Source organism: Chelativorans sp. J32 (assembly GCF_000518985.1).
Classification (GTDB): domain Bacteria; phylum Pseudomonadota; class Alphaproteobacteria; order Rhizobiales; family Rhizobiaceae; genus Chelativorans.
In genome coordinates, this window is sequence record NZ_JAEQ01000017.1 from 1 (window position 1) to 55,013 (window position 55,013).

Consider the following 55,013-nt stretch of genomic DNA (forward strand, 5'->3'; position numbering starts at 1 on the left):
CCGTCCGCTTGCCCGGCTTGCGGCCACGCGGTCGGTAGCCGATCTTCTCGCTGTTCGTCTTCACCTTCGGCGCCGGCCGCTCGTCCTGGCGCGCCTTGATNTAGGCCAGGACATCACCGAGCCGCTTGTTCTCGGTGATCGCCGCATGCGTCACCCGCTGGTCCTTGTCGAATACCCGGTAGGGCAGGGAATGGCCTTTCCACCGCACATCCAGCCGGCCGTCGGCATAGGCGTAGGTCTCGACATAGCGACCGACCAGCCCGCGCGTCACCTCGGTCTCCTCAAGCATGATCCGCTGGCGCTCGAACGAAAACGTCAGCTGCGCACCGACGTAGCGCTGCTCGCGTTTGCACAGGATCTCCTTGAGCCGATCCGGGGCAAGATTCAGCGACCGGTGCAGGTCATCAGGTCGGGCAGGGGTAATGGCAAACTGCCGGTTATAGCCCTCCATGAACCGAGGCAGGAAGGCGTTGCCGTCGTCCATGCCACAGATGCCCTCCAGGCGCAGATCCTTAATCAAACGGTCCTGCAGCGTCCGGTTCATCCGCTCGACACGGCCCTTCGCCTGGCTCGAATTTGCACAAAGGATCTCAATGTTTAGCTCTGAAAGCGCACGCCCGAACTGGGTCATGCCCTGGCCGCCCTTGGCGTCTTTCTTCGCCACCCGGAACACGGAATGCTTGTCGGAATAGAAGGCGACCGGAGCACCATGATCTTTGAGATAAAGCTCCAGCGCCTCGAAATAGCTGAACGCACTTTCCGAGCGCACGAAACGCAACTGCATCAGCTTGCCCGTCGCATCATCGATGAACACCAGCAGCGAGCATGGATCACCGCGATCCTCGAACCAGCGGTGCTCCGATCCATCGATCTGCACCAGCTCGCCATAGGCCTCGCGTCGCAATCGTGGCTGGTGGAAGGTGCGCCGCTGCTTGCGCGACAGCCAAAGTCCGGCCTCCGACATCCATTTGCGCAAGGTCTCGCGCGACACCCGCAAGCCATCGCGCTCGGCAAGCTTCTCTGCCGCTAGCGTCGGACCAAAGTCGGCATAGCGTTCGCGAACCAGCGTTACTGCATAATCCCGAACGCCGTCGCTGATCCGGTTGTTCGATGGCCGACCAATCGCCTTGTGCCGGATCGATGCGGCACCATCCGTCCGGATCCGCTCCAGCAGTCGACGCACCTGGCGCGTGCTTAACCCCAGAACATGAGCGGCCGTTACCAGCGTCATCCGACCATCGATGACCTTCGACAAAACCTCAATCCGCTGCAGATCACGCTCGCTCATCGCAATCAATCCCATCCGCAATCTCCCAGGTCATCTAAACCCGGGGAGAGTGACATTCTTACATTGCAGAAACAGGACACTTTAACTTTGCGGCTACAATATCTGATCGCATAAGATAGATTATGGAACTCACCTACGACCCTACATGGATTGTGGCGGTCGCGTATCAGGAACTGATATCGGCCACATCTGCGCCGGCTGCAGCGATCAGCGCTTTCGGTTCTGCGGCGAAAACCGCGTCATGGGCACCCGCCGCCGCCCAGACCAGCTCGAACCGCAACAGCGTTTCGTCGGCATAACGGCGAACGCTGTCCGGCTGGCCGAGCGGCGAAACGCCGCCGATAGCAAATCCCGTCTCTTCACGCACGACACGCGGATCAGCGCGTTCCAAGTCTTCACCTGCGAGCTTGCCGGCCTTCGTGACATCGAGCTTGCGGCTGCCAGAGATCAGGAACAGGTAGAGCCGGCCCGACTCCTTGCCCGCAAATATCAGGGACTTCACGATCTGATCGACTTCGCAGCCGCACTGGTTCGCTGCTTCCTCAGCGGTGCGGGTCGATTCTCCCATCCGCTTGATTTCGACGGCAAGGCCGGCTTGAGCGGCTGCCGCCGCGACGCGCTCGATGCTTTTAGACACTGGATCCCCCTTATTATTCAATAGTCTGCTGCTTCAACTTCAATCACCATGCCATCATAGGCTGGATCGACATTATCAGGAGTTTCCCGCTGCACTGCTTCGTAGTCGAGCGGCGTGTGCATATGGGTGAGAACGGCGCGTTCAGGCTTCAGTCGCTCGATCCACTCCAGTGCTTCGCCGAGCGAGAAATGGCTTGGATGCGGCCTGTATTGCAGCGCGTCGATCACTAGAAGTTTGAGACTCTGCAAGAGCGGCGGCGTCTCTGGAGGAAAGCTGCTCACATCGGAGCAATAGGCAATGTCACCCACACGGAAACCGAGCGATCGGATATCACCATGGATCTGCGGGAGTGGCGTGAATGTAAGTGGTCCGCCTTCGCCGGTGATGGTGAATGGCCGGTCGTGGTCGATACGATGCGGCAGCACAATGGGCGGATAATTGCTGCCCTGCGGGGTCTCGAAGCAGTAGCGGAAGGCTTCCTTCAGCCTCACCAAAGTCTGTTCATCCGCATAAATGTCCATCAGGCGGCGCTGCGCGAGCACATAGCTGCGCAGGTCGTCGATGCCGTGGATGTGGTCCGCATGCGGATGCGTATAGACCACCGCATCCAGGGTCGTCGCCGCCGCCGAGATCATCTGCGTGCGGAAATCGGGACCGGTATCAATAGCCACGCGCGTGGTGCGGCCGTCAGGTTTTATCCGCTCGATCAGGGCCGCGGCGCGCAACCGGTGATTCTTGGGGTTATTCGGGTCGCAGGCACCCCAGTCGCCGACGAGACGCGGCACTCCGGGCGAAGAGCCGCATCCGAGGATCGTCAGCCGTATGCGATCGCCCATTCACGCCCTCTCCCGCGGACGGCGCGGAACTTTCGTGAAGAGACGGAAGAAATTCTCCGTGGTAAGCCTCCCTGTCTCCTCGACCGAAAGCCCGATGGTCTCCGCGAGCACTGCTGCCGTATGCGCCACGAATGCCGGCTCGTTGCGCTTGCCGCGATACGGCACCGGCGCGAGATAGGGCGCATCGGTCTCAACCAGAAGCCTCTCCCGAGGCACAAAGGCAGCTATGTCGCGCAGCGCATCGGAATTCTTGAAGGTCAGGATTCCCGAGAACGAAATATAGCCGCCAAGCTCCACGCCAACCCGGGCGAGCGCCGGACCGGAAGAAAAACAGTGGAGGATGAAGGGAAAGGCGCCCTTCTCGGTTTCCTCACGCAGGATCGTTGCAACATCGTCGTCCGCATCCCTCGCATGAATAATGAGAGGCAGCCCTGTCTCTCGGGCGGCTTCGATATGCGTGCGAAAGCCTTTGGCCTGCGCGGCGCGTGGGGAATGGTCGTAAAAGTAATCAAGGCCCGCCTCCCCGATCCCGACAACCTTGGGGTGTTCGGCAAGCCTGATCAGGTCGGCAGCCGTGATGTCGCTCTCCTCAGCCGCATTGTGTGGGTGAGTGCCGACCGTGCAGTAGACATTATCGTACTGCTCCGCGATCAAGCGAACAGAATCGAATTTTCTGACACGGGTGGAGATGGTCACCATCAGCTCCACCCCTGCTTCGCCGGCGCGGGCGATGACTTCGTCGCGCTCCGCCTCGAAGTCCGGAAAGTCGAGGTGGCAGTGGCTGTCGACCAGCATTCAGGCCCCCTGCCCTTCCTGCTCGATATAGCGTGGGAAAACAGGCTGAGGCGTCGGAAGCGGAGTTCCCGGCACAAGCATTCCGGCTTCGCTCAGATCGGCAAAGCGCCGGCGATCCTGCGGCACCGAAAGCAGGTCCAGAAGTTTCTCCGCTGAACCCGGAATATAAGGCTGGCAGAGGATCGCGACGCGCCGCAACACCTCAGCGGTGGTGAAAAGCACGGTCTCCATGCGAGCCGGGTCCGTCTTCCTCAGCGCCCAAGGCTCTTGGGCGGCAAAATAGCGATTTGCTTCCGCAACCACCTCGAAAATCGCCGCCAGAGCGGAGTGGATCGCCTGCCTGCTCATCGCTTCCCGCGCGCTGGCGAGCGCCGCGTGGGCCTGATCGAGAATGGCCTCGTCGGCCGACGAGAACTCCCCTTTCGCCGGCACGACGCCTCCGCAATTCTTGGCAATCATCGAGAGAGAACGCTGGGCCAGATTGCCGAGATCATTTGCGAGATCGGCATTGGTGCGATTGACGATTGCCTCGTGGCTGTAGCTGCCATCCTGGCCGAACGGGACCTCGCGCAGGAAGAAGTAGCGGACCTGGTCGAGGCCGTAATGATCCACGAGCGCGAAGGGGTCGATGACATTGCCGACCGACTTCGACATCTTCTCCCCGCGGTTGAAAAGGAAACCATGGCCGAACACGCGTTTTGGCAGGGGAATGCCGGCAGACATCAGGAATGCAGGCCAATAAATGGCATGGAAGCGGATGATGTCCTTTCCGATCACATGAGCGTCGGCTGGCCAATAGCGCCAGCGGTCGGTGTTTTCATCCGGGTAGCCGAGGGCGGTGATGTAGTTGGTGAGCGCGTCCACCCATACATACATCACATGCTTCTCGTCGCCCGGTACGGGAACGCCCCAGTCGAATGTGGTGCGGGAGATGGAAAGGTCCCGCAGCCCGGAACGGACGAAGCTGACGATCTCGTTGCGACGCTCGGCTGGCCCGATGAATTCCGGGTTGTCCTCGTAAAGCTTGAGAAGACGGTCCTGGTAGGCGGATAAGCGGAAGAAATAGCTTTCTTCCTCCACCCATTCGACCGGTGTGCCCTGGGGCCCATAGCGGACGCCGTCTTCACCAACCCGGGTCTCGTCCTCGCCGTAATAGGCTTCGTCGCGCACGGAATACCAGCCGGAATAGCTGCTGAGGTAAATGTCGCCTTTTTCCGCCATGGCTTTCCAAATGGCCTGGGAGGCTAGATGGTGGCGCTCCTCGGTGGTGCGGATGAAATCGTCGTTGGAGGCGTTCAGCACCTTTGCCATCCGCTGGAATTCCGGCGCATTGCGGTCAGCGAGTTCGCGCGCGCTGATGCCTTCCTTGCGTGCGGTCTGCAGCATCTTGATGCCGTGCTCGTCCGTGCCCGTCAGGAACATCACGTCCTTGCCATCGCACCGCTGGAAGCGCGCCAGTGCATCCGTTGCGATAAGCTCATAGGCATGGCCAATATGCGGGCGCCCATTCGGGTAGGAAATGGCCGTGGTGATATAGAAAGTTTCGCGCGTCATCAGGAGAATGCTCTAGTCGATATTTGGCTTGCGCCCAGATAGCGCATCGTGGCGCGGATTGCCATGCTTTGGGCGCTTAACTTGGGACAAGCTCGTGCATCGCTCGGTGCAGCCTGTTCAGAGACATCACCACATGCTGTTTCCGATCCAGGTTGAAGATCTCGACCTGGCGGACCGTTTCGGCGGTTTCTCCCCAGAGGACCGCAAAACGCTCGGCCTGGCTCACAGCTCCTGCTGATACAGCCCTTGATGCGGCATCGGCCAGGCGATCGAGCAGGGCGCGGTTGAAAAGAGCAAACTGCACCTGGCGTTCGCGTCCGCTAGCGGCTTCGGCCAGTTTGTGAGCTTCGGCGACGTCGAACCGCCGCTGCCCGAGAATGCGCTCGATCACCTGCTCGATTTCGAGGCCGCCGAATTCGGTAAGCAGGATTGCATCGCGGGCACTCCCACCCGCCCTATCGAGGAGCAGGCGCCGCTCATCGCTTCCTTCCGGCAGATTTGCGCCGAGGCCTTGAAGCAGTTCCTCCAGAGAATCGGAGGGAAGCGGATCCAGTTTGTAGACCTGGCAACGGGAGCGGATCGTGGGAAGGAGACGACCCAGAGAATGCGCGATCAGGATGAAGATGGTGCGCGGCGGTGGCTCCTCCAGATTCTTAAGAAGAGCATTTGCCGCATTGGTGTTCATGTCGTCGGCCGGGTCGACGATCACGACGCGATAACCGCCATCGGGCGGCGTAAGGGAGAGAAAGCGGCTGACGCGGCGGATCTCGTCGACTGTGATGACGGTCTTGAACTTCTTGTCCCGCTCGACATAAGGGCGTGTCAGGTGGAGAAGGCCTGGGTGAGCCCCCTGCGCAACCAAACGGAAGGCCTGTGCATCGGGATCGATTTCGGAAAGCGCTGGAGGCGCCGACCGGTGGTCGGGATTGACGAAAACATGATAGGCCAGGTGAAAGGCAAGCGTGGCTTTGCCGATCCCCTGCCTGCCCGCGAACAAAAGCGCATGGTGCAGCTTCCCTGACCGGTAGGCGCCCGCGAGCATGGCGCGTGCGTTCAGATGGCCGAACAGAGACGGGTTTTCTGCCGGTTCCGGTATTTCCGGCAGACTGTCGTACTGCTCGGGCGCGCGGCGTTCAAACACTGTCCGTTTCCCCAATCTTTTCCGCAGGTACCTCCCACAAGCTTTTCTTAACGGCCTCGGCCACAGCTGCCGAGACCTCTTCTTCCGATCCGGACGCGTCGATGACAATGCACCGCCACGGCTCTCTCGCGGCGATGTCGAGAAACGCCTCACGACGGCGCCTGTGAACGTGCAGGGTTTCTTTTTCAAATCGGTCTGCAGTCCCCTGCCCTCGGCGCTCTGTGGCTCGGCGCAGCCCCTCCTCGGGATCGATATCGAGGATGATCGTAAGATCGGGCATGACCCCGTTGATGGTCACCCGCTCCAGGGCCGCCATGAAGTCCGGTTCGAGGCCCCCCGTGACCCCTTGATACACCCGCGAGGAATCGATGAACCGGTCGCAAAGCACGATGGCGCCCCGCTTGATCGCCGGGCGGATGACCTGCTCCACATGATCGGACCTTGCTGCCGCGAAGAGGATCGCTTCGAGCGAAGGGCCGAACGGTTCCGCCGCACCGGTCAGGAGCACATGCCGGATGGCCTCCGCGCCGGGCGAACCGCCAGGCTCGCGGGTTGTCACAACCTCATGTCCTTCGGACCGCAGCCGCTCAGCCAACAAGCGGATCTGCGTGGATTTCCCGGCGCCCTCGCCTCCTTCGAATGTAATGAAAAAACCTCGGGGCACCATTTCCTCGTTGCGCGCTTGCTTCGGGCGCATTCTTCATAATCATCCAATGTGCGAAGGTCCAATGCGGAAGCTATCGCATCCATCCGACGAGGAGCTCTTCGACCGCGCCTAGCGCCCTCTGTCGCAGGCTTCCCTCATCAACGGATTCGGCGGCATAAAGCTGCGTCTCCTGGCTCAACTTCTCATCGATCCAGATCTGCAGCGTGCCGATGGCCATTCCCTCATCGATGGGAGCGGCAACCGGCCCGTTATAAACGATGCGCGCTGAATAGCGCTGGCTATCGCCAGTCGGCAGAAGCGCGGATAGAGGACCGGAAGTGCGAAGGGCCACGCTGCCCCTGGCGCCGCCATAGACGCTGGCTTCACCAACGATCTCCCCGGCCCGGAAGAGTTGGCGCTTACTAAAAGCACTGAAACCCCATTCGAGCAGCTTGCGTGCCTCCTCGGGGCGTTCTTTCTCTTCGGGAATGCCGGCCAGGACGGCGAAAAGACGCCTCCCCGCGCGCTCCATGGAGGCCGCTATCGCGTAACCATGCCCCTCGGTGAAGCCAAGCGCCAAGCCATCAGCACCGATCCCAAGGCGCAACACGCGGTTGCGCTGGCGGATGCGGTTCCATTCGAAATCCTCTTGGCCAAAATAATGGTAATATTTCGGGTATCTCCGCCAAAGATGCTGCGAAAGGAGGGCTACCTCGCGCGCGGTGATTTGTTGGCCCTCTGCCGGCAAACCCGTCGGGTTCACGAAGGTGGATTTGGAAAGTCCCAGCTCTCGCGCTCTTTGCGTCATCAAGCGAGCAAAAGCCTCCTCCGAACCAGCCATGCCCTCAGCAAGGATGATGCAACCGTCATTGGCTTGCTGCACGATGATACCCTGCATGAGCGCCTCAACGGGCACCGACGATTTTACCGCCGCAAACATGGTCGCCGTTCCCGACGGAGCTCCGCCGGTCCGCCATGCATGTTCGCTCACCGGCAATTCTTGTTGAAGAGAAAGCTGACCTGTCTCGAGCGCTCTGAAGAGAAGCTCCGCTGTCATGAGCTTTGCGAGGGAAGCGGGCGGAAAAAGCTCGTCGGCATTCTTTGAATAAAGAATCGCGTTGGTGTCCGCGTCGAGCAGAAAGGCTTGGGCCGCCTTCGTTTCGAAACCCTGGGCCCGTGCAGGAAATGTCGGCGCCAGGGCTGCGAGCAATATGCAGATGGCGACCAGCCTCACCATGAGAACCCTGTTTCCTGGTAACTTTTTCAATAACATGCAGACGCTAGGCGGGCTGTTCAAGCCCACCCGGCGTTTGTGTGTGTTTTTCGGTTCAGAATCTCTTTAATCGCGGACTGCGAAAGCGTCTGCGGCACCAGCTGCCCAGGCCGCCTGAAGCATATCGTCCAGTCCCGCATGACCATCGGGCACCAGGGAAACAACATAGACCGGCCCCTCCGGGCTCACCTGTCGCTCGATCAGGATTTTTCCGAGCGATGCGAGAGGTTGCATGATACGCTCGGCTTCGGTCTGTGAACTCCAGGTGCCGAGATTGACGTAGGGACCGTTGATCTTCTGAGGCGCGTCCACGTTCCTCGCGGACCACCAATCGGCAATCGCCCGCTCATCAAGCTCTGTATTCAGTACTGAATCAAAGGCTTGGGAGGCAGAGCTCACGCGCTGGCTTGCATAGGAAAGGAGCGCGACATCAATATCGTTTCCTGGGACGGGCGCCGCTGTGGGCCGGTCGGGCACAAGTGGCCCCACTGCGGGTAGCGCGACAGTGCCGCCGGTTTCCGCAAGTCCGGGCTGGCTTGCGAAGGCCAAGGTGGCAGCCGGTACTGGCTGTGTTGGTGTAGGGCCAGCCATGGCCACCATCACGCCGGTCGGGAGACCGTCCGAGGGATCGGGTGCTGCGCCCCCGGGACGGTAGGAAGCCAGGAGAAACGAATCGTCCCGCCCCTCCAGCGGTGCAGGGCCGACATATTCAACGCGCACCTGGGCCACGCCCGAATGCGTATAATCGAGCAATTCGGCCGCCCGCTTCGATAGGTCGATAACACGCCCTTTCTCGAAGGGGCCTCGATCATTCACACGGACGACAACGGAGCTGCCGTTTTCCAGATTGGTAACACGCGCATAGCTCGGCAGCGGCATGGTTGGATGCGCCGCCGTCAGATGCGTCATATCGTATACTTCGCCATTTGCCGTTAGCCGGCCATGAAACGCGTCTCCGTACCAGGAGGCCGCACCCTCGGCCTTGTAATCGGGATCTTCCTTCGGACGATACCAACGGCCTTTGATCTGGTATGGCTTGCCGACCTGATAGCGTCCGCCGCCTCTTGGCAGCTTGGAAGCGCCGTAAGCGACCCGCGGACTTGCCTTCACCCCGTATTTTGATTCGGCGAAATACTCTTTGGATCTCTTGACGGACGCTTCCTGAACGGTGCTTCCGCAGCCGGCCAGCAAAACCGAAAGCGCGGCAATGCCGGCGAAAGCGAGATAGGAGTTCTTCCGGTTTCCCCTCGAACGAGGTTCAGCAATCACCTGGTATTTTCCCCAAATGCAATCTTTCAAAAGATGCCCCTTCGATTGCACGCATGACCCATGTTGGCTGGTCCCTCTCATGCGCACGAAATCGTTATAAGGATCTGAATCAACTATGGCAGTAAATTGGCAAAAATAAGTGTTACATATGATGAACGGTTTCGGGACGCGGGCCGGGCTATCTGCGCATAGCCTCATCGTTATGGAGCGGCTCACGGCGGAGCGGAAGACTTTCCGTGCCGCCGCTACTCCTCTTTGATGAGTTGGACGACAGGGACTATTTTCTATTGCTGCAGCTTTCGTGGGGCCTGTGCGAGGTATATACTTGATCTTCGAGGTTATGAGGAATCGGGAGGAAAGAAAGATGCCGCACCTCGCCAGCTTGTACTTTAAGACAGCGATCGTTTTTCTGTTGGTCGGTATCGCGATGGGCCTTCAGATGGCGATCTCGGGTGACCACAACGTCATCGGCCCACATGCGCACGCCAATCTCCTGGGATGGGTCACGATGGCCATCTTCGGCGGTTATTATGCCTTGAACCCCGCCAAGGCACAGGGGAAGCTCGCCACAATTCAATATTGGGTGTACACGATCGGGGTCGTCGTCATCGTGCCGTCTCTTTATCTGCTCTATTTGGGCTATACGGCATTCGAACCGCTCACCGCGATCGCTTCCTTGGTTATTCTGCTCGGCGTCATTCTCTTCGCGGTGGTGATTTACGCCAAGGAACCGGCGCCGCGCGCCATCCCGGGTGGAGCAGCCGTTTAGCGTGTTTGGAAAACGAAGATTGCTACGGCTTCCTGCTTTCTCTGGCCGGGGCGGGAATACTCTTGAGTGTTCCCGCCGTCATCAAGGCTGCCTGTTCGGCCGCCCGATTCCTATCTGACGATGAGGACCGGGACTTGCGATAGTGTGACCACCTTCAAAGCCTGGCTTCCGAGGATCAGCCGGCTGAGAGGATTGCGGCTGTGTGAGCCCATGACGATAAGGTCCGCGCCGAGCTTCTTGGCGGTATCCAGAATCCCTTCGTACGCATTGAGACTTTCAACCATCTTGGTTTGTGACCCCGGGCCGGCGGCATCTGCGGCTTTCTCAAGAATGGCCGAGCACCGATCGACATTGGCGCGGCGTACTTCATCGAAGACGGATTGTGGCATCGCGCCGACCTCCGCCATGCCGTCGAATACGGGCCCCTGTAGAACCGTGACGATTGTAAGTTGGGCATTGAACGCACGAGCGATGCCCGCGGCATGGCTCACTGCGGCTGTTGCCAGATCGGAACCATCCGTCGCAGCCAGGATATGTTGATACATCACGCTTTCTCCAAGGAGAGTCCTGGAAACGTCAAGTGCGACCCAGGCGATAATTGCTCGAAGGTGCAGGCGTATTGCCGAGGGAGAATATGCCGGCGCTGACCACGGAACCGGTCACCACGACTGAGAGGGCAAGAAGCTGCAAATTCTGCTTGGCTAGGAGGCCATCGCCGGACGCCTCTGCGATGCATGTTTAAGCACCTGGCAAAAGTGTAGTATGGGAGCCCGTCTCGCGTAAAGAGAGCCGGGTGAGTTGGGGATGCCCGGCCGACAGGCTGTGTCTTAAGACGCTGCCAAGCGAAGCACTTTTGTTTGTTTTTCACGCGCGGCATCCGCTGGCGAAAACCTTGACTTGCTGTGAGTACCCGGTATCGAAGGCGGGCGCAGGACGACTTGCGCCATTGATGACCATTCCGGGACGGCCCGGCCCATTCGCGAGGGCCGGGATCGCCTATCCAATTCAACTGTTTATGATCCAGCCGATTGCCAGCGTTGGCGGGTTCGGTAGCTACGAAAGCGCCTTCATCAATTCTTTCGCCCGGGCGGTCATTGCGGTCGGTCGATAGCAGCGATCGGGCATATCTTCATCGTGCTCACCTGCATGTATCGAGCGTAGTCTTTCCCCGAGGCACCACGGCATCTTGAAACGGCAGATGAAACTAATACTTATGAGTTGGGAGGACGACCTCCCTTTCCCCAAATATCAGTGTCCGGGACGGCCCGGCTCCAAGGAGCTTGAGCTGTGGCCTGGTTTTTTCTGATTTTTGCGGGATTGCTGGAAATCGTATGGGCGTTCTTCATGAAGAAGTCCGACGGCTTCACCTTGTTCATACCCAGTGCGATCACCATCCTTGCCATGATCGCCAGCTTTGCCCTGCTGTCTGTCTCGATGAAGACGTTGCCGCTCGGCACGGCATACACGATCTGGACGGGTATTGGAGCAGTTGGCGCGTTCCTTGTCGGCATTATGGTCTTGGGTGAGACCGCAACGCCGATGCGCTTGCTCGCCGCTGCCTTCATCGTCACAGGCATTGTGATGATGAAACTGGCCAGCAATCAATAGCGCCACGAAGCCGGCACGCTCCGAACGTTCTGCCATGCAAAGGGCATTCCAATGCCCTGCCGAGGCTTGGCAGCTGCCGCACCTTTCCGCCATCCGGCGGCCGAGAGTTGTAAAGGTTCTCTGCCGCGCGTCCAAACCTTTCCAAAGCTCCTATTGCGGTTCGGTCTGTTTAGGTCAGCTGTAGCAGCATGGGACCGATCCCTGACAAGTTTTCAGTGTGTGTATGGCAGCACTACCGCAGTAAAACAACGGAACATGTTGCTGCCGATTGTGTTCGACACTTGGGACGTGGGAGGTCATCCAACGGAGTAAAGCATGCTAAAGAAATTCTATTTGGCCTCTCTTATTGGACTGTCTTTGACAGGTTTGCCGCTATCGGCGACCGCGGACGAGGCGGATGCCTGCGATTTGCCTGCGAGCGCTCTTTCACCCGCGCAGCTTCGAGAGATCGCGACCTTCGGCTGTGCAATCACATCAAATCAGCCGACCCGACCTGGTCCGACGCAAGGAGCCGGACCGAATCCAGGCGCAGGAGCGAGCCCGGGCCAAGTGGGTGGGGGTGGAGCTCCCGCAACTGCTGCCAACAAAGCGAGTTCCGGAATCAATATCGGAGCAGGAGGAGGTGCTTCCGGCAATTCAGGCGGAATTAATGCCGGACTGGGCGATGGCGCGGCTTCCGACAATACAGGCGGAATCAATGCAGGATTGGGCACGGGCGCCGGTTCCGGCAATGCCGGCGGAGTGAATGTCGGTCTGACCTCTGGAGCCGCTGGGAGCAACGAAGGCGGCGTAAATATCGGCGCAGGAAGCGGAGCAACTTCCGGCGCGAGCGGAGGAATTAACGTTGGAGTGGGAGAAGATGCCGCGACCGGAAACTCGGGAGGGCTCAACGTGGACGTCGGTGGCTCGGGTGCGGGCAGCGGCAATTCAAGCGGCATCAATGCCGGTATTGGTGGATCAAGCGGCCTTTCCGCCGAAATCGGGTCCGGCGGCATAGACGTCAATCTCGGCGACTGACCGATATTGTCGCGGAGTCCTCGCCTCGGCACCAGGAATATCGAACAAGGCTATCCCGCCGGGGCACCCGGCGGGATAGCACTCTTAGTCGCATATGGGGAAGAATTGGTGCGGTCAGTGCGACAGTGCTATTGCGGTGCTTAAGGCACTGCGAAGCGTATTCATTGGTCATCGTGGAGCACGATGGGGATGAGATCACGGCCGGCCCTGATTGCCTCCAGTTCTCGGTGCTGCCTCGTTTATACCCACACTAGAAAGCAGGATTCGGAGGGACGCTGCAGAACAGGTTGACGCAGCAATCAGGGGCGCGGTAAAGGCTCAATGGTAAGTGCGTTCGGTAGCCAATGGTAGAAGCGGTGTGAGATTGCTCCACTCGAAGGCCGGAAAAGCTAACGAAGTCAATATTTGGAGGGATGGCCGAGTGGTTTAAGGCACCGGTCTTGAAAACCGGCGTGGGCGCGAGTCCACCGTGGGTTCGAATCCCACTCCCTCCGCCAGGCAGACGGCCGAAGCGACCATCGAAACAGTTCGCCGTTAAAAGGGACAATCATGAATGATAGTTTTGAGGCATATGCGGTCGCGGTCATCATCGTCTTCGGCGCGGTGACGATTGGCGGTCTCATGGCCGCCACCATTGCCTTCGGAGAGCGCGACGGCTTTTTATTCTCGTTGGGCGCCGGCGCATCAGCGTGGTTGGCCGGTTATGCGATCTTCTTCGACCGCCCAAGAACGTATATGGCTTTCCTTGCCCTCTCGATCGCCATGAGCATTGCGGCGACACTCGTTTTCGCATTCTGACTGGTTGAACCAGCCTGAGGGCTGCGGCGGAACATCGGGTCAGAAACGATAGCCGATCCGGACCCCCGTGGCTTCGGCGCCATTATTGTCGTCCCCGCACAGGCCGCCATTCGAGAAATGATCCGTGTAGGCCTGCACGGTCCAGCGCTCCCCTACGTCGTAGCCGATAGCCGCTCCGAGATGGAACAGCGTCCTGCATCCAAGCGCCTTATAAGTGGTCGGATCATCGAGGTTTTCAGCCGTGGTGATCGCGCCGCCCAAACTCGTGCTCAGATAGAGGCTGCCGATGAGATGGAAGTCCCAATTGAGGCCCGCATAGACGAAATGGATCGGGTCGTCCGCAATGGCCGCGTCGAAGCCGATATAGGGCCGGGGTGAACCGATACTGCTCAGGAAATCGGGTGAGCTAAAGGCGAATTCGCCATTGATGACGATACCGCTGAAGTCATCCGTCGAGAAGAAGCCACGGTCATAGGCCATGACGCCAAGCCGGACTTCCCGCCAGTCCGCGTGGATTCCCGGCTGCAGGAAGCGCAGATCTTTTTCTTCCGAATGTGCCTGTATGGGAAAGGCAGCCCCAATCAGGAATGCGCAAATGAGAGAATGGTTTTGCATCGTCCCCCCAACCTCTGAACAGGCAGCACGGTGGTCGGCCTCCCACTCTCCAGCCGAAACGCGCTACGAATCGGTTTAAGTCTATCAGAGGCGGAGAGCAACGGCGAAGATGCAACAACGCGCCATAATAGAAAAAGCACGGGAGCATCGCACCAAACCCCTTTTGGCGCGTTAGGCGGCCAGGAGGACAAAATGGCAAAGAAACCAAAGATCACCACCGGGGCGAACGATCGGCCGGTGGACGAAAGCATCGCTCAGAGCAGCGGTGGTCTGCCCGATGACAGCGGTCGAGCGATCAATTCCAGCGATGCGGAGGTTGCGCGCGTGCGGAATGCTTTGTCTGGCAGGGATGGTCAGCTGAGAAGGCCTGCGGGCAATGCAGATGCAGTTCCGGAAGGCACACCGGGTGCGGGCGAGAACATCTGCCGCCGTTGCCAAGGTTCAGGCGTGGTAAATGGTGAGCCCTGCCCTGAATGCGAAGGTTCCGGCAAGGTGACGACGCCGATTGGGGGTGCTTAAAGCATGCGAGAAATGATGGAGGCCGTTCTTCGGCTGATACTCCTGCCGGGAGAACTCATCGCTGACAGGTTTCACGTAAGCAAGGAAGAGAACCGGGATCTGGTCCGGATGCTTATCAATGGACTCTTTTGGATCTTCGTAGCGATCATCGGCTTGGCGATCTGGACATCAACGCTTTCGATCTACCAATAGGGCTCAGCCGAAGACCTGCATGCGCGACCTTCTGGAGATGAAATGATTCCGGTTTGCAAAAGTGCGGTTTTCCGACGTCACGCCCAAATGGTTTCTGTGCGCGCTACCACTTTACATTATAGCCGGCCGAGAACATCGCAGCCCAGCCCGAATCCACGGCCGCGCCGACCTCGAGTCCTTCTGTAATCTCCGCAGAGGTGAGGTAGGAAAGGCCGCCTCCCAACCGCAGCTCGCCACCCCATTGGTCCTTGAAGCTCGTTCCCGCTGCAAGCAGCCATTTGTCCGTGCGCAGATCGTAACCGGTGCTCACGCCACGATCCCATTGAAGACTGACCAGACCAGACACCTTGTCATTGAACGCGTGGCCTACACCACCGGTAATGGTCCATCCGTCGCGCCAGTAATATTGGTTCAGGCTGTTCAGGTTGCCGATCGCCGGTATGCCGGTTGTCACTCGAAGATTGAGCGTTTCGTTTACCGACCAATCCGTCCATTTCACCGAGCCGAAGGCAAGCCATCCGGGCGCGATCCCTGACTGTAGCCTCAATTCCAGGCTCTGGGGCAGTTCGCCCGAGCCGTCCGCCGGAAGTGCGACGCCTGGAATAAACGGGGTGGCCGCCGATCCCGTGGCATCGTGGGATGTACCGGAGCGATAGAGGAGCTGGGCGCGAAATGCGATGTCCGGGATCTCATAACCAATACCGGCACGCCAGCCATATGCCGTACTGTCGAGGCCGATGTTCAGAGGCACAGGGCCGAGGCCAGGCAATGTGGGGCGCCCATCCAACGAATAATCGAACTTCTCCATGAAGGCTCCCCCTAGAAAGGAGAGGCGCCCTCGCCCGGCGTCAAGAAATACCGCACAGGTGGCGCCAAACTCTGCCACCGTGAATGCTTCCGATAGCTTGCCGCTAACACCGTAGGGGTCCGAGAAACTGGAGCTGGCTCCATTGGAATCTGTATAGGTTCCCGCGCAGGCGAAGTTCTCTGAAAAGCCGAACTTCACAGCGGCCGACGGAATAACATAATTGTCCAGGTAGTTTTCGCCTACCAGATTTGGATTGGGGGCCCTTCGCGGTGCCGAACGGTACTCCTGGTGAGGAATCGCGACATAGGCGCTGGCCCGAAAGTTAAAGTTCCCGTCCTCGAAAAGAATGTCCGTGTCTGCCGTTCCCCGGGAGAAGCCTCCGGCCTGGGCGCTCGTTGTCGCCAATGCCAGGCCAAGGACCGGGAATGCGAGTCGATTGAAGTACATACGACCTCTCTATTTGTCGGACGGGTCCACTGAAATGATAACGTGAGAGGATTTGCAAGCAAATCTACGATGTAGAGCGCTTAAGAAAAATGAGATTAGAAGCTTAACAAATGCTTCGCGGCCAGGTGCACTGGTCCCAGAATGGTCGCACAAGCTTCGCGGAAGGGGCGATGCGGGGCGTCCCTTCCGTTGTCGAGATAGCGGTAAGCGTTACAATGCTTCGCGGACTCGCGCGAGGGCTGCCTCCAAGCGGGATTTTGCTTCGGAAAACTCGCTTAGCTTCTCTCGTTCGGCTGCGACGATCTCTTCGGGAGCATTGGCGACAAATTTCTCGTTGCCGAGCTTCTTTTCCAACCGATCGATTTCCCCGTTGAGCCGTGCGACTTCCTTCTCCAACCGGCTTGCCTCGGCGTTGAGATCAATGAGATCACCGAGCGGTAGGCAGAATGTCGCTTCGCCCACCACGAGCTGCGCGGAACCTTTTGGGGGTTCACCTGCAAAGCCGACTTCTCCCACGCGCGACAATCTGCGAATGGCAGGCTCGTGCCGTCCAAGCCTCTCGCGCGTGGTTTCCGCGGCACCCACAGCAATGAGCGGTGCGACAGCCGCGGGCGGCACATTCATTTCCGATCGAACGGACCGGACGCCTGAGACGAGTTCGACAAGCCAGTTGATATCCTCTGCGGCTGCTTCATCCTCGAAGCTCAGCGTCGGCCATGGGGTAAGCGCGAGAACATCTGTCCGGCCCTCCTCGCCTCCGGTCAAGGACCAGAGCTCCTCGGTCATGAATGGCATCATGGGGTGCAGGAGCTTGTAGATTTCATCCAGCACATAGGCCGCGCAAGCGCGGGCTTCCACTTTTGCCGCTTCATCATCGCCGGCGAAGACAGGTTTCAACAGCTCCAGATACCAATCGCAGAACAGGCTCCAGACGAAGCGGTAAGCTGCGCCGGCCGCTTCATTGAAGCGATAGGATGTAATCCCCTCGGTAATGGCTCGGCTGGCGCGGGTAAGCTCGGTCAGGATCCAGCGGTTGATGGCGAGCTTCGCCTGCTCCGGGCGGAAGCCAGCATCACGCGCGGCGCCGTTCATCTGCGCGAATCGCGTCGCATTCCAAAGCTTCGTCCCGAAATTCCGGTAGCCGGCCACACGGGCTGGATCGAGCTTCACGTCCCTGCCCTGGGCAGCCATGATAGACAGCGTGAAACGAAGCGCATCGGCGCCATATTGATCGATGAGCTCCAGAGGGTCGATGACATTGCCCTTGGATTTGGACATCTTGGCGCCATTCTTGTCGCGCACAAGAGCATGCACATAGACCGTGTGGAAAGGCTCCTTGCCGGTGAAATGGAGCCCCATCATCATCATTCTCGCCACCCAGAAAAAGATGATGTCGAAGCCGGTGACGAGAACCGAAGTGGGATAGTAGGTTGCAAGTTCCTTGGTCTTCTCCGGCCAGCCAAGCGTGGAGAAGGGCCAGAGGGCCGAGGAAAACCAGGTATCCAGCACATCCTCATCGCGCGTCAGGATTTCGCCCGGCGCGAAGTTCTCCAGCCTGTCCTCCACCCAGGCCTTCCACGGACCCTCATGGGAGAGATAATGCTGGATCGCTGCCTCCAGTGCGGTCTCTTCGTCCTTCTCGACAAAAACTTGACCGTCAGGGCCGTACCAAGCCGGAATCTGGTGCCCCCACCAAAGCTGTCGTGAGATACACCAGGGTTGGATGTTCTCCATCCAGTCGAAATAAGTCTTTTCCCAATTCTTCGGCACAAAAACGGTTCGCCCCGCTCGAACGGCTTCAATGGCCGGCTGGGCAAGCGTCTTTGCATCGACATACCATTGGTCGGTAAGGAATGGCTCGATCGGAACGCCACCCCGGTCGCCGTGGGGAACGGCATGTGTATGCGGCTCGATCTCGGCGAGATAGCCTTCCTCCTCCAGGACGGCCACGACCCGTTTGCGGGCTTCGAAACGGTCCAATCCATGCAGCTGCTGCCACAGGTCGCGCTGGACATCGGTGGGGTCGAGCCCTTCCAGAAAATCCTCGTTCTCCAAAATGCTGATGGAAGCATCGGGCGCCATGACATTGACGAGGCGCAGGCCGTGCCGTTTCCCGACCTCAAAATCGTTGAAGTCATGTGCAGGCGTGATCTTCACCGCACCGGTCCCCTTCTCGGGGTCGGAGTACTCGTCTGCGACGATGGGAATTTTCCGACCGACGATCGGAAGAATCACGTTCCGGCCAATGAGATGGCGGTAGCGCTCATCTGTCGGGTGCACCGCCACACCGGTGTCGCCCAGCATGGTTTCCGGCCTGGTGGTGGCGACGGTGATGAATGTGGACGGATCGTCCGCATCGAAAGGCAGCCCCTCGATCGGGTAACGCAGATGCCACAGGTTTCCCTTCAGCTCGATCTGCTCCACCTCCACGTCGGAAATGGCGGTCAGGAGCTTGGGATCCCAGTTGACCAGGCGCTTGTCTTTGTAGATCAGGCCCTTCTTGTAGAGCGACACGAAGACCTCGATAACGGCCTCTGACAGGCCCTCGTCCATCGTGAAGCGTTCGCGGGACCAATCGCAGGAGGCGCCAAGCCGCTTCAATTGCGTCAGTATCGTGCCGCCGGATTGCTCCTTCCACTCCCAGACCTTTTCCACGAACTGCTCGCGGCCGAGATCGCGGCGATGGATCTGGCGCTCCATGAGCTGGCGCTCGACGACCATCTGCGTCGCGATGCCGGCATGATCCATTCCGGGCTGCCAAAGCACGTTCTTGCCGCGCATGCGCTCGAAGCGGACCATGATGTCCTGCAGGGTGTTGTTGAGCGCATGCCCCATATGCAGGGAGCCGGTCACATTGGGGGGCGGGATTACAATGGTGAAGGTCTCGGCGCCGGGCTTCGCGCCAGCACCTGCCCTGAATGCACCTGCCTCTTCCCAGCGTTGCGAGATTTTCGGCTCGACACTGGCTGCGTCGTAGGTCTTGTCCAGCATAGAAATGATCCGTGCTTCGGTAACGGCATCAATCCGAATGGATTGTACGCAGCACCGTCTCTGTCCACGCAATCCTAACGGAGAGCAGCGTTGCTTCCGAGACTGCCTTGTTGTGCTGGGTGTAAAGCGGAAGGGTACGGGCGAGTCAACAGCCCTGTTCTGCCAGGGCTTTTGAAGCCCAGGCAATGCCTCCGCGCTGCCTTGGCTCGGCGGCGCGGTGACGGCACTCGTTACGAAGTCTAGATGCCGCGAGCGATGCGCTCGATCTCTTCGCGGACGAGTCGTTCCACCAATTGCGGCAAGTTGTTGTCGAGCCAATCCTGGAGCATGGGCCTCAGCATGTCCTCTGCCATCTGGTCCAGAGTCTTGCGCCGGTTCGCAATCAGAGCCTCGTTCAGCTCTTCGAATGCCGCAGCCACTTTGCGTCCCGGAGCTCTGGAGATGATCGGGCGACGATCCGTTTCTGAGAGATGGACCTGAGCTGGATTTCCAGCGTGGTGCTGTTGCGGCGCGGGACTTTCCTCCTGGCTCGGTACCGGAGGAATCTGCATGTTGGCCGCTATAGGCATGGCAAAATCCTCACCTTCCTCATCCGCATCCGCTTCGAAATTGTCGAGGGTCGGCTGTTCCTGCAGTGGTGCCTGGGGGGCCTCGTCGGACCATTCAGCCGCGTCCTCGGGCGAATCGGCCGGTTCATGAACGATGACATTTGGCGGAGCGAGAGGGGATACGGCCGAAAAGCTCGGTCGAAGAGCCTCAATGTCGCTTAGGCTCCGGAAGGTGGTCTCCCGTTCTTGGGGATGATCGTCCTTACGACCAGACTCACTATCCTCTATGATGCGCCGTATCGATGCGAGGATCTCCTCCATCGAGGGCTCACGCTGCTGTGCGGTGCTTGCCTGTGCCATCGTGCCGCCGTTCTCATGTTCGCATCTTGCCCATCGCTAGGCAGGAGGCTGTTTCGAATCATGATGTTAGCCTAGCGAAGGCACGGACAAGTGAGAATCCCCGCAACGAAGTTCCTTGTCTTTTCGCACAGAAATGACCATGCGAGACGGCTGGGCTATAATCAGGCAGTTCTACCTGCCATCCGGCGTTCTTAGCCCGTACCACTTGTCCTTGACCGCGTTGTAATGCTCCTGCGGGTCGTAGGTGGCCACATTGAGCCCCAGCCTGGAAGGAGACAGGCGCCCCATCGCAGAAGCGATGGCATAACTGGCAACCACTACACTGTGCTGGGCATTGACGAGGTCGATACGTGCGTTGATCACGTCGGCTTGAGCGTTAAGAACATCCAGAGTGGTGCGCTGGCCGACATCGCGTTCTTCGATCACACCGCTGAGCGCAAGCCGGGCGGCACTGACCTGCTCGCGATTGGCGGCTACCGCCTCCCGCGCTGCCTGGTACCGGGTCCACGCGGAGGTGACTGCCTGGCGCACCTGATCGCGGGTGACGTCCACATCGATCCGAGCCCTTCCAAGCGATTCCTTGGATTGCCGCACGCGGGCGGAAGCTTCGCCGCCCTGGTAAATCGGAATGGTCAGGTTGAGCCCGATCGTGGCGCTATTCTGGCTTCCGTCACTCAGAGCCGAGGGGCTTGAGTCAGTGCGGCTGGCCGTGAGGCTTGCGGAGGCGGAGAGATTCGGCAGCAGCGTTCCTTCGGCGGATTTCACCGTGAAAGCCGCTACATCGACCTGATGCAGTCTCGCTGCGATCGCAGGATGCTCGGCCAGCGCGACCGTTATCGCCTGATCGAGACCTGCGGGCAAAAGCTTGCTCAGCGGCTCGGGAGCCTGGAGCGTACCCGGATCCTCTCCGACGAGCTGACGATAGGTAGCAGCGCTTGCCGCAGCTTGTGCACGGGCTGCTGCTAGCTGCGCCAGCGCCAGCTGTCGGCTGGCCTCGGCCTGCGCGACGTCGGTACGGGTGCCTTCACCGACGTCCAGCCGCGAACGGGCGGACCGGACCTGCTCCTCAAGAAATTGGAGGTTTTCCGCCCGCAACCCGGCGATCTGTCGGTCGCGGATGACGTCCATATAGGCGGTCGCCACGTCGAAGAGGAGGTTGAGTTCGTCGTTTCTCAACGATTCGTTGGCCGCACGAACCTGTGCTTCGGAAGCCCGGACATTGTTCTGCGTCTGAAACCCGTCGAAGATTGGCTGCTGAAGCGATATGCCAAATTGCCCGGTACGAATTTCGATGCTGTCGCGACTTTGCAATTGAATCGCGCCGGTACCGTTAATTCTGGGCCGCATTCCAGATTTCGCGATCGCAACATTCTCATCCGTTACCCGGACCGTCGCACGCGAGGAGTTAAGGCTGGAGTTGTTCTGGTATGCTTTTGCGAGCGCACCAAGGATGGTCTCCGCACTCGCGGGGATCGGGGATAAGATAATGGACGTTGCAGCCAGAGCAGCCACAATACGGCTTCGCAGGAATGTCACGACCCACCTCACCTCCTGGTTTGGACGTTGATGACGCCCAGATGTTTATGGCGTAGCGGCCGAGAGTGCCACCCCGTCAAACGGACGCGCCCCAAATCATAATTGGGACGTTACACCATCTAACTGATCAAATCCGTTGCGCTTGAGCAACAACGTCTTGACCAAAATTCAAAACACGAACCCCTTTTCGAGCTCGAAGCCCGGCAGAGGCTTTATTGCGGCATTGAAGTCCGCCCGCGACGAAACCAACCCGCTTTCCTTGATGAAGAGATGTGCCCTTGCGGCGTTGCCCCTTCCGATCACCGCCACCAAGCGTCCCCCTTCCGCCAACTGGGCGAGTAGTGAGTCGGGAACATAGTCGACCGCGCCCCCCAGGAAAATTACGTCATAAGGGGATTCGTTGCTATAGCCCTCCTCAAGGCGGCCAGTGACGACAGTGGTATTCACGCAATCAAGTTCGGTGAGCAGGGATGAGGCGGTTTCCGCAAGCGCGGAATCGGATTCCAGAGCAACAACAAAACTCGCAATCTTCGACAATACGGCCGTGGAATAGCCGGTCGCGCAGCCTATATCGAGAACCAAGTCGCTCGGCTTCACGTCCGCAAGCTGCACCAGCTTGCCGAATCGCGCGGGCTCCATGAGATAGCGCGCCGGGCTAGTTCCTGAGGCCGGCGAAATCTCCAGGTCCTCGTCCATATAGGCGAGGCTCCTGCGGCGGACCGGCACGAATGCCTCGCGCGGGATTTCTCGCATCGCTTGAATCAGCGGCACAAAGGTCACGTCCTGAGTGCGCAGCTGTCCTTCGATCATCATGTCGCGCTGGACTGAAAAATCGGCATTCATCACGTTATTCCCGATCCTGCGCGCATCGCGCGCGTCATTCGATTCGCATTCCATCCGCCCGCCTGAAATGGCGCCCGTGATGTCGCAAAAAACAGCGAGGGGGTCAATCGAGCAGAAAATCGCGAGCCATAGCCGCTGGCCACCGCAAAAGCCGATGGGAACCGGCTCTTCCTTTGAAGGTTGGGAATAAAAAGGGAGATCGTCGTGAAAGTTCGTGAGCTTCAGGAAAAACTAAAAGACCTTCCCCAGGACGCCTCCATATTCGTCGCCGAGGTCGATGAAGCTTTCGCAGCCGACATCGTGGCCATCGACGTGGTCGAAAACGCGCGAACGGGCATCCAAAATGATGACCGGCCCGAGGCGGTGGAACTTGCCGAAGGCAACGAGAGGGTCGTTGTCATCCGCTGGTAACCGTTCCTGATCCGGGCTGCTCGGCCGCGGGGCGGCTTTCCCGCAATCGAAATACCGATCATCAGATCATGTTGGTCTCGCCCTGCAGCATTCTGCATGGCTTCCACATCAATAGGTTTGATCCCCCTTCTTCTGGGCTGTACCTATCACCCGTAATTTCGTGCCATACCCTGCGCCTGCGATTCTCGAGAAGGAAGAGTGGGCGCCAGCCGCGAGAATTCCATCGACTGGCGCCAAGCATCAATCTGGAACCAATCAAGTGCACGGTATCGTCGTCCGGGCAGCCGCCTATGTAGCCTCCGTCTTTTCCCTCTATATCGCGGCGGTGATGCTCATTCCCGCGGCGGTTGATCTTTATTACGGGCATAGCGACTGGCAGATATTCACTTTCTGTGCCCTGGCCACGGGTGCAGTAGCGCTGACTGTTGCCGCGGCAACGCGCGGGCGCGCTCCGGTAAGATCCACCCGATTGGCATTCTTCGTCGTGGTCGTGCTGTGGGTGACGTTGGCCGTCGTGGGCGCGCTGCCGATCTATGTCGCTCTCGACATCAGCTTTGCCGGCGCGATCTTCGAATCGGTATCGGCAATAACCACCACCGGCTCGACGGTCATCGTCGGCTTGGACGACCTGCCGCCCGGTGTCTTGCTTTGGCGCTCACTTTTGACCGGCGTCGGCGGCCTGGGTGTGGTCGTCCTCGGCCTCTTTTTCCTGCCGCTTCTCAATGTTGGCGGGTTCTCGTATTTCCAGATCGAATCCTCCGATATCGAGGAGCGTCCATTCGACCGGTTGGCGAGCTTTCTGCGTGCCCTCGTCGCCATCTATGTCATCCTAACGGTGCTCTGCGCCCTGGCTTATGCAATGGCAGGCATGAGCACCTTCGATGCCATCAATCACGCCATGTCGACGCTCGCCACCGGAGGGTTCTCGACCCACGATGCCTCTTTCGGACATTTCGAAGACAATTGGACCGTATTGTGGGTGGGGACGATCTTCATGATCTTGGGTGCCCTGCCCTTCTCGATCCTGATCCTCTTTGTCGTGCGCGGACGTCTGGACGCCCTGCGCGACCCGCAGATCCGCCTGTTTCTTGCCTATACCGCTGTCATCGTCATCGCGGTGGCGGTGCATCGGCGCGTCGTGAACGAGGTTCCGTTTGGCGAGGCTCTGACAAGCTCGGCCTTCAATCTTGTCTCGATCATCACCACGACGGGTTTTGCGAGCGAGGATTACACGCTCTGGGAGCCGTTCGCTGTCATGATGGTCTTCTTTGCGACATTTCTCGGCGGATGCTCCGGCTCAACCTCCGGAGCCATCAAGGCTTATCGCTTTTTCGTGCTCGGACGCATGCTGCAGAACGGCCTGCGCACGCTCATCTACGGACGCTCCGTGCAGCCGCTCCGATATGGCAGCCGCATCATCGACGAGGAGATGCAGCGCTCCGTCGTCCTTTTCATGATCGCTTTCTTTGCCGTATGGGTGGGCGGTAGCGTGCTGCTTGCGGCGGGCAATATCGACATTGTTACGGCGCTTACAGCATCGCTTACGGCAGTAACCAATGTCGGGCCGGGGCTAGGCCCGATAATCGGGCCTGCCGGCAATTTCTCGACCTTGAGTGATTACGCCCTGTGGGTTCTTTCAGCCTGCATGCTGCTCGGCCGCCTGGAGATTCTTGCCGTTTTCGTGCTTCTCACGCCCACTTTCTGGCGCAACTAGGAGTGTTCCGGATCCCAGCAAGCGGATATTCTCCACCGCCTCCAGAGCCTTTTCCAGATGAGCGTCACGCTCGTAAATGTCGGAATGATAGGAGATGCGACCCGAAGCTTCCGGCCAGGCAGTGAAATAGCCGACATAGACCGGGATCTTCTCTGGCGCGTTCCTGCGCGCGTTGCGGCCTCTTTCTATGTTGGCTGCGACTTCCTCTTCTGAGATGCCCAGCACGGCAGCAGCCATCGCACGCGGATCCTCCAGTCGCACGCAGCCGTGGCTGAAAGCCCGGCTGTCGCGGGAAAAGAGCGATTTCTCAGGGGTGTCATGCATGTAGATGTCATGGGCGTTGGGGAACATGATCTTGAGCTGTCCGAGCGCATTGCGTGGACCGGGAGGCTGGCGCACGCCGAAGGGCACGTTGGAGCCATAGGCGGCCCAGTTGATCGAAGACGATGCAATCCGCCTCCCCCGCTGGTCGATTACCTCGTATCCGGCGCGATCGAGATAACCGGGATCACGGCGAAGCTTCGGCAACATCTCGTTGACGATGATCGAGCGCGGCACGCCCCAGTAGGGATTGAATTCCACATATTCGATTTCGTCACGGAAAAAGTAGGTCTGGCTCGCTGGCTTGCCGACCACGGTTCGCATGGAAAGCTTTTCAGTGCCGTCCGCTATATAGCTGGCGGTGAAGGACGGCACGTTGATCATCACGCGCGTGCTTTCGAAATATGAGGGCAGCCACCGCAGCCGCTCCATAGCAAGCGATATTTTTCTGATGCGGTTCGCCTTCGGCTCGCCGGTCAACGCTCTCACGGTACGTGAGCCAACGACGCCGTCGGGGTTGAGATTGTGCTGCTTCTGGACTGTCTTGATGACGGGAACCAGATCTTCCGCATAGGTTTCGCTTCCCAAATGCGCAGCCAGGACGGCTCCGTGCTTGGCCCTGAATTCCTCGTCGGCATTGTTGTCTATGGCATGCAGGATCTTTGAAAAATCAGGATGGCTTGCCCCCGGACGGACTAGAATGTCCGGCGCGATGGCGACCTGCTCCTGTTCTTCTCGGCCCTCCATGCGCAGCGTGTCCAGTTCTGTGCGCAGGGCCGCGAAGGCTTCGTTTTTCGGATGCAGCGATTCGAGATAGGTGGCAGGCTTCCCTGCCGCCGCCAGCACTTGAAGCACCAATTTCTCGTCGAAGCGCTTGCGGGTAAAGTCGTGATAGCCCGACAGTTTGTTCGGGTCGAGACGGCCAAGCTTCGCATCGCGGGCATAGCGTAAGGCGCGTGCCGAAAGCATCATCTCGAAGCGGATCAGCGCGCCGTTTCGCAACGAGGAATCGGCTGCCTGCGAGTTCAGGGCGATCGGCGCATGAACGGCATAGTCCAGATGGGAGAGGCCGAACGTATCGGCATTTCCCAACACATCCAGAACTTCGTCCGCCCGCTGGGTCGGGCCGGTGTCATCCACCCAAATGAAGCGGGGAGAGTTGCTGTAATGCTGGACCAGCGCCTCGGCGATGCTCTTCTCTGTAAGCAAGTCAAAGTCGGAGAGCCCGTTCAATGCTGCGAGGAAGCGAGGGTCGGCATTTCCCCGCTTGTCTGAAAGCGCTTCGGAAAGCCTCGAAAAATCGACTTTGATCAGCGGATCCGGTTTGAAAGTGTAGAAGCTCGGTGCCGAGATTTGCGCGGCCGGTTTGCTGACGGGCTGCTTGGGCGCTACGTTTGCACCCGGTGTTGCCGCGTTCCGCCTCTCCTGCCTGTCTTCGCGCATGGGCTGAGTCGCTGTCCGATCCGGAGTCCGGTTCTTGAACAGCATGTCGAACAGGTAACGCTCGGCCCCGGCCGGATGCGTTGAGGAGTACAAGGCCGCCGTCAATACGAGGGCGGACAAAATTCCACGTTCTAGAACCCGCTTCGTCACTTGTCTTCTCCCGCCGGGTGACAGCACTAGATCGACTCCTACGCAGGCCTGCAAAAGACGCACGACTACGACGGCCGGCGGTTGAATTGGGCTTGGATCAGCGGAGCCTTAAACCGCACGATGGCTCCGTTCTGTAACTAAATAGTAAAGAACAATTAACCTCGTTGTGAATAGCGGGCCATTTTTGGGCGCGTCACTAAGGCCCGCTACCACATGGTGCTTGCAGCGCGTTTTGGCCATTCTTCATCATAGTGCTTCCCGTCTATCGCCCCCCGGCTAAGCTCATCGAGGATAGCACCAGGCGAAGGCAGACTCTTCGGGTCCACCTTTGCCGCATCTTCCCAGAGTCGGGATCTGTGGATCGCACGGGCACATTGGAAATAGACGCTGTCGATAGAGATCACGACAACGGAACGCGGCGCCTTCCCTTCGACCGTGAAAGAGGAGCGTAGGTCGAGACTGACCGATATCTTTGCGCGGCCATTCACCCTCAAAGTGGTGCCCGAGCCCGGCACCATGAAAAGCAGCCCTACCCGCCCGTCGCGGATGATGTTCTTCAGCGAGTCAGCCCGGTTATTGCCATGCCGGTCCGGCATCAGAAGGGTGCGTTCGTCGTGGATACGCACAAAGCCGGGCTGATCACCGCGCGGCGAGCAGTCGAGGCCTTCTGGTCCTGCAGTGGCTAGCGTGACGAATGGCGAGGCCTTTATGAAGGCTGCATAGGCTGGAATGATGTGATCTATTTCCTTGACCAGAGAGGTTGTCCCCGGCTTGCCATAAAGCGTTTCCAACTCCTCGACCGTTTCGATGACGTCCGAACGAGCGAGTGTCTCAAGGCTCACGGCTTAATCCTTTCTCGTTAAGCTCCTGGAGATAACTCTGCCAGAGCTGCTCGCGCTCGTGGCCAAGCTTCGCCAGGTAAGCCCAGCTGTATAGCCCGGTTTCATGACCGTCATTGAACACGATACGAACCGCATAGTTTCCGACGGGCTCGATGCGCGTGATCTCCACATCTTTCTTTCCGGAGACCGTCACCCGCTGGTCCGGTGAATGGCCCTGCACCTCCGCCGAAGGCGACAGCACGCGCAACATCTCGGCGCTGATGGGCATCGGCTCGGCGCCCGAAAAGCTCACCGTAAGAAGCTTCCGGTCCTTCGAAACCCTCAGTTCGTCCGGTGGTCGCATTTGCTTCTCCACACTCCGTGTGAGCGAATCGCAGCGCGAAAAGAACAGATTGAAATCATTGCAGCGAAAGAGCCTGAGGTGCTAGCCTTACTTGAAAGATGGTGCTTCAGACCCGAAATGGGCTGGAGGAAGAGGAAAAGAATGAAAGACCGGAGCAGCATGATCGATCCTTTCGGGCGCGCAATCACCTATTTGCGCGTATCGGTGACGGACCGCTGCGACTTTCGCTGTGTGTACTGCATGGCGGAGGATATGCATTTCCTTCCCAAGAGGGATCTCCTGAGCTTGGAAGAACTCGACAGGCTCTGCACCGTCTTCATTGAAAAAGGTGTGCGGCGCTTGCGTCTCACCGGCGGCGAGCCTTTGGTGCGCAAGAACATCATGCATCTCGTTCACCAGCTTTCGCGTCATCTCAAGGCGGGAACGTTGGACGAGCTCACATTGACGACCAATGGATCGCAGCTCGAGCGATTTGCCGCCGAACTGGCGGATTGCGGCGTCAGGCGGATCAACGTCTCGCTCGATACGCTCGACCCGGTGAAGTTCCACGCCATCACCCGCTGGGGTGTTCTTGATAAGGTGATGCGCGGCATTGATGCCGCGTTGGCGGCTGGTCTCAAGATCAAGATCAACACCGTGGCCCTGCGCGGGTTCAACGAACTTGAAATACCTGAAATCATGCGCTGGGCGCATGGGCGGGGCATGGACATGACTGTGATCGAGACCATGCCTCTCGGTGAGGTGGATGTCGACCGTACGGACCAGTATCTGCCTCTATCGGAACTCCGCGCGAACCTGGAACGTCAGTTCGATCTGACCGATATTCCCTACAAGACGGGGGGCCCGGCGCGCTATGTCGAAGTTGCCCAGACAGGCGGCCGATTGGGCTTCATTACGCCGCTGACGCACAATTTCTGCGAAAGCTGCAACCGCGTCCGCATCACCTGCACCGGCACGCTCTATATGTGCCTCGGCCAGGAAGACGCCGCCGACCTGCGTGCCCCCTTGCGCGCATCGGAAGGAAACGAACTTCTCTCCCAAGCCATCGACGAGGCGATTACCCGCAAGCCGAAGGGGCATGATTTCGTCATCGACAGACGGACGCGCCGGCCGGCCGTTTCGCGTCACATGAGCGTTACGGGCGGCTGACAGTCGTTTTGCTGCGCTGGACCGATTGCCTTCCCCCGGATTTCGGTCATAAGCAGGGCTTACGGATCCGATCTTGGAGTCGAAGTGCCCATCAACGCGAACCTGCGTGGCGCGCTGTATATTGCTGTTGCGATGTCCAGCTTCACCACCAACGACACCCTTATGAAGTCAGTCTTGCCTGTCATGAATATCGGGCAGGCAATCCTGTTGCGGGGCGTCATTGCAACGGCGTTGCTGTCTCTTCTGCTGCTGCGTGCTGGAACTTTCCCTCCTCTCAGAACTCTCGCCAATAAGGCAGTTCTCACCCGCGTCGTCTGCGAAATGGCGGCTGCGGCCACCTTCGTCTTCGCGCTGCTGCATCTGCCGATCGGCAATATCACGGCCGTGCTGCAGGCGCTGCCGCTGGCCGTGACCATGGGAGCTGCGCTGCTCTTTTCGGATCCGGTCGGCTGGCGGCGCTGGAGCGCGATTACGGTGGGCTTCCTGGGTGTCCTTATTATCGTCCGGCCTGGATTTGAGGGGTTCAGCGGCTGGTCGCTTCTCGCGCTTGCGACCGTAATGTTCTGCGCCGTCCGGGATCTTTCCACGAGGCTGATACCTGAGGACATTCCTTCCGTTTGGGTGTCCATCGCGACATCAACCGGCGTGACGCTCACTGGAGTGGTTATGATGCCTTTCACCGGTGGCTGGAGCGCGGTCGGGCCCGTGCCGCTCCTTTTCCTGTTTGTGGCCGCCATGTTTATCGTGGTGGGGTATCTATTCGTGATCAAAGCGATGCGGGAGGGTGACATCTCATTCGTAGCTCCCTTTCGTTACACGGCTCTCCTATGGGCGATCCTGCTCGGTTATCTGATCTTCGGCGAGGTCCCGGATGGCCTGATGCTCGTGGGATCTGCTCTCGTCGTCGCCTCGGGCCTCTATGCCCTTTACCGGGAGCGTGTTGCAGGTCGTGGCCGCCCCATTGCGGAAAGCACCGCGCCGGAACCGGCCGCCGAGCCGCTCGGAACAAAGTCCATTTCTCAGTCGTAGCCTATGATATCTCGCCTTCTTGATAAAAGAACACCCCCGCATATCCTGACGCTAGTTGCCGTTGCGGCCACGGCTTCCTCCGCCACCAATATATTTCTGCCTTCCTTGCCCGGAATGGCTCAGCATTTTTCGGCGGATTACGGATTGGTGCAATTGACTGTCTCTCTCTACCTCGCTGCGACAGCAGTGTTGCAGCTCGGGATAGGACCAGCCTCCGATCGGTTCGGGCGCCGACCGGTAATGCTGGTCAGCTTTGCGGTCTTCTGTGTCGGAACGATTGCAGCCGTCTATGCACCCACCATCGAGGCGCTGCTTGCATGCCGTGTCCTGCAGGCGTTCTCCGCCGCCGGGCTGGTTCTGTCTCGCGCGATCGTACGCGATACGGTGGGTGCCGACGAGGCTGCGAGCCGCATCGGTTATATCACCATGGGCATGACGCTCGGGCCGATGATCGCACCGCTCCTCGGCGGTATCCTCGACGAGGCCTATGGCTGGCGTTCCACCTTCGTCTTCATTTTCGGCTTCGGGATCTTTGCTTTCGCCATGACCTATCTCGATCTTGGCGAGACGAATGCACGCCGTTCTCCGAACATCACCGCGCAGTTCCGCGCTTACCCCGAACTGTTCCGCTCCCATCGGTTCTGGGGCTATGTGATCACGGCTGGTTTCGCAACGGGCGCGTTCTTCGCCTTTCTTGGCGGCGGACCATATGTAGCCACGGAGATTCTCGGTCTTTCTCCTTCCGCCTACGGGCTCTATTTCGGCGTGGTCTCTCTAGGATACATGTTGGGGAACTTCATCTCCGGACGCTATTCCCGCGCAATCGGCATCAATCGCATGATGCTTCTGGGGAACGTGATCGCTGCGGCGGGCCTGGGATTGTCGCTCCCCTTGTTCCTGGCAGGCTTCCATCATCCGCTTTCCTTCTTCGGCCCCACCTTCTTCCTGGGGATGGGCAATGGCATCACGCTTCCAAGCGCGAATGCGGGGGTGGTGAGCGTCAGGCCCCATCTGGCAGGCTCGGCATCGGGTCTTGGCGGCGCATTGCAGATCGGTGTAGGGGCGGCTTTGTCAGTGCTTGGCGGAGCGCTTCTCTCGCAGGAAACGGGACCCTATCCGCTGCTCATTCTCATGTTCGTCTCGTCGATATTCGGCGTTGCAGGGACGCTTTACGTCATGCAAGTTGCCAAGACGAAGGGCGACCTCTGAAGAACCGGCGCATGGGCAGGATCGCGGGCGTCATTCTGGCAGGCGGTGCCTCCTCCCGCATGGGCGGAGGAGACAAGTCCCTGTGCTTGGTCGCCGGCCGTCCAATTCTGGCGCATGTGATCGAGCGGTTTTCATCCCAGGTCGATGCGCTGGCACTGAACGCGAATGGTGATGCAACGCGTTTTGCCTCCTTCAGTCTTCCTGTTTTGCCGGATCCTCTGCGTGATCTCGGGCCCCTTGGCGGCGTTCTCGCGGGCCTTCGCTGGGCGCGCGATCAGGAGTGTGCATATCTGGCGACAGTCGCCTGCGACACGCCGTTTTTTCCCAGGAATTTGGTGGAGCGTCTCTCGCAACGCCTAAATTCCCGGGCGATCGTGCAGAGCCGCTCGCGGGATCGTATCCACCCGACATTCGCGCTCTGGCCCGTTTGCCTGCACGGCGATCTAGAGACATTTCTGCAGCGAAACGGCGCCTCGTCCATGCGCGCCTACGCGGGCACGCATCAGCAGTGCTCAATTGTGGATTTTCCGGATATTGCTGCTTTGGATCCGTTCTTCAACATCAACACGATGGACGAACTGGAAATGGCGGAACGAATGGCCGGAACGCTAGAGAAATGAAAGTATTCGGCATCACTGGCTGGAAAAACTCCGGGAAGACGACGCTCACAGCTAGGCTCACCGAAGAGTTCGTGCGCCGGGGCTACAGGGTATCGACGGTCAAACACGCCCACCATTCCTTCGATATCGACCAGCCCGGTACCGATTCCTTCCGTCACAGGCATGCCGGTGCAACGGAAACGGTGATTGTTTCCAGCAGCCGCTGGGCTCTCATGCATGAATTGCGCGGTGAAGATGAACCTCTCCTTTCCGACCTTCTTGCGCGGCTTTCTCCCGCAGACCTGGTCCTGGTGGAAGGTTTCAAGAAGGAAATGCACCCCAAGATCGAATGCCGCAGGCTCGCGGCAAAGGATCAGAAGCCGCTTGCGGATCTCGTCCCGAACATCGTCGCGCTCGCCAGCGATCATGCGGTGGAAACGGATCTCCCCTGCTTCAGCTTGGATGACGTAGCAGGCATCGCGGACTTCATTCAAAGCCGGATGGAGCTTGAGGCGAGCTAAATGTCCTCGTAATAGCAAAGCTTTATGGTTGCATTTCCTTTGCGAAGGGTGGGAATATCCACGCCAAGCCTCGGCGTCTGACAAGAAGGCCGGGTATCAAGAACAGAGAGGAACATGATGCGTATCACACGGCGTATTGCACTCGGTCTTTCGGCCGCTCTCCTGGCGCTGTCGGCCGGCGTGTCACAGGCGCAGGAAAAGATGCAGCTCAAGATCGGCACCGAGGGCGCCTACCCGCCTTTCAACTATCTCACAGCTGACGGAAAGCTCGAAGGTTTCGACGTCGACATCGCCCGGGCGCTCTGTGAGCAGATGAATGCGGAATGCGAGTTCGTCACCCAGGACTGGGATGGCATGATTCCGGCACTCCAGGCCGGCAAATTCGATGCCATCATCGCTTCCATGTCGATCACCGACGAGCGTAAGCAGCAAGTCGACTTCACCAATAAGTACTACAACACGCCGCCGGCGATCGTCGTGCCGAAGGACTCGGAAATCGCCGGCGTGACCAAGGAGGATCTAGCCGGCAAGACCATCGGCGCGCAGGGATCCACAACGCATGCGAATTTCGCGGAAGCAACCTTCCCCGACAGCGATATCAAGGTCTACCCCACGGCCGAGGAATACAAGCTCGACATGGTCAACGGCCGCCTCGACGCGGTGATCGACGACGTGATCGTGCTGCAGGACTGGTTGAAAACGCCGGACGGAGAATGCTGCAAGGTGCTGGGCACGCTCACGCCGGTCGAGGAAATTTATGGCGAAGGGATCGGCATTGCCATCCGCAAGGGCGAGGATGACCTGAGGGAAAAGTTCAACGCTGCGATCCAGGCCATTCGTGAAAACGGAAAGTACAGGGAAATCAACGACAAGTACTTTGATTTCGACGCGTATGGTGGTTAAAGCCTTAGTCTGATCGGGATATCGGCGGCGGGAGAAATTCCGCCGCTTTACATAAGTGGTGTACGAGGCGGCAGCAGCCGCGGTGCCGGCCGGGGAACATTACTCTTTTGCCGGGAATTGATCGGCACGATAGGGGGCGAATGAAGGGCGCGATCGGGAGATGGATGGCATTCTGACCCTCCTCAGTTTCGGCCCGGATGGGTGGAGCGACGAGATCGCACGAGGGGTGCTGGTTACCGTTTCACTTGCCCTTGCCACCCTGCCCTTCGGCCTTGCCGCGGGTTTTGTGATCGCCCTGGGCAAGATTTCGGAAGAGCCGAGCCTCAGGCTCGCTGCCAATATCTATACCACGATCTTTCGCGGTCTTCCGGAGCTCTTGACGCTTTTCCTCGTCTTCTATGGGGCGCAGATTGCGGTACAGCAGATCGTGCGCTTGTTCGGCGTTTCCGCAGGCATTGAAATCAATGCGTTCGTCGCGGGTATGGTGGCGCTCGGTGCCGTCTTCTCTGCCTATGCTAGCGAAGTGTTCGTGTCGGCTTTCCGCGCCATTCCGGCAGGGCAATATGAGGGGGCCTATGCCGTTGGGCTCTCGCGCTGGCAGACCATGCGGCTCGTCATCCTGCCGCAACTGGTCCGGCTGGCATTGCCGGGGCTCTCCAACCTGTGGCTGATCCTTCTCAAGGAAACTTCGCTCGTTTCAGTGATCGGGCTTGCCGATATCCTCCGCCAGACCGGCGTTGCGGCGCGCGTGAGCAAGGAAGCGTTCCTGTTCTTCGGACTGGCCTGCCTCCTCTATCTGGGGCTTGCCGTGCTCTCATCTTTTGCATTCTCAGCGATCGAGCGGCGCGTGTCCGCAAGTGGACCGACGCGATGAGCATAAGCCGTACCGCAGATCTCGACGATCTTCCGCCACCTGCGTCGGTCAAGCGCTGGACGACCGCGCGCATCGCTGGTTTTGTGCTGCTGTCGCTATGGGGGCTGCTGGGAGTCGGGATCCTCTATTTTCTCATCGCGTCATGGAATCCGGAGCTTTTGGCGCGCTACGCCCCGAATTATCTTTCCGGCCTCTGGATCACGATCAAGCTCGTGGCGATCTCGGTGATTGCCGGCGCGGTTCTGTCCGTGCCAATTGCCATCGGCCGGCGTTCTCGGAACCGGGTCACTTCCGCCTTAGCCTATGGTTATGTCTACTTCTTTCGCGGCACGCCGCTCCTCGCCCAAACCTTCCTTATCTACTACGGACTGGGGTCCTTTCGGCCGCAACTGGAGGCCGTCGGGCTTTGGACCGTCTTTCGCGATGCCTGGTTTTGCGCGGTTTTTGCTTTCACCCTCAACACCGCTGCCTATCAGGCGGAGATCCTGCGGGGAGCGGTCGAGAGCGTTGGGCGGGGCCAATGGGAAGCCGCATCGGCACTTGCGCTGTCGCGTTGGCAAACCCTGCGGAAGATCATCCTGCCTCAAGCAATGCTTGTGGCGCTCCGTCCTTACGGCAATGAAATCATCCTGATGATCAAGGGGTCGGCCATCGTTGCGATCATCACGGTGTATGACCTGATGGGAGAGACGCGCCGCGCTTTCTCGCGTACCTTCGATTTCCAAACTTATATCTGGGCCGCCCTCATCTATCTCGTTCTGGTCGAATTGCTGCGGATCCTGACGGACCGAGCCGAGGGACGGCTGACGCGGCACTTGCGCCGCTAATCTGCACAGGAGGAATGCCGAATGGCAAAAGTTGCATTCATCGGGCTCGGCGTGATGGGATATCCCATGGCGGCTCATCTGAAAAACCGCGGCGGCCATGACGTGACTGTCTATAACCGCACGACCCCAAAAGCGGAGAAGTGGGTGGCCGAACACGGCGGCGCCTTCGCGCGCACGCCGGCAGAGGTCGCCAAGGACAAGGATTTCGTCTTCGCCTGTGTAGGCAACGACGAGGACTTGCGCTCCGTGACCACTGGGCCCGATGGGGCATTTCAGTCGATGAAGCAAGGAGCGATCTTCGTCGATAACACCACAGCTTCGGCGGAGGTCGCACGGGAGCTTGCGGAAGAAGCACAAAAGCGTGGCTTCTGGTTCGTAGACGCACCTGTTTCAGGCGGCCAGGCGGGCGCGGAAAACGGCGTTCTTACGGTGATGTGCGGTGGCGAAGCCGGGATCTTCGAGAAGGCGAAGCCGGTGATCGAATCCTATGCACGCATGGTTGGCCTGATGGGTCCCTCTGGCGCAGGCCAGCTCACCAAAATGGTGAACCAGATCTGCATAGCCGGCCTCGTCCAGGGTCTTGCGGAGGGCATTCACTTCGGCAAGCGGGCCGGCCTTGATATCGAACAGGTGGTCGCAGTGATCTCGAAGGGCGCGGCCGGCTCCTGGCAGATGGAGAACCGCCACAAGACGATGAATGAAGGCAAGTACGACTTCGGTTTCGCCGTCGATTGGATGCGTAAGGATCTGGAGATCTGCCTCTCCGAAGCGGATCGCAATGGCGCAAAATTGCCGGTGACGGCTCTCGTCGACCAGTTCTACAAGGAGGTTCAGGAGATGGGTGGGCGCCGCTGGGACACGTCCTCGCTGCTCGCGCGCCTTGAAAGATAGAAAGAGCGCCCGAGCGCCGCTCGGGCCAATATCCTTAAACGGCCGCGCTCGCGGGTTCCTTGTCTAGGACGATGTAGTCGAGCGGCAGTTCCGTCGTATATTTGATCTGCTCCATGGCGAAGGCCGAAGAGACATCGCGGATCTCGATCTTCGAAATCAGCTTCTTGTAAAAAGCATCATAAGCCGCGATGTCCGGTACGACGACGCGGAGAAGGTAGTCTACGTCGCCGCTCATGCGGTAGAACTCGACGACCTCCGGAAATTCTTTGATGACCTCCGAGAACCGGCGAAGCCACTCATGGCTATGCGCGTTGGTTCGGATCGAAACGAAAACAGTGACGCGCGCGTTCACCTTGACCGGGTCGAGGACCGCAACCCGCTTCCTGATCACGCCCTCCTCCTCCAGCTTCTGGATGCGGCGCCAGCAAGGCGTGGTCGAGAGACCTACCTTCTTTGCAATATCGGCCACAGCCAAAGTGGCATTTTCCTGCAGCAAACGCAGGATTTTTCGGTCAAGGCGATCCATCAAAAACTCCGGCAGAAATTTTTTCCTAAAATGGAGCATTCTCCTGCCGCAAACAAGAAAAATTTTCTCCCCCTGGGGAAAGGTTGCCCGTCAGATCAGCGCTCCGATCTCTCTCCTCAACGCGGGCAGAAGCTCCGTCTCGAACCACGGGTTTTTCTTGATCCAGCTTGTATTGCGCCATGAGGGATGGGGTAGAGGCAGTTTCCGCGGCTTTGCGGATGATGCAAGAATTGCGTGCCAATCGCGGACGGTCTCGGTCATGCTCCCTCGTCTCTGATCGCTCAAGTGCCAAGCCTGAGCATATTGGCCTACCGCCAAAATCAACTCGATCTGCGGCAACTCAGCCAAAAGGCGTTCGCGCCACTTTGGAGCGCATTCCCGTCGCGGTGGCAGGTCCGATCCGTGTTTGTCATAGCCCGGAAAGCAAAACCCCATGGGTATGATGGCAAACTTCTCTGCATCGTAGAATTGCGCGCGATCGACGCCCAGCCATTCTCGCAGACGATCGCCCGAACGATCAGCAAACGGCAGCCCAGAGGCGTGTACCCGTGTTCCCGGTGCCTGACCAACAATCAGGATGCGGGCGTTTCGTGATGCGACAACCACGGGGCGGGGCTCGTGCGGCAAGGGGAAACCCTGGGGCTGGTCCCTGCACAGCCGGCAAGCTCGAATCTGATCGAGCAGGTTCTCGAGTGTGTCAGTCATAGGAGGGTAGTCTCAGGCCGTCGCGCTCGGGCGGGTCGCCACATTATCATACCAGCGAGCGACATTGGTAAGCCCTTCCGGCATGGCGATGCGGGCAGGCTTCAGGAACTGAACGGCGACCAGCGCCGTGATATCGGCAATGCTGAATTCCTCTCCGGCAATAAAGGCATGTTCGGTGAGTTGGCCGTCGAGATGGCACAGGAATTCCCGTGCCTTTCTCTTGTTCACCTCTCCCCATTCGGAAACCTGCGGAACCTCCCACTCCCGCATCGCCGGGTGCAAATGGCGAAATGCTGCAGAAACGGTGCCAAGGAGCCCGAACTCCACCCGCCTTTGCCACATTTCCACTCGCGCACGGCCAAGTGCACCGGTGCCGAAAAGCGCAGGCTCGGGAGAAAGCTCCTCGAAGTAGCGGCAGATCGCGACGGATTCCGTGATCACCGTTCCATCGTCAAGTTCCAAGATGGGGAGCCGTTTCAACGGATTCAGCCGTGTCAGTGCTTCGCCGCGGTGCTCCAAGGCGGCCATGTCCACCGGCACCAACGGCACGTCGATTCCCTTCTCGGCGAGGAAGATGCGCACGCGTCGTGGATTTGGAGCCCTGCCACCGTCGTAGAGCTTCATGCCGCTCATGCTCCTTGCCCTTACACCATCCCGGCGATCTGCTTCAGGAAATTGAAGACCAATCCGAGCCAATCATGCCGCGTTTCCTGAGGCGCCTTCTGCTGCTGGCGCCAATCACTCGGAGTCTGGAATCTGCCGGCCCACAAGCCCTTTCTGGCGTGTCGCGCGGCAGCTTCCTCCACGGCGTAATCACCATAGGAGACTGCCCAACCCATTTCCACCATGGTTTGGCCGAGATCCCTGCCTTCGACCTCGCAACGCGCGAGAACCCGGCCGTACCGATCCCGCTCCCATCCGCTGCACGAGACGGTCCCAGCCGAGGCGAGTTTCGCCAAGGTCTCTCTCGCCTGCCGGCCGCAGGCATAGGATCGCCCGGCCATTGTGCATTCCTGATTGTACTCGGGAGCGTCTATACCACGAATGCGGATACGTTCGCCGTCAACGGTCAGGCTGTCTCCGTCATTGATCCTGACTGATCCAGAAAAGTCTCGTGTCGCAATCTGGTCGAGCCTTGCTGCTGTGAGCGCAAGAAGGGACAGGAACCCGATGGAGAACAGAATATCCGTCCATCGACGCCACCGGCTCGGCCTAGGTCTACTGCGCCAATAATTTCTACGACTTACACGCATTGCCTGAAGGGTCTCTTAATTATTCGCGCATATTTTGTAGCGCCATGCCGCAATTGCGAAGCAATCTATGGCGCTAAACCAGGATTATATAGCGGACAAGTCCATCGTGGGCCGCACCAAGCCATATCGCAAACGCGAGATTGCGGCGAGCGTTCATCGCGCCCGCGAAAGGCTTTTGCCCTCGGCAGGCAGTCGAACCTTTGACCGTGAGATGCTGAAGATCCATGCGCGCACTATCATCAGGAGCGCGCCTGCGATCCTTATCTTACTGTTCCTGATCGGCATCGCAGGTCTGACCGTCGGCCCGGCACGCGAAATGTTCATTTGGGGCCTGTTGAGCCTGGCGGGCTATATCTCGCTGTATCTCTTCGCGCGCCGCGTCGACAGGCTCTCGATAGAGCAGATCGATACCCGCCGGCTATACGTCCAGTTTTGGATCATGCATTTCATAAGCGGCGCGAGCTGGATCTATCTCGTTTCCTTCGAGTGCAGCTGCGGTGTTCTCGACTTCTCGTTCTTTGTGGCGATCGTGCTCCTGATGATGATCGCTGTCACCGCGCTTGTTTGTTCTTCCCTGCGCGGCGCAATCCTCCCAAGTTTTGGAGTGCCTGTCGCCATACATGCAATACAGCACCTGGCCTTTCCGCTTGGGGTGGCCCCGATTATGGCGCTGCTGTTGATTCTCTCCCTACCCTTCTTCGCGCATGTGGCCCATCACCGCAACCGGGCTGCAGCCAGCCTCCTTAGCTTCCGCAGTGAGAACGAAACGCTGATTGCGGAGCTGGAAACGGCCAAGGCTGTTTCCGATGAAGCGCGCCGCCGCGCGGAGGAAGCCAATCTGGCCAAGTCCCGCTTTCTCGCGTCGATGAGCCACGAATTGCGGACTCCTCTCAACGCGATCCTCGGGTTTTCCGAGGTGATGGCGAAGGAGGTCCTTGGACCGGTCCAGAACGATACTTATCGGGAATATGCCAAGGATGTCCATCAATCAGGGCAGCACCTGCTCGCACTGATCAATGAGATTCTGGATCTTTCTCGCATCGAGGCCGGGCGGTATCAGCTAAACGAGGAGCCTCTCGCGCTCGCCGATGTCGTTCATGAATGCTGCCGCATGATGGAACTCAAGGCGAAGGCGAAGGGAATCAGGCTGATCCAGCGGTTCGAGCCGACGCTGTCGAAACTTTCCGCTGACGAGCGAGCCCTGCGGCAGATCACGCTCAACCTGCTTTCGAATGCAGTGAAATTCACACCCTCCGGCGGCGAAATTCGTGTTCGGGTTGGTTGGACAGCCGGAGGCGGCCAATATATCTCGGTCCAGGACAACGGTCCGGGAATCCCGAGCGAGGAAATGCCCTTGGTCCTTTCCGCCTTTGGGCAGGGCTCCTTCGCCATAAAAAGTGCGGAACAAGGGACGGGCCTGGGACTGCCTATCGTTCAGGGGCTCGCAAATCTCCACGGGGGATTGCTGCAGCTGAAGTCAAAGCTGCGGGAGGGAACCATTGCGACGGTGATATTCCCGCGCAGTCGGGTGGTCGATGAACCGGTTTTGCCCTTGCATCAAAAAAGGCGCGCCAGCTAAGGTCAGGCGCGCGAGCGTGCATTCACCTCGGCCATTCCTACCGAGATGTCCCCTGCCCCGCGGACCAGGCCTGCCGCAAGCGCGCCGGCAACGCCGCCGCTCTTGAGATTGCCAAGGCTGAGAACGGGCTGCAGGCCGAGCAGAGCCGAAACCTGCCGATGCGTGTCGCTTTCGGCATTGGCGAGAAGGCAGTGCTCAAGGGAGTTCCGGTTCAAAGCATAGAGAACCGCCGCTGCTGCTGTGGCGGCAAGCCCATCGAGGATCACTGCGATCTTCTGTGCCCGCGCCGCGAGAATAGCGCCTGCGAGCGCTGCGATTTCCCTTCCTCCCAGCCGGCGCATTGCTTCCAGGGGGTCGCGAAGGTGGCTTTGGTGAACTTGCAGCGCCTGTTCCACGACCACCCTCTCCTGCTTCCCGATCGAGGACCATCCGGAGCCGTTTGGCGGCAGTATGGCGCCAAGGAGAGCAATGGCGGATAGATCGCTCGCGCGATCCACGGTGCCAAGGCAAATGAGATCGGGACCGGCCGCAATCGCCTCCATGCCGAAGGCCATGGTGGCCGCAGCCGCTCGCTCGTCTAGAGCAGGGCCCGACGAGAAATCCTCGACGGGTAGATCCAGTGCCAGGTCGAATACGTTCAGACCGAGATTGCCGCTTGTGCAGAGCTGGCTGACGGGTGCTGCCCCCGCGGCGATCGACTCCACCTTGGCGCGCGCTTCGCGGACGGGATCGGTGACACCCATCTTCAAAGAAAAAGCATGGGTTGCGGCGAAGAGCGCCACGACCGGGCGTGCTACCCGCGCGGGCACGCGACCGGTGACCGCAGCAAACCACTGGCCGATGTCGCCCAGGCGCCCAAGCTCATCTCCCCCTGACGAAAGATCCGCGCCTACCCGCGTCGCCGCCCCCGTGTCCATGGCGGGAAGCGCTGAAATCAGGTTACGGATGTCGTCAAATGGCAGGCCGCTTGTCATATCATTGTCTCCTGAGATGGTGCCGGGCATAACGGCAGCGGGCAAGCATGGCAATGCCGCAGCTTGCTTCTACCCGTCACGCCCCCCATCTCCTCAGCAGAGGATCGTATGATGACCGCCATTGAATCCCCTTGCGTTCTGGTGTGCTCGATAGACGAAAGAACCGGCTTTTGCCTCGGCTGCGGACGCACGCGCGGGGAGATTGCCGCTTGGCTCTCCATGACGCCAAGGGAGCGCCGGGCAATCATGGAGAGCTTGCCGGCGAGGCTCAGCGGCAAGGAGGTCCGCCCTCGGCGCGAAACGCGGCGCCGCTCGAGACTTGCACGTGAACGCGCAGAGGGGTCGTAAGCCATGGGGCTGTTCTGGATCATCATAGCCGTCATTCTGGCAGGTGTAGGGCTGCTCATTGCTTCTCACGACAGCGGTACTGTCTTCGGCATTGCGAGTGATTCCTTCGCTTCTATGCTTTATCTTGGCCTTTGGGCGGCCGTGCTTGTGGTCGGTGTCTTTGCCGCACGCACCCGGTTCCGCCACGCCTCACGCGACCTAGCCTATTGGCTCTTGATCCTTCTCGTGCTCATGACGGGCTACCAGTACCGCTATGAATTGCAGGACGTGGCAAGCCGACTGACCGCGGGCTTGATCCCGGGTAGCCCAATGAGTGTTTCCGGTTCCGAACGCGCCGCAGTCATGATCGACAAAGCGGCGAATGGCCATTTCGAGGTACGGATGCTCGCAAACGGCGTCACGATCCTGGCCGTTGTAGATACAGGCGCAACGACGACAGTTCTCACCTCGCAGGATGCTGAGCGTGCTGGAATCGATGCGAGCAGGCTCGATTATTCGTGGCCGGTAATGACCGCGAATGGCCGGGCCATGGCTGCGCGCGCCCGTCTGGATTCGCTTCGGATCGGCCCTATCGAACGTAACGACGTGACGGTGCTCGTTGCAGCACCTGACCTGCTCGAGCAGAGTCTCTTGGGAATGCAGTTCCTGAGCAGCCTGTCGAGCTTCGAGATGCGAGGCGATCGCCTGATCCTGACGGATTGATCGCCTGCAGGTCAGGCTGCCTCTTCTCGCGCATCCGTATCCACTTCGGCCAGGGCGCGGTGCAGCACCCCGGGCCCGGCACCGGGGCGGGTCGCATCCGTTGAGAGGATCTGCCTGAATCTCCGTGCGCCGGGCCGTCCGTGGAACAGTCCGGTCATATGCCGCGTGATGTGTGACAGGCGACCTCCGGATTCGATATGCCTGCCGGCATAAGCGGCCATCGTCTCGACCACCTCCGCAAGTATCGGAGCTTCGCGCCCGTCGCCATAAATGCTGTCATCGACATCGGCCAGAATGCCCGGTGTGTGGTAGGCGGCGCGTCCGAGCATCACACCGTCCAGATGCGCGAGATGATCGAGCGCTTCACCGATCGTCTGGATGCCGCCATTAATGCCGATGAACCTGTCCGGATTGGCCTCCTTGAGCCGATAGACACGGCTATAGTCGAGCGGCGGGATATCTCGGTTCTCGCGGGGGCTCAGCCCTTGTAGCCAGGCCTTTCTGGCATGAACCCAGAGCGCATCGGCACCTGCCGCGAAAACCACCTCGGCCAACCGGTCGAGCGCTTCTTCGGGATCTTGATCATCGACACCGATCCGGCATTTCACGGTAACGGGTATCGAAACGCTCTCCTTCATCGCCACCACGCAGGCACCGACGAGTTCCGGCACTTTCATCAGGCAGGCGCCAAAAGTACCCGATTGCACCCGGTCCGATGGACAGCCGACATTGAGGTTTATTTCATCATAGCCGAACGAAGCCCCGATACGTGCTGCTTTTGCGAGCTTTTCCGGGTCGCTGCCTCCCAGTTGCAGCGCCACCGGATGTTCTTCTGTATTGAACCCGAGGAGCCGTTCCCGATTGCCGTGAATAACCGCGTCCGCCACCACCATCTCGGTGTAAAGAAGAGCGCGCCTGGAGAGCTGCCGATGAAAAAAGCGGCAGTGGCGATCCGTCCAGTCCATCATTGGCGCGACGGCGAGAACCCGCGCGTTGTTATAGATTTCGGGATAAGGATTTCCGACCTGGCTCATAAAGTATGCTCGTTGACTAGGTGCCGCCGATCAGCGGCCTTCCTTCCATATAGTGTCTGTCAGGGCAAGTTGGCCAATTCCCCCTTTGAGAAAGCACAATCGCACCAGAGAGCGCAAAGCGTTCTTTACCCTGCCGCGCGATAGCCTGATTTCTCGACTGGCAGGTACCTGCAATATCTGCGAGGCGGGCCTGGAATTTGATAACGCATACATGATTGTCAGTTGCGGCGCCAAACATTGTCGGAGTTCAAGCGCCGCGCTAGATTTCTATCTCCGCCCTGCGGAGAAGGAGCGCGTCATGTATGCTGCGCAATTCGCGTTGCCGGTTCGCATCGTAATGCGGCCCGGCGAACCGGTGACTGAAATATACAGTGCCGAGGAAGCACTCGAACTGCTGATGGCCTGGCCGACCCAAGAGGGGCGCATCTTCAACCGCGCGTTGGAGGCTTGCCTTGCCGCGAGTGCCGATCCTGGATTGGCAGAAGATGCACGAAGGCAGTTCGTCGCTTTCGCCAACGCATCCAGCATCATGGCGAGAGACGTTCCGCTCGACAGCCTTTATGAAAATGGCGAACTGAAGCCGCTTTATCGCTGATCGGCGATACCCAGAAAGATCGAATGGAACTCGATCGCACCTCGTGCATTGATACGCATTCGGGGTTGATTGCGAGCAGTGTCATGCAGATCAGTGCTGTCCATGCGAGCGGCCGGGAAAGCCGTCGCAAGGTTGAGAAGAGAGCTGGTGCGCGATCAACGACCACGCTTCGGCACCGGTTGTTCCACAAGGCAGTGGTGATCGAGCGGCGCCGGCTTGATCGGGATCGCGTGATTGTGAATACCAAGGTCGCCTTGGATGCGCTTCTCCACGAATGGCCGCTGCCTGAGTGTCCCCAGCGAAAGCGGGCCTTGAAGGCGTGCCTGGCAGTAATGCGCGGAGAGCAGGCGCCCGGCGTGGCCCGGCGTGCCCTCATTGTCGCGGCGAAGGCCGCCAGGATCCTGCGCGAGGAATAGCACCGGCTTCATTCGAGAAGTCGTTTTACTTGTGCGCTGATTGTGCTATGCGCCTGTCCATGCCCTTGTAGCTCAGTTGGTAGAGCACCTGATTTGTAATCAGGGGGTCGCGGGTTCGAGTCCTGCCGGGGGCACCAGAATCCTTTATACAGCAATGCGATCCTCCGCTCGTGGGGCGGCCGGACGAGTTCGTCAGGCGCCTCACAGAGCTTATCTTTAACGGTCCCTCGCCTATCAATTTTGGTGAGGAAATCGGCAGCCCATTGGGCAGCTAAACTTTTCCACGAAACCGAGTAGGATTCGCCGTTGTCGACAGCCGCCGTCGGGCTCCCGAAGGCTTTTCCACACCAGTCGCGGCGTCGCCACAATTCTCCGGGTTTGATGAACAACCAGGTTGGCAGTCCATCGCCGCACCTGGGATGGGAGGCCAGAATGGCCATCACCGAAATGCCTGCCAGAGGCTACTTCCGGAACAGGCGCTTTTTTACGCGATTGATGAGCAGCACCTCGGAACTTGTTTCAGACGTCAGAGCCCACTTTCTGGCCGCTGACATACGGCAGCAATTGCTTGATCTTGCCCCTGCACAGCCGGGCGAGCTTAGTCACGCTGAGCCTCCCGTGCCGGCGAGCAATCCCAGAGAGGCCCTCGTCGCCAATCTTATTGCGATGAGGTAAGCATCTGCTCCCGTGAAAGTCCTGAGCGCTGAACCTGCTGAGGCTTTCTACACGGCCGCGCATATCACTTGCCAGGATCCCGCGTGGGATCAATCAGCCCAGGAACGCATTCCCCATGCATCACCCATCTTGGGGATGTTCGAATGCCGCTGGCCAACGCGCAAGAATTTTCGATCTGGATCAATGCTGCGTGGTTTCTTGGCGCCAGCATCGTTGTGTGGATCGGGGGCGTGCGGCTAACGATTTACGTAGATCGTATCAGCGGGCTCACCGGGATTGGGCAGGTCTTTTCCGGAATGCTCCTGCTTGGGTGCATCACGTCCCTTCCAGAAGTTGCCAATGCCATAACGGCCGCGAGTACGGGAACTCCTGCGCTTGCGATCAACAACATTCTCGGCAGCGCCGCGATCAATGTGTTCTTGCTGGCAATCGGAGACGGGTTCGTCCGCCGCGACGCGCTGACCTCCGTGGTGGCGAGTCCGGCGACACTCATGATGAGCGTCCTCTGCATGCTGGTGCTGATCCTTGTTGCCATTGCAATCACGACCGGGGATGTCCTCCTGTTCGGCGTGGGAGCGTGGGGACTTGCCCTCGCTATCGTCAGCGTCGTGTCCTTCTGGATTTCATCAGGCTATGGCCAGCGAAGCCCCTGGAGTGTGTCCGATGAGGAGAAAGGGTCAAAGATGGAGGAGGGCGAGATCGATGATGGGGGCTCTCTTTCCGAGGCGTTATGGAAGGCCGCCCTCGCCGGTGCGGCTATTTTTGTGGCCGGATATATGCTGTCTCAGACCGGTGATGCGTTGGCGCAGCAAACCGGTCTCGGTGCCGGGATGGTCGGCTTCGCGCTGATCGGGATTGCGACCTCCACCCCGGAACTCAGCACCATCGTGCAGTCCATCCGCATGGAAAGATATGAAATGGCCTTTGGCCAGGTCCTTGGCACAAATTTCGTGAACCTTTCGCTGATTGTTCTAACTGATGCTGCTTTTTCGGGCGGCCCGGTGATCAACACGCTAGGGAGATTTGAAGTCCTCTCGTCACTGCTGGGGGCGGCATTGGTCGGCATTTTCATGATCGGGCTGCTCGAGCGAAGAGATGCCGTTATCTTTCGGATGGGATACGATTCCTTTGCGGTGATCGTGGTTTTCGTCGCTGGCCTGGGTGCTCTTGCCCTTATTCAGTGAGGATGGCCCTGCCCGCCTCATGCAGACTTCTCGTCGTTAAGGTTTCCTGCAGCCTCCCGCACCGCTTTGCAGCGGCATGGCGGCATGTTACCGGTTTGGCTCGTTTGCAACAGGAAGCAGAGCCGTATGAATAAGCCCTCTTCGCTCGCTCTCGCCTTCGTTTCGGCCGAGACGGATGATGCGACAACGGCGGCCGCCACGCTCTCCGCCCTCTACGGGCAAGAACGGTTGGAAGATGCAGATGTGATCGTCGCGCTGGGCGGTGACGGGTTCATGCTGCAAACCCTGCGCGAGACGATGGGTACCGGCAAGAAAATCTACGGCATGAACCGCGGCACTGTCGGCTTCCTCATGAACGAGTATCGCGAAGAGGGCTTACGCGAACGCATCGCGGAAGCCATTCCCGAAACCGTGCGCCCATTGGAGATGGAGGCTGTCGATCAGGACGGACAGACGTTCCGCGCCCTCGCCATCAATGAGGTGTCCCTTCTGCGTCAATCCTACCAGGCGGCGAAGATTCGAATTGCCATCGACGGGCAGGTGCGGCTTGAAGAACTCATCTGCGACGGAATAATGGTCGCCACACCTGCGGGCTCGACCGCCTACAATCTGTCGGCACATGGTCCGATCCTCCCGCTTGATGCTCCTCTCCTGGCGCTGACGCCGGTAAGCCCCTTCCGGCCGAGGCGCTGGCGGGGCGCGCTTCTTCCCAACCGATCTAGCGTGGAACTTGCTATCCTCGAGCCCGAAAAGCGCCCGGTTAACGCTGTTGCCGATCACACGGAAATCAAATCCGTAAGGACGGTGACGGTGCGGGAGTCCCGTGACATGACGGCCACAATTCTTTTCGACGCGAGCCATTCCTGGGACGAACGCATACTTTCGGAACAATTCCGCTACTAGCCAATTTCGTGGCGCATGAAGAACATGGCGAAAAACAGCGTCGGCGGTGCAATAGTAGCTGTTGACATCCGTCGCACCACACCTTAGGCCCCGATCACAGGTCGTGACGGCCGGAAGTACTTCACGCGCCGCGACGCTAAGCACAGTAAAGACATTCACCACGTGCCAGATTTACAGGAAACCGCCCAGGAAGCCATGACGTTCTCCGACCTTGGCCTTTCGCCAAAGGTTTTGGCGGCAGTCAGTGACGCTGGATATTCGGCGCCGACACCCATCCAGGCCGGCGCCATTCCCCATGCCTTGCAAGGAAAAGACGTCCTGGGCATTGCCCAGACGGGGACCGGCAAGACGGCGTCCTTCGTCCTTCCGATGCTGACGAGGCTGGAGCGGGGCCGCGCCCGTGCGCGAATGCCTCGCACTTTGATCCTTGAGCCGACGCGGGAACTCGCCGCGCAGGTCGAAGAAAATTTCATCAAATACGGCAAGAATCACCGGCTGAATATTGCGCTGCTTATCGGCGGCGTATCTTTCGACGAGCAAGAGAAGAAGCTTGAGCGCGGCGCAGACGTTCTCATCGCAACGCCGGGCCGGCTGCTCGACCATTTCGAACGCGGCAAGCTGCTTCTGACTGGTGTTGAGATCCTCGTCATCGATGAGGCGGATCGGATGCTCGATATGGGCTTTATCCCGGATATCGAGCGCATCTGCAAACTCATTCCCTTCACCCGGCAAACGCTGTTCTTCTCGGCCACCATGCCGCCGGAGATCACGAAGCTTACGGAGCAGTTCCTGCAAGGGCCGGTTCGCGTCGAGGTATCGCGGCCCGCGACGACCGCCGCAAACATCACGCAGCGGCTGGTGAAATCGGGCTCGAAACCATGGGCCAAACGCGAGCGCCTCCGCGAGCTCATCCGTGGCGAAGGCGATGAGCTAAAGAACGCGATCATCTTCTGCAACCGCAAGACAGAGGTGGCTACCCTTTTCCGTTCCCTGGTTCGCCACGAATTCGATGCCGGCGCTCTTCATGGGGACATGGATCAGCGCGCGCGTATGATGATGCTGGAGAATTTCAGGAAGGGTAAGCTGAAGCTCCTCGTCGCGTCAGACGTCGCTGCTCGCGGTCTCGATATCCCCGACGTGAGCCACGTGTTCAATTTCGACGTGCCGACTCATGCGGAAGACTATGTGCACCGCATCGGTCGCACGGGCCGAGCGGGCCGGTCAGGCAAGGCCTTCACCATCGTCACCAAGGCTGACCGGAAATATGTCGATGGGATCGAGAAGCTGATCGGTGAGAAGATCGAGTGGCTCGACGGCGATCTTTCGACACTTTCCACTGACGACGAGGCGGATGAAAAGCCTCGCGGCGCCCGTGCCGACCGCGGAGGGAAGAAACGTGGCGAGGGCAAGAAGCCTCGTGAGCGCGGCGAGGAGAACGTGGTGGCGGGACGTCCAGAGGAACCTTTGAAAGAGGACCGCAAGCGTGAACGCAAGGGCGCAATTCGCACACAGAACGATGCGCAGCGCCGTGGGCCTGAAAAGCCCGAACGTGAGCCGGATACACCCGTGGGGTTCGGCGACGATATTCCCGATTTCATGAAAGTGCCGGGCAAAGTTTAGCGCACCGGCCGAGACGCTGTCCGAACGCTATCCGCTATTTCGGCGCCCGCAGCGCCGCTTCGTATGCCTTCCGCGCCCAGGTTGTGAATGCATCTGGCTCGTCGATGGCACCGTCAGGCACGCTCCAATAGGGCATTGACACGGTCTTTCCGTGACGTGAGCCGACATAAGTCCAGCGCCGGGCGCCCGCAGCCTCCAGATCGGGCGCGCTTACCTCGTCCCCTTTCAACATCAACTCGCCCCGCAGCTCCACGGCAATGATCAAGCCGTCGTAGTAGACGCCTTTTCCGCCGAACATACGCCGGATCGTAACGGGTCCCAGGCCGGAGAAGAGATCGCGAATGTCGTCCTCAGTCATAACCATAAGATGGCATTTTCTTCAGTCTTTGTCAGGTATCCGGCTCCAGGCCTACTGACAGGCACCGCCTTGCGTCATAAGCTTTCATTCTCTCGGAGGTGCGACATGCCTGTGCTCCTGAAAGGTTCGTGCCGCTGCGGCGCGGCGAAGTTTCAAGTTCAAAGCCATACGCCGGTGCCCTACCAGCTCTGCTACTGTTCCGTCTGTCGCAAGCAGCAGGGCGGAGGCGGCTACGCGATCAATCTGGGCGCGGTTTCCTCCACCCTAGCTGTGGAAGGCGAGGAGCATCTGGGGCTTTATCGGGCGGAAATCCAAGACGACGAGCGGCCGGCTTGCGAGATTTCGACCGGTGAGCGCCGCTTCTGCCGCGAGTGCGGCTCAGCGCTCTGGCTCTACGATCCTACTTGGCCGGAGCTGGTGCATCCCTTTGCTTCGGCCATCGATACCGATCTCCCTAAACCGCCCAGCCGCGTGCATTTGATGCTCAAATACAAAGCGAACTGGGTAGAGCCGGACATCGGCAAGGATGATCTAACATTCGATCTTTATCCGGAGGAATCGATTGCCGATTGGCACCGGCGAAAGGGGATGTGGGTCGAGTGACGTCTGGAAATAGTGAGCGGTGGTACGGGGCGCCCTCGCCAAGATTCCCAATGACCTCGGAGCTCGAGCTGCGCTTTCGCGGTTGACAGATTCACTCCCGATCCATGCCCCGAACTTGCGGACCGCCAACGCGCTGCCGACAGTCAGACCGTGCTTTGCGCCCGCGCTTCGGCAAGGGCCTTCAAGTCGGCAGGCTTCAACTCGACGGATTCGCCACAGCCACAGGCTGAGCTTTGGTTCGGATTGTTGAAGACGAAGCCGGTGCGCAAACGGGTCACCTCAAAATCCATTTCTGTTCCAAGCAGGAACAGGGCGGCCTCAGGGGCTACGTAGACATGGGCGCCGTTATGCTCGACGTGGTCGTCTTTCGGGCTCGGCTCGGTAACGAGATCGACCGTGTATTCCATGCCGGCACAGCCGCCCTTCTTGATGCCTACGCGAATGCCGTGTGCGCCCTCGCGCGTCGCGACAATCTCACGAATACGCGCTGCCGCGGCGTCCGTGATCGAAATTACCTGGAAACGGCCCATTACTTTCTCCATTCACAGCGAGGTCAAGACTCGCGGAAAGGCTCTTTCTCTAAAGATGGTCGGGAAAGAGGCGCGTTGCAAGCACCCTCAATACCACCCGAGCGCCACCTGCGCTTCCTCGGACATCCGATCCGGCGTCCATGGTGGATCAAAGACCATGTTAACTTCGACATCGCCCACGCCCTCGACTGCACTCACGGCATTCTGCACCCAGCCGGGCATTTCTCCCGCCACAGGGCAGCCGGGCGCCGTGAGCGTCATATCGATTTTCACGCTGCGGTCGTCTTCTATGTCGATCTTGTAGATCAGGCCAAGCTCATAGATATCCGCGGGGATTTCAGGGTCGTACACCGTCTTCAGCGCGCCGATGATATCGTCGGTCATGCGCGCCAGCTCTTCCTGCGGGATCGCGGATGGAGAAGGACCGGCTTCCCTATGCTGCAGATCGCCCGTTTCCGCCTTGTCGTCGACTTCGCTCATGCTTTCACCCGAAGAATTTGCGCGCCTTGTCCAGCGCCTCGGCCAACGCATCCACTTCGGCCTTGGTGTTATACATGGCGAAGGAGGCGCGGCATGTCGAGGTGACACCGAAACGCTTCAAAAGAGGCTGGGCGCAGTGTGTTCCAGCGCGCACGGCAACGCCCGACCGATCGATCACCATCGCGACGTCATGTGCATGGATTCCGGAAAGCTCGAAGGAAAGGATGGCGCCTTTCCCCGGCGCCGTGCCGAAAATGCGCAGCGAGTTGATTTGGCTCAACCGGTCGTGCGCGTATTGCGACAGTTCCGCCTCATGGGCTGCGATCTTCTCACGACCGATGCTCTGCATGTAGTCGAGCGCGGCTCCCAGCCCGATGGCCTGCACGATCGGCGGGGTGCCAGCCTCGAAGCGATGCGGCGGATCATTATAGGTGACGTTATCGATCGAGACGTCCTCGATCATCTCGCCCCCCCCCTGGAAGGGCCGCATCTCCTGCAACTTTTCACGCTTGCCGTAGAGAACGCCGATGCCGGACGGTCCGTAAAGCTTGTGTCCGGTGCAGACGTAGAAATCACAACCGATGGCCGCGACATCGACCGGCAGGTGCACGGCTGCCTGGCTGCCATCGACCAGTACCGGAATGCCCCGCTCATGCGCGATGCGCACGACCTCCTGGATTGGCGTTACCGTGCCCAGCATGTTCGACATGTGCGTAATGGCGACGAGCTTCGTCCGCTCCGTCAGGCATTTCTCGAACTCTTCGAGGAGGAAACTTCCATCGTCAGCGACGGGAGCCCAAACGAGCTTCGCCCCCTGCCTTTCGCGAATGAAATGCCAGGGCACGATATTGGAATGATGTTCCATAATGGAGAGCACGATTTCATCGTCCACTCCGATCCGGGGCATGCCGTAGCCATAAGCCACGGTATTGATCGCCTCGGTCGCCGATTTCGTGAAGACGATCTCATCGACGCTGCCCGCATTCAGGAACCGCCTAACCGCCTCCCGGGCCTTCTCATAGGCTTCTGTCGCCGCGTTGGAGAGGAAATGCAATCCTCTGTGAACATTGGCATATTCGTTTGTATAGGCGTGGGTGATCGCATCGATGACGGCCTGGGGCTTCTGGGAGGAAGCCGCATTGTCGAGATAGACGAGCGGCTTGCCGTAGACCTCGCGCGCAAGGATGGGGAAATCACGACGGATCGCCTCGACATCGTAAATTGGCGAAGATTGCTGATCCATATACACCCTGCGCTTTCAGCCGCATGCAGCGGCCGCTCTTGCATTAGCCGTGCGTGGCAAACCACGCGGCGAGCTTCTCTTCCAGAACCTCGACGACAGCCTCATCCTCCAACTCTTCGATCACCTCGGCGAGGAAGGCCCTCACCAGAAGACCGCGAGCCGTCTTCTCGTCGATGCCGCGCGCCATCAAATAGAACAGGTGCGCCGGTTCGATATCCGTGACTGTCGCGCCGTGGCCGCAGGCCACGTCATCGGCGAAAATCTCGAGTTCCGGCTTGGTCGAGAAGCCACCCTCATCCGACAGAAGGAGCGTGTTGCAAGCCATTTTCGCGTCGGTCTTCTGCGCTTCCCGCGCGACCCGGATCTGCCCCTGGAAAGCACCTTCCGCCTTGTCCGCCACGACATTGCGGATGGTTTCGGTGGAAACCGTATGGGGAGCGGCATGGTCGAGAACCATGGTCACGTCGCAATGGGTGTCGCCCGCGAGCAGGTTGACGCTGCGCAGGCGAAACTCCGCCCCCTCGCCTTCCACGCAGACGCGCAGTTCCTGACGGACAAGCTTTCCGCCGGCATTCATCACGAACAGGGTAAGCTTCGCATCCTTGGCAATCTTGACATTGATCTGACCAAGGTGGCGCGCGCCATCCGGCTGCTCCTGGATGATCAGCCAGAGGATTTCTGCGCCCTCGCCCACCTCCAGATGGCTCACCGAGGAAACGAGCGCATCGCCGTCGCCAAGCTGACGTTCGACGATCGTTGCCTTGGCCCCTTCCCCTGCGCGTACGGCAAAGCGTGTATGGACCTGGCCGCCAGCCTGCAGGTTTTGCAATTCGATCGGCTGCTCCAATACCCTTCCGGCGGGTATGTCCAATGCGAAGCCATCCGTTACGAATGCGGAATTGATGGCGCCGACCGTGTCGTCCGTGTCGGCAAGGCCAAGATGCGAAGCAAAGCTGCCGTCCGCCAGTTCATTGGTGATGCTGGCGACCGATATATCAGCGGGCACGTCCGTCAGTTTCGCAATGCCGTTCACCACGGGAAGAACGACAGAGCCAGGCAGAAGCGCGGCGCGCGGTTCTGCATGGGCTGAGGGATCGAAGTCCGGCACCGAGGAGAGGAGTCGACGCAGATCGGTATAGTGCCAGGACTCGACCTTCCGGCTCGGGAGCCCATTCTTCAGCACCTCGACCGCCTGCGCACGCCTTTCGGCCGCTGCGGCATCTCCCGGCAGGCTGGCAGCCCGCTCCGAAAAGGAGGCAAGAAGCGTCTCCTCGGCAGCGGTGCGTCTTACCTGAAGCTGCATGTTCATCACCCCTGCCCCTTAAGCTGCCTCGCCGATCACGCCGGCGTAACCATTCTTCTCCAGCTCCAAGGCCAGATCCTTTTCACCGGATTTCACGACGCGCCCCTTATAGAGCACATGCACGGAGTCCGGAACGATATAGTCGAGCAGGCGCTGATAGTGCGTGATCACCACGATCGCGCGATCGGGCGACCTCAGCGCGTTGACGCCGTCCGCCACAATCTTGAGCGCGTCGATGTCGAGACCGGAATCGGTCTCGTCCAGCACGCAGAGCGAAGGCTCGAGCAGCTTCATCTGCAGGATTTCCGCACGCTTCTTTTCTCCGCCAGAGAAGCCCACATTGAGCGGGCGCTTCAGCATGCCCATGTCCATGTTCAGCTCTTCGGCCGCCGTGCGCACGCGCTTCATCAGTTCGGGGATCTTCAACTCCTCCTCGCCGCGCGCTTTGCGCTGCGCATTCATCGCCACCTTGAGAAACTCCATGGTGGCCACGCCCGGTATCTCCATCGGATACTGGAAGGCGAGGAAGATGCCCGCCGCAGCGCGCTCCGCAGGGTCCATTTCGAGCACAGACTGTCCCTTGAAGAGAATGTCGCCCTCGGTCACTTCGTAATCGTCGCGCCCCGCAAGCACATAGGAAAGCGTCGACTTGCCGGAGCCGTTCGGCCCCATGATGGCGGCCACCTCGCCCGGCTTCACGTTGAGGTCCACCCCGCGCAGGATCTCGGTGCCGTCTTCGGCGATGCGGGCGTGCAGGTTCTTGATTTCAAGCATAATTCTATCCCAACTGTCTTGCGCCGGCTCAGCCGACCGAGCCTTCAAGCGAAATACCGATGAGCTTCTGCGCCTCGACGGCGAACTCCATCGGCAGTTCCTGGATGACGTCCTTCACGAAGCCGTTGACGATCAACGCGATCGCCTCTTCCTCGGGGATGCCGCGCTGCATCACATAGAACTTCTGGTCCTCGGAAATCTTCGAGGTCGTGGCCTCGTGCTCGATCTGAGCGGAAGAGTTCTTTGCCTCGATGTAGGGCACGGTATGCGCACCGCAGCGATCGCCGATCAGGAGCGAGTCACAATTGGTGAAGTTGCGCGCATTCTCGGCCTTGCGATGGACCGAGACCTGACCCCGATAGGTGTTGTTCGACTGCCCGGCGGAAATGCCCTTCGAGATGATACGGCTCGACGTGTTCTTGCCGAGATGGATCATCTTTGTGCCGGAATCGATCTGCTGGTGACCGTTCGAGACCGCAATCGAATAGAACTCACCGCGCGAACCATCACCGCGCAGCAGGCAGGATGGATATTTCCAGGTGATCGCCGAGCCGGTCTCGACCTGCGTCCAGGAGATCTTGGAGTTTTTCCCGCGGCAGTCGCCACGCTTGGTGACGAAATTATAGATGCCGCCCTTGCCTTCCTTGTCGCCGGGATACCAATTCTGCACCGTCGAATACTTGATCTCGGCATCATCGAGGGCAATCAGCTCGACCACCGCCGCGTGCAACTGGTTCTCGTCGCGCTGCGGAGCGGTGCAGCCCTCAAGATAAGACACATACGAACCTTCATCGGCAATGATCAGCGTGCGTTCGAACTGGCCGGTGTTTCGCTCGTTGATGCGGAAATAGGTCGAAAGCTCCATCGGGCATCGCACGCCCTTCGGCACATAGACGAAGGAGCCGTCGGTGAAGACCGCCGAGTTGAGCGTGGAATAGAAATTGTCCGTCGGCGGGACGACCGAGCCGAGATATTTCTTCACGAGCTCAGGATGCTCGCGGATCGCCTCGGAAATAGAGCAGAAGATGACGCCGGCCTTGGCCAGCTCCTTCTTGAAGGTGGTAACCACGGATACGGAATCGAAAACGGCATCCACCGCCACGCGACCGGACTGATAGACATTGTCGATCGCGCCTTCGACATCTTCCGTGGTCGGCTTGCGCACGCCGGCGAGGATTTCCTGCTCTTTGAGCGGGATGCCGAGCTTCTCATAGGTGCGCAGCAGCTCGGGATCGACTTCATCAAGCGAGAGCGGGCCCGTCTGGCCCTTTGGGGCTGCATAGTAATGGAGGTCTTGGAAATCGATCTTTGGATAGCTGACGCGCGCCCAGGTCGGCTCTTCCATGGTGAGCCAACGGCGGAAGGCACTCAGGCGCCACTCCGTCATCCATTCCGGCTCGTCTTTCTTGGCGGAAATCAGCCGGATGATGTCCTCGTTGAGCCCCTTGGGCGCCTTTTCGGTCTCGATGAGCGTCTCGAAACCATATTTGTA

At 59.3% G+C, this 55,013-nt stretch carries 58 protein-coding genes and 2 tRNA genes (1 of these 60 running past the window's edge); 28 read left to right on the top strand and 32 right to left on the bottom strand.

What is annotated here, in order from left to right:
- The 9 genes from CHEJ32_RS0118515 to CHEJ32_RS0118555 all read right to left on the bottom strand — a co-directional run.
- Nucleotides 1-1,303, bottom strand: a 1,303-nt coding sequence (locus CHEJ32_RS0118515; RefSeq protein WP_028035119.1) for an ISNCY family transposase, incomplete at its 3' end; no start/stop codon positions are given.
- Nucleotides 1,304-1,454: 151 nt separating this feature from the next.
- A complete protein-coding gene (locus CHEJ32_RS0118520; RefSeq protein WP_028035120.1) occupies nucleotides 1,455-1,925 on the bottom strand; it encodes a YbaK/EbsC family protein in 471 nt (156 codons plus the stop codon).
- 17 nt (nucleotides 1,926-1,942) lie between these two features.
- Nucleotides 1,943-2,761, bottom strand: coding sequence for an MBL fold metallo-hydrolase (locus CHEJ32_RS0118525; protein ID WP_028035121.1), 819 nt, complete (start codon nucleotides 2,759-2,761; stop codon nucleotides 1,943-1,945).
- A complete protein-coding gene (locus CHEJ32_RS0118530; RefSeq protein ID WP_028035122.1) occupies nucleotides 2,762-3,556 on the bottom strand; it encodes a TatD family hydrolase in 795 nt (264 codons plus the stop codon).
- The gene (gene metG / locus CHEJ32_RS0118535; RefSeq protein ID WP_028035123.1) at nucleotides 3,557-5,110 is read right to left on the bottom strand and encodes a methionine--tRNA ligase; all 1,554 of its coding nucleotides are present in this window, start codon (nucleotides 5,108-5,110) and stop codon (nucleotides 3,557-3,559) included.
- 76 nt (nucleotides 5,111-5,186) lie between these two features.
- Nucleotides 5,187-6,251: a DNA polymerase III subunit delta' gene (locus tag CHEJ32_RS0118540; RefSeq protein WP_028035124.1), complete on the bottom strand. Its 1,065-nt coding sequence runs from the start codon at nucleotides 6,249-6,251 to the stop codon at nucleotides 5,187-5,189.
- Entirely contained in the window at nucleotides 6,244-6,918 is a 675-nt protein-coding gene (tmk, locus tag CHEJ32_RS0118545; protein WP_371179813.1) for a dTMP kinase, read from the bottom strand. The genes CHEJ32_RS0118540 and tmk overlap by 8 nt, the downstream gene beginning before the upstream one ends.
- Before the next feature lie 70 nt (nucleotides 6,919-6,988).
- Nucleotides 6,989-8,134 (bottom strand): D-alanyl-D-alanine carboxypeptidase family protein, encoded by a 1,146-nt coding sequence (locus tag CHEJ32_RS0118550; protein ID WP_028035126.1) that lies wholly within the window; start codon nucleotides 8,132-8,134, stop codon nucleotides 6,989-6,991.
- A gap of 102 nt (nucleotides 8,135-8,236) precedes the next feature.
- Nucleotides 8,237-9,439, bottom strand: coding sequence for a septal ring lytic transglycosylase RlpA family protein (locus CHEJ32_RS0118555; RefSeq protein WP_028035127.1), 1,203 nt, complete (start codon nucleotides 9,437-9,439; stop codon nucleotides 8,237-8,239).
- A 364-nt stretch (nucleotides 9,440-9,803) separates the two neighbouring features.
- On the opposite strand from CHEJ32_RS0118555, the gene CHEJ32_RS25310 reads away from it, so the two are divergent.
- On the top strand, nucleotides 9,804-10,208 hold the full coding sequence (locus CHEJ32_RS25310; RefSeq protein WP_034658767.1) for a hypothetical protein: 405 nt from the start codon (nucleotides 9,804-9,806) through the stop codon (nucleotides 10,206-10,208).
- 110 nt (nucleotides 10,209-10,318) lie between these two features.
- On the opposite strand, the gene CHEJ32_RS0118565 is transcribed toward CHEJ32_RS25310, so the two are convergent.
- Entirely contained in the window at nucleotides 10,319-10,753 is a 435-nt protein-coding gene (locus CHEJ32_RS0118565) for a universal stress protein (RefSeq protein ID WP_028035128.1), read from the bottom strand.
- A gap of 742 nt (nucleotides 10,754-11,495) precedes the next feature.
- Between CHEJ32_RS0118565 and sugE the strand changes: the two genes are divergently transcribed.
- The 4 genes from sugE to CHEJ32_RS0118590 all read left to right on the top strand — a co-directional run bounded on the left by sugE (nucleotide 11,496) and on the right by CHEJ32_RS0118590 (nucleotide 13,631).
- Nucleotides 11,496-11,816: a quaternary ammonium compound efflux SMR transporter SugE gene (gene sugE / locus CHEJ32_RS0118575; protein ID WP_028035129.1), complete on the top strand. Its 321-nt coding sequence runs from the start codon at nucleotides 11,496-11,498 to the stop codon at nucleotides 11,814-11,816.
- A 549-nt stretch (nucleotides 11,817-12,365) separates the two neighbouring features.
- The gene (locus tag CHEJ32_RS26375) at nucleotides 12,366-12,833 is read left to right on the top strand and encodes a hypothetical protein (RefSeq protein WP_156936748.1); all 468 of its coding nucleotides are present in this window, start codon (nucleotides 12,366-12,368) and stop codon (nucleotides 12,831-12,833) included.
- 407 nt (nucleotides 12,834-13,240) lie between these two features.
- Nucleotides 13,241-13,330 (top strand) — tRNA-Ser (locus tag CHEJ32_RS0118585).
- Nucleotides 13,331-13,382: 52 nt separating this feature from the next.
- Entirely contained in the window at nucleotides 13,383-13,631 is a 249-nt protein-coding gene (locus CHEJ32_RS0118590) for a hypothetical protein (RefSeq protein WP_028035130.1), read from the top strand.
- A 39-nt stretch (nucleotides 13,632-13,670) separates the two neighbouring features.
- Here CHEJ32_RS0118590 and CHEJ32_RS0118595 read toward each other — a convergent pair whose 3' ends face one another.
- Nucleotides 13,671-14,246 carry an acyloxyacyl hydrolase gene (locus CHEJ32_RS0118595; protein ID WP_028035131.1) on the bottom strand — a complete coding sequence of 192 codons (576 nt, stop codon included), beginning with the start codon at nucleotides 14,244-14,246 and terminating at the stop codon, nucleotides 13,671-13,673.
- Between the two features lie 192 nt (nucleotides 14,247-14,438).
- Between CHEJ32_RS0118595 and CHEJ32_RS27470 the strand changes: the two genes are divergently transcribed.
- The gene (locus CHEJ32_RS27470; protein WP_034658768.1) at nucleotides 14,439-14,765 is read left to right on the top strand and encodes a hypothetical protein; all 327 of its coding nucleotides are present in this window, start codon (nucleotides 14,439-14,441) and stop codon (nucleotides 14,763-14,765) included.
- A gap of 12 nt (nucleotides 14,766-14,777) precedes the next feature.
- On the top strand, nucleotides 14,778-14,957 hold the full coding sequence (locus CHEJ32_RS0118605) for a hypothetical protein (protein ID WP_028035132.1): 180 nt from the start codon (nucleotides 14,778-14,780) through the stop codon (nucleotides 14,955-14,957).
- Between the two features lie 103 nt (nucleotides 14,958-15,060).
- Here CHEJ32_RS0118605 and CHEJ32_RS27795 read toward each other — a convergent pair whose 3' ends face one another.
- The 5 genes from CHEJ32_RS27795 to CHEJ32_RS0118630 all read right to left on the bottom strand — a co-directional run bounded on the left by CHEJ32_RS27795 (nucleotide 15,061) and on the right by CHEJ32_RS0118630 (nucleotide 22,490).
- Nucleotides 15,061-15,765, bottom strand: coding sequence for an outer membrane protein transport protein (locus tag CHEJ32_RS27795; RefSeq protein WP_245261190.1), 705 nt, complete (start codon nucleotides 15,763-15,765; stop codon nucleotides 15,061-15,063).
- A gap of 657 nt (nucleotides 15,766-16,422) precedes the next feature.
- The gene (locus CHEJ32_RS0118615) at nucleotides 16,423-19,203 is read right to left on the bottom strand and encodes a valine--tRNA ligase (protein ID WP_028035134.1); all 2,781 of its coding nucleotides are present in this window, start codon (nucleotides 19,201-19,203) and stop codon (nucleotides 16,423-16,425) included.
- A gap of 239 nt (nucleotides 19,204-19,442) precedes the next feature.
- Nucleotides 19,443-20,111, bottom strand: a complete 669-nt coding sequence (locus CHEJ32_RS0118620) for a PopZ family protein (RefSeq protein ID WP_028035135.1) — start codon at nucleotides 20,109-20,111, stop codon at nucleotides 19,443-19,445.
- A 171-nt stretch (nucleotides 20,112-20,282) separates the two neighbouring features.
- Nucleotides 20,283-21,647: a TolC family outer membrane protein gene (locus CHEJ32_RS0118625; protein ID WP_028035136.1), complete on the bottom strand. Its 1,365-nt coding sequence runs from the start codon at nucleotides 21,645-21,647 to the stop codon at nucleotides 20,283-20,285.
- Nucleotides 21,648-21,815: 168 nt separating this feature from the next.
- The gene (locus tag CHEJ32_RS0118630; protein ID WP_028035137.1) at nucleotides 21,816-22,490 is read right to left on the bottom strand and encodes a protein-L-isoaspartate O-methyltransferase; all 675 of its coding nucleotides are present in this window, start codon (nucleotides 22,488-22,490) and stop codon (nucleotides 21,816-21,818) included.
- Between the two features lie 204 nt (nucleotides 22,491-22,694).
- Here CHEJ32_RS0118630 and CHEJ32_RS0118635 point away from each other — a divergent pair, with 204 nt between their 5' ends.
- Nucleotides 22,695-22,901, top strand: coding sequence for a hypothetical protein (locus CHEJ32_RS0118635; RefSeq protein ID WP_028035138.1), 207 nt, complete (start codon nucleotides 22,695-22,697; stop codon nucleotides 22,899-22,901).
- A 259-nt stretch (nucleotides 22,902-23,160) separates the two neighbouring features.
- On the top strand, nucleotides 23,161-24,615 hold the full coding sequence (locus CHEJ32_RS0118640; RefSeq protein ID WP_028035139.1) for a TrkH family potassium uptake protein: 1,455 nt from the start codon (nucleotides 23,161-23,163) through the stop codon (nucleotides 24,613-24,615).
- On the opposite strand, the gene CHEJ32_RS0118645 is transcribed toward CHEJ32_RS0118640, so the two are convergent.
- The 3 genes from CHEJ32_RS0118645 to CHEJ32_RS0118655 form a co-directional block, all read right to left on the bottom strand.
- Nucleotides 24,538-26,529 carry a murein L,D-transpeptidase gene (locus CHEJ32_RS0118645; RefSeq protein ID WP_028035140.1) on the bottom strand — a complete coding sequence of 664 codons (1,992 nt, stop codon included), beginning with the start codon at nucleotides 26,527-26,529 and terminating at the stop codon, nucleotides 24,538-24,540. The genes CHEJ32_RS0118640 and CHEJ32_RS0118645 overlap by 78 nt on opposite strands.
- A 206-nt stretch (nucleotides 26,530-26,735) precedes the next feature.
- Entirely contained in the window at nucleotides 26,736-27,371 is a 636-nt protein-coding gene (locus tag CHEJ32_RS0118650) for a pyridoxamine 5'-phosphate oxidase family protein (RefSeq protein ID WP_028035141.1), read from the bottom strand.
- Nucleotides 27,361-27,714 (bottom strand): gamma-butyrobetaine hydroxylase-like domain-containing protein, encoded by a 354-nt coding sequence (locus CHEJ32_RS0118655; RefSeq protein WP_028035142.1) that lies wholly within the window; start codon nucleotides 27,712-27,714, stop codon nucleotides 27,361-27,363. The genes CHEJ32_RS0118650 and CHEJ32_RS0118655 overlap by 11 nt, the downstream gene beginning before the upstream one ends.
- Before the next feature lie 141 nt (nucleotides 27,715-27,855).
- Between CHEJ32_RS0118655 and moaA the strand changes: the two genes are divergently transcribed.
- The 9 genes from moaA (at nucleotide 27,856) to CHEJ32_RS0118700 (ending at nucleotide 35,716) form a co-directional block, all read left to right on the top strand.
- On the top strand, nucleotides 27,856-28,863 hold the full coding sequence (gene moaA, locus CHEJ32_RS0118660) for a GTP 3',8-cyclase MoaA (RefSeq protein ID WP_028035143.1): 1,008 nt from the start codon (nucleotides 27,856-27,858) through the stop codon (nucleotides 28,861-28,863).
- Nucleotides 28,864-28,947: 84 nt separating this feature from the next.
- On the top strand, nucleotides 28,948-29,892 hold the full coding sequence (locus tag CHEJ32_RS0118665; RefSeq protein WP_028035144.1) for a DMT family transporter: 945 nt from the start codon (nucleotides 28,948-28,950) through the stop codon (nucleotides 29,890-29,892).
- Nucleotides 29,893-29,895: 3 nt separating this feature from the next.
- On the top strand, nucleotides 29,896-31,101 hold the full coding sequence (locus tag CHEJ32_RS0118670) for a multidrug effflux MFS transporter (protein WP_028035145.1): 1,206 nt from the start codon (nucleotides 29,896-29,898) through the stop codon (nucleotides 31,099-31,101).
- Nucleotides 31,102-31,112: 11 nt separating this feature from the next.
- Complete coding sequence (mobA, locus tag CHEJ32_RS0118675; RefSeq protein ID WP_028035146.1) at nucleotides 31,113-31,721, top strand: molybdenum cofactor guanylyltransferase MobA; 609 nt, start codon at nucleotides 31,113-31,115, stop codon at nucleotides 31,719-31,721.
- Nucleotides 31,718-32,221 carry a molybdopterin-guanine dinucleotide biosynthesis protein B gene (gene mobB / locus CHEJ32_RS0118680; protein ID WP_028035147.1) on the top strand — a complete coding sequence of 168 codons (504 nt, stop codon included), beginning with the start codon at nucleotides 31,718-31,720 and terminating at the stop codon, nucleotides 32,219-32,221. Before mobA ends, mobB begins: the two co-directional genes overlap by 4 nt.
- A gap of 117 nt (nucleotides 32,222-32,338) precedes the next feature.
- A complete protein-coding gene (locus CHEJ32_RS0118685) occupies nucleotides 32,339-33,124 on the top strand; it encodes an ABC transporter substrate-binding protein (RefSeq protein WP_028035148.1) in 786 nt (261 codons plus the stop codon).
- A gap of 160 nt (nucleotides 33,125-33,284) precedes the next feature.
- Nucleotides 33,285-33,998: an ABC transporter permease gene (locus CHEJ32_RS0118690; RefSeq protein ID WP_028035149.1), complete on the top strand. Its 714-nt coding sequence runs from the start codon at nucleotides 33,285-33,287 to the stop codon at nucleotides 33,996-33,998.
- A complete protein-coding gene (locus CHEJ32_RS0118695; RefSeq protein ID WP_028035150.1) occupies nucleotides 33,995-34,825 on the top strand; it encodes an ABC transporter permease in 831 nt (276 codons plus the stop codon). Before CHEJ32_RS0118690 ends, CHEJ32_RS0118695 begins: the two co-directional genes overlap by 4 nt.
- Nucleotides 34,826-34,846: 21 nt before the next feature.
- Nucleotides 34,847-35,716 (top strand): NAD(P)-dependent oxidoreductase, encoded by an 870-nt coding sequence (locus CHEJ32_RS0118700; RefSeq protein ID WP_028035151.1) that lies wholly within the window; start codon nucleotides 34,847-34,849, stop codon nucleotides 35,714-35,716.
- Nucleotides 35,717-35,750: 34 nt separating this feature from the next.
- Here CHEJ32_RS0118700 and CHEJ32_RS0118705 read toward each other — a convergent pair whose 3' ends face one another.
- The 4 genes from CHEJ32_RS0118705 to CHEJ32_RS27935 all read right to left on the bottom strand — a co-directional run bounded on the left by CHEJ32_RS0118705 (nucleotide 35,751) and on the right by CHEJ32_RS27935 (nucleotide 38,200).
- Nucleotides 35,751-36,242 carry an Lrp/AsnC family transcriptional regulator gene (locus CHEJ32_RS0118705; RefSeq protein WP_028035152.1) on the bottom strand — a complete coding sequence of 164 codons (492 nt, stop codon included), beginning with the start codon at nucleotides 36,240-36,242 and terminating at the stop codon, nucleotides 35,751-35,753.
- A 90-nt stretch (nucleotides 36,243-36,332) separates the two neighbouring features.
- Nucleotides 36,333-36,947, bottom strand: a complete 615-nt coding sequence (locus CHEJ32_RS0118710; protein WP_028035153.1) for a uracil-DNA glycosylase family protein — start codon at nucleotides 36,945-36,947, stop codon at nucleotides 36,333-36,335.
- A 12-nt stretch (nucleotides 36,948-36,959) separates the two neighbouring features.
- Nucleotides 36,960-37,571, bottom strand: coding sequence for a glutathione S-transferase family protein (locus tag CHEJ32_RS0118715; protein ID WP_028035154.1), 612 nt, complete (start codon nucleotides 37,569-37,571; stop codon nucleotides 36,960-36,962).
- A 20-nt stretch (nucleotides 37,572-37,591) separates the two neighbouring features.
- Entirely contained in the window at nucleotides 37,592-38,200 is a 609-nt protein-coding gene (locus tag CHEJ32_RS27935; RefSeq protein ID WP_028035155.1) for a thermonuclease family protein, read from the bottom strand.
- Between the two features lie 67 nt (nucleotides 38,201-38,267).
- Between CHEJ32_RS27935 and CHEJ32_RS0118725 the strand changes: the two genes are divergently transcribed.
- The gene (locus CHEJ32_RS0118725; RefSeq protein ID WP_028035156.1) at nucleotides 38,268-39,779 is read left to right on the top strand and encodes a HAMP domain-containing sensor histidine kinase; all 1,512 of its coding nucleotides are present in this window, start codon (nucleotides 38,268-38,270) and stop codon (nucleotides 39,777-39,779) included.
- A gap of 2 nt (nucleotides 39,780-39,781) precedes the next feature.
- Here CHEJ32_RS0118725 and CHEJ32_RS0118730 read toward each other — a convergent pair whose 3' ends face one another.
- A complete protein-coding gene (locus tag CHEJ32_RS0118730) occupies nucleotides 39,782-40,753 on the bottom strand; it encodes a nicotinate-nucleotide--dimethylbenzimidazole phosphoribosyltransferase (protein ID WP_028035157.1) in 972 nt (323 codons plus the stop codon).
- Between the two features lie 111 nt (nucleotides 40,754-40,864).
- Here CHEJ32_RS0118730 and CHEJ32_RS0118735 point away from each other — a divergent pair, with 111 nt between their 5' ends.
- On the top strand, nucleotides 40,865-41,101 hold the full coding sequence (locus tag CHEJ32_RS0118735) for a DUF1289 domain-containing protein (protein ID WP_028035158.1): 237 nt from the start codon (nucleotides 40,865-40,867) through the stop codon (nucleotides 41,099-41,101).
- 3 nt (nucleotides 41,102-41,104) lie between these two features.
- A complete protein-coding gene (locus CHEJ32_RS0118740) occupies nucleotides 41,105-41,803 on the top strand; it encodes a TIGR02281 family clan AA aspartic protease (protein WP_028035159.1) in 699 nt (232 codons plus the stop codon).
- Nucleotides 41,804-41,814: 11 nt separating this feature from the next.
- Here CHEJ32_RS0118740 and dusA read toward each other — a convergent pair whose 3' ends face one another.
- Nucleotides 41,815-42,837: a tRNA dihydrouridine(20/20a) synthase DusA gene (gene dusA, locus CHEJ32_RS0118745; RefSeq protein WP_034658769.1), complete on the bottom strand. Its 1,023-nt coding sequence runs from the start codon at nucleotides 42,835-42,837 to the stop codon at nucleotides 41,815-41,817.
- Between the two features lie 337 nt (nucleotides 42,838-43,174).
- Here dusA and CHEJ32_RS28085 point away from each other — a divergent pair, with 337 nt between their 5' ends.
- From CHEJ32_RS28085 to CHEJ32_RS0118780, 6 genes are all read left to right on the top strand, one after another.
- Complete coding sequence (locus tag CHEJ32_RS28085) at nucleotides 43,175-43,432, top strand: DUF982 domain-containing protein (protein ID WP_371179812.1); 258 nt, start codon at nucleotides 43,175-43,177, stop codon at nucleotides 43,430-43,432.
- Nucleotides 43,433-43,455: 23 nt separating this feature from the next.
- Entirely contained in the window at nucleotides 43,456-43,848 is a 393-nt protein-coding gene (locus tag CHEJ32_RS0118755; RefSeq protein ID WP_245261192.1) for a DUF982 domain-containing protein, read from the top strand.
- A gap of 61 nt (nucleotides 43,849-43,909) precedes the next feature.
- A tRNA-Thr gene (locus tag CHEJ32_RS0118760) sits at nucleotides 43,910-43,985 on the top strand.
- A gap of 681 nt (nucleotides 43,986-44,666) precedes the next feature.
- Nucleotides 44,667-45,707, top strand: coding sequence for a sodium:calcium antiporter (locus CHEJ32_RS0118770; protein WP_028035164.1), 1,041 nt, complete (start codon nucleotides 44,667-44,669; stop codon nucleotides 45,705-45,707).
- Between the two features lie 126 nt (nucleotides 45,708-45,833).
- Nucleotides 45,834-46,610 (top strand): NAD kinase, encoded by a 777-nt coding sequence (locus CHEJ32_RS0118775; RefSeq protein WP_028035165.1) that lies wholly within the window; start codon nucleotides 45,834-45,836, stop codon nucleotides 46,608-46,610.
- A 195-nt stretch (nucleotides 46,611-46,805) separates the two neighbouring features.
- Nucleotides 46,806-48,230, top strand: a complete 1,425-nt coding sequence (locus tag CHEJ32_RS0118780; RefSeq protein WP_028035166.1) for a DEAD/DEAH box helicase — start codon at nucleotides 46,806-46,808, stop codon at nucleotides 48,228-48,230.
- A gap of 34 nt (nucleotides 48,231-48,264) precedes the next feature.
- On the opposite strand, the gene CHEJ32_RS0118785 is transcribed toward CHEJ32_RS0118780, so the two are convergent.
- Nucleotides 48,265-48,588: a TfoX/Sxy family protein gene (locus CHEJ32_RS0118785; RefSeq protein ID WP_028035167.1), complete on the bottom strand. Its 324-nt coding sequence runs from the start codon at nucleotides 48,586-48,588 to the stop codon at nucleotides 48,265-48,267.
- A gap of 105 nt (nucleotides 48,589-48,693) precedes the next feature.
- On the opposite strand from CHEJ32_RS0118785, the gene CHEJ32_RS0118790 reads away from it, so the two are divergent.
- A complete protein-coding gene (locus CHEJ32_RS0118790; RefSeq protein ID WP_028035168.1) occupies nucleotides 48,694-49,191 on the top strand; it encodes a GFA family protein in 498 nt (165 codons plus the stop codon).
- A gap of 143 nt (nucleotides 49,192-49,334) precedes the next feature.
- On the opposite strand, the gene sufA is transcribed toward CHEJ32_RS0118790, so the two are convergent.
- The 6 genes from sufA to sufB all read right to left on the bottom strand — a co-directional run.
- Nucleotides 49,335-49,721 (bottom strand): Fe-S cluster assembly scaffold SufA, encoded by a 387-nt coding sequence (sufA, locus tag CHEJ32_RS0118795; RefSeq protein WP_028035169.1) that lies wholly within the window; start codon nucleotides 49,719-49,721, stop codon nucleotides 49,335-49,337.
- A gap of 87 nt (nucleotides 49,722-49,808) precedes the next feature.
- Nucleotides 49,809-50,201: an SUF system Fe-S cluster assembly protein gene (locus CHEJ32_RS0118800; protein ID WP_028035170.1), complete on the bottom strand. Its 393-nt coding sequence runs from the start codon at nucleotides 50,199-50,201 to the stop codon at nucleotides 49,809-49,811.
- 4 nt (nucleotides 50,202-50,205) lie between these two features.
- Nucleotides 50,206-51,444, bottom strand: a complete 1,239-nt coding sequence (locus CHEJ32_RS0118805; protein WP_028035171.1) for a cysteine desulfurase — start codon at nucleotides 51,442-51,444, stop codon at nucleotides 50,206-50,208.
- 43 nt (nucleotides 51,445-51,487) lie between these two features.
- Entirely contained in the window at nucleotides 51,488-52,753 is a 1,266-nt protein-coding gene (gene sufD / locus CHEJ32_RS0118810) for a Fe-S cluster assembly protein SufD (protein WP_028035172.1), read from the bottom strand.
- A 12-nt stretch (nucleotides 52,754-52,765) separates the two neighbouring features.
- Nucleotides 52,766-53,521, bottom strand: a complete 756-nt coding sequence (gene sufC / locus CHEJ32_RS0118815; RefSeq protein WP_028035173.1) for a Fe-S cluster assembly ATPase SufC — start codon at nucleotides 53,519-53,521, stop codon at nucleotides 52,766-52,768.
- Nucleotides 53,522-53,549: 28 nt separating this feature from the next.
- Nucleotides 53,550-55,013, bottom strand: the 3' portion of a protein-coding gene (sufB, locus tag CHEJ32_RS0118820; RefSeq protein WP_028035174.1) for a Fe-S cluster assembly protein SufB. Its footprint extends 54 nt past the window's final position; only the last 1,464 of its 1,518 coding nucleotides appear in the window; the start codon falls outside the window, past its right edge; its stop codon occupies nucleotides 53,550-53,552.

Bases quoted from the DNA above. Each gene is read 5' to 3' on its own strand.
- sufC (WP_028035173.1), bottom strand. From the start codon at position 53,521: ATGCTTGAAATCAAGAACCTGCACGCCCGCATCGCCGAAGACGGCACC.
- CHEJ32_RS0118590 (WP_028035130.1), top strand. From the start codon at position 13,383: ATGAATGATAGTTTTGAGGCATATGCGGTCGCGGTCATCATCGTCTTC.
- dusA (WP_034658769.1), bottom strand. From the start codon at position 42,837: ATGAGCCAGGTCGGAAATCCTTATCCCGAAATCTATAACAACGCGCGG.
- CHEJ32_RS0118785 (WP_028035167.1), bottom strand. From the start codon at position 48,588: ATGACTGAGGACGACATTCGCGATCTCTTCTCCGGCCTGGGACCCGTT.
- CHEJ32_RS0118565 (WP_028035128.1), bottom strand. From the start codon at position 10,753: ATGTATCAACATATCCTGGCTGCGACGGATGGTTCCGATCTGGCAACA.
- CHEJ32_RS0118805 (WP_028035171.1), bottom strand. From the start codon at position 51,444: ATGGATCAGCAATCTTCGCCAATTTACGATGTCGAGGCGATCCGTCGT.
- CHEJ32_RS0118740 (WP_028035159.1), top strand. From the start codon at position 41,105: ATGGGGCTGTTCTGGATCATCATAGCCGTCATTCTGGCAGGTGTAGGG.
- CHEJ32_RS27795 (WP_245261190.1), bottom strand. From the start codon at position 15,765: ATGGAGAAGTTCGATTATTCGTTGGATGGGCGCCCCACATTGCCTGGC.
- CHEJ32_RS25310 (WP_034658767.1), top strand. From the start codon at position 9,804: ATGCCGCACCTCGCCAGCTTGTACTTTAAGACAGCGATCGTTTTTCTG.
- sufD (WP_028035172.1), bottom strand. From the start codon at position 52,753: ATGAACATGCAGCTTCAGGTAAGACGCACCGCTGCCGAGGAGACGCTT.
- CHEJ32_RS0118730 (WP_028035157.1), bottom strand. From the start codon at position 40,753: ATGACAAGCGGCCTGCCATTTGACGACATCCGTAACCTGATTTCAGCG.
- CHEJ32_RS0118725 (WP_028035156.1), top strand. From the start codon at position 38,268: ATGGCGCTAAACCAGGATTATATAGCGGACAAGTCCATCGTGGGCCGC.
- CHEJ32_RS0118550 (WP_028035126.1), bottom strand. From the start codon at position 8,134: ATGGTGAGGCTGGTCGCCATCTGCATATTGCTCGCAGCCCTGGCGCCG.
- CHEJ32_RS0118630 (WP_028035137.1), bottom strand. From the start codon at position 22,490: ATGAATGCCGATTTTTCAGTCCAGCGCGACATGATGATCGAAGGACAG.
- CHEJ32_RS0118705 (WP_028035152.1), bottom strand. From the start codon at position 36,242: ATGGATCGCCTTGACCGAAAAATCCTGCGTTTGCTGCAGGAAAATGCC.
- mobB (WP_028035147.1), top strand. From the start codon at position 31,718: ATGAAAGTATTCGGCATCACTGGCTGGAAAAACTCCGGGAAGACGACG.
- moaA (WP_028035143.1), top strand. From the start codon at position 27,856: ATGAAAGACCGGAGCAGCATGATCGATCCTTTCGGGCGCGCAATCACC.
- CHEJ32_RS0118715 (WP_028035154.1), bottom strand. From the start codon at position 37,571: ATGAAGCTCTACGACGGTGGCAGGGCTCCAAATCCACGACGCGTGCGC.
- CHEJ32_RS0118695 (WP_028035150.1), top strand. From the start codon at position 33,995: ATGAGCATAAGCCGTACCGCAGATCTCGACGATCTTCCGCCACCTGCG.
- CHEJ32_RS0118790 (WP_028035168.1), top strand. From the start codon at position 48,694: ATGCCTGTGCTCCTGAAAGGTTCGTGCCGCTGCGGCGCGGCGAAGTTT.
- CHEJ32_RS27935 (WP_028035155.1), bottom strand. From the start codon at position 38,200: ATGCGTGTAAGTCGTAGAAATTATTGGCGCAGTAGACCTAGGCCGAGC.
- CHEJ32_RS0118755 (WP_245261192.1), top strand. From the start codon at position 43,456: ATGGAACTCGATCGCACCTCGTGCATTGATACGCATTCGGGGTTGATT.
- CHEJ32_RS28085 (WP_371179812.1), top strand. From the start codon at position 43,175: ATGCGGCCCGGCGAACCGGTGACTGAAATATACAGTGCCGAGGAAGCA.
- CHEJ32_RS0118690 (WP_028035149.1), top strand. From the start codon at position 33,285: ATGGATGGCATTCTGACCCTCCTCAGTTTCGGCCCGGATGGGTGGAGC.
- metG (WP_028035123.1), bottom strand. From the start codon at position 5,110: ATGACGCGCGAAACTTTCTATATCACCACGGCCATTTCCTACCCGAAT.
- CHEJ32_RS0118605 (WP_028035132.1), top strand. From the start codon at position 14,778: ATGATGGAGGCCGTTCTTCGGCTGATACTCCTGCCGGGAGAACTCATC.
- sufA (WP_028035169.1), bottom strand. From the start codon at position 49,721: ATGGGCCGTTTCCAGGTAATTTCGATCACGGACGCCGCGGCAGCGCGT.
- CHEJ32_RS0118780 (WP_028035166.1), top strand. From the start codon at position 46,806: ATGACGTTCTCCGACCTTGGCCTTTCGCCAAAGGTTTTGGCGGCAGTC.
- CHEJ32_RS0118525 (WP_028035121.1), bottom strand. From the start codon at position 2,761: ATGGGCGATCGCATACGGCTGACGATCCTCGGATGCGGCTCTTCGCCC.
- CHEJ32_RS27470 (WP_034658768.1), top strand. From the start codon at position 14,439: ATGGCAAAGAAACCAAAGATCACCACCGGGGCGAACGATCGGCCGGTG.
- tmk (WP_371179813.1), bottom strand. From the start codon at position 6,918: ATGGTGCCCCGAGGTTTTTTCATTACATTCGAAGGAGGCGAGGGCGCC.
- CHEJ32_RS0118800 (WP_028035170.1), bottom strand. From the start codon at position 50,201: ATGAGCGAAGTCGACGACAAGGCGGAAACGGGCGATCTGCAGCATAGG.
- CHEJ32_RS0118735 (WP_028035158.1), top strand. From the start codon at position 40,865: ATGACCGCCATTGAATCCCCTTGCGTTCTGGTGTGCTCGATAGACGAA.
- CHEJ32_RS0118620 (WP_028035135.1), bottom strand. From the start codon at position 20,111: ATGGCACAGGCAAGCACCGCACAGCAGCGTGAGCCCTCGATGGAGGAG.
- CHEJ32_RS0118700 (WP_028035151.1), top strand. From the start codon at position 34,847: ATGGCAAAAGTTGCATTCATCGGGCTCGGCGTGATGGGATATCCCATG.
- CHEJ32_RS0118670 (WP_028035145.1), top strand. From the start codon at position 29,896: ATGATATCTCGCCTTCTTGATAAAAGAACACCCCCGCATATCCTGACG.
- CHEJ32_RS0118595 (WP_028035131.1), bottom strand. From the start codon at position 14,246: ATGCAAAACCATTCTCTCATTTGCGCATTCCTGATTGGGGCTGCCTTT.
- CHEJ32_RS0118775 (WP_028035165.1), top strand. From the start codon at position 45,834: ATGAATAAGCCCTCTTCGCTCGCTCTCGCCTTCGTTTCGGCCGAGACG.
- mobA (WP_028035146.1), top strand. From the start codon at position 31,113: ATGGGCAGGATCGCGGGCGTCATTCTGGCAGGCGGTGCCTCCTCCCGC.
- CHEJ32_RS0118710 (WP_028035153.1), bottom strand. From the start codon at position 36,947: ATGACTGACACACTCGAGAACCTGCTCGATCAGATTCGAGCTTGCCGG.
- CHEJ32_RS0118615 (WP_028035134.1), bottom strand. From the start codon at position 19,203: ATGCTGGACAAGACCTACGACGCAGCCAGTGTCGAGCCGAAAATCTCG.
- CHEJ32_RS0118655 (WP_028035142.1), bottom strand. From the start codon at position 27,714: ATGCGACCACCGGACGAACTGAGGGTTTCGAAGGACCGGAAGCTTCTT.
- CHEJ32_RS0118530 (WP_028035122.1), bottom strand. From the start codon at position 3,556: ATGCTGGTCGACAGCCACTGCCACCTCGACTTTCCGGACTTCGAGGCG.
- CHEJ32_RS0118685 (WP_028035148.1), top strand. From the start codon at position 32,339: ATGCGTATCACACGGCGTATTGCACTCGGTCTTTCGGCCGCTCTCCTG.
- CHEJ32_RS0118770 (WP_028035164.1), top strand. From the start codon at position 44,667: ATGCCGCTGGCCAACGCGCAAGAATTTTCGATCTGGATCAATGCTGCG.